Annotated in this window: 56 protein-coding genes and 1 tRNA gene (1 of these 57 running past the window's edge); 32 read left to right on the forward strand and 25 right to left on the reverse strand. The window is 64.9% G+C overall.

Features of this window, described 5'->3' with window-relative positions; all coding sequences use genetic code 11:
* Positions 1-36 precede the first annotated feature (36 nt).
* The 5 genes from BMZ43_RS00360 to BMZ43_RS00380 are packed head-to-tail and all read left to right on the forward strand — an operon-like array spanning position 37 to position 3,134.
* Positions 37-240, forward strand: a complete 204-nt coding sequence (locus tag BMZ43_RS00360; protein WP_093248943.1) for a hypothetical protein — start codon at positions 37-39, stop codon at positions 238-240.
* On the forward strand, positions 237-956 hold the full coding sequence (locus BMZ43_RS00365; RefSeq protein WP_093248945.1) for a hypothetical protein: 720 nt from the start codon (positions 237-239) through the stop codon (positions 954-956). Before BMZ43_RS00360 ends, BMZ43_RS00365 begins: the two co-directional genes overlap by 4 nt.
* A complete protein-coding gene (locus BMZ43_RS00370) occupies positions 953-1,222 on the forward strand; it encodes a hypothetical protein (RefSeq protein WP_093248948.1) in 270 nt (89 codons plus the stop codon). Before BMZ43_RS00365 ends, BMZ43_RS00370 begins: the two co-directional genes overlap by 4 nt.
* Positions 1,219-1,710: a hypothetical protein gene (locus tag BMZ43_RS00375; RefSeq protein ID WP_093248951.1), complete on the forward strand. Its 492-nt coding sequence runs from the start codon at positions 1,219-1,221 to the stop codon at positions 1,708-1,710. The genes BMZ43_RS00370 and BMZ43_RS00375 overlap by 4 nt, the downstream gene beginning before the upstream one ends.
* Before the next feature lie 11 nt (positions 1,711-1,721).
* On the forward strand, positions 1,722-3,134 hold the full coding sequence (locus BMZ43_RS00380; protein ID WP_093248956.1) for a DNA cytosine methyltransferase: 1,413 nt from the start codon (positions 1,722-1,724) through the stop codon (positions 3,132-3,134).
* Positions 3,135-3,302: 168 nt separating this feature from the next.
* On the opposite strand, the gene BMZ43_RS00385 is transcribed toward BMZ43_RS00380, so the two are convergent.
* Complete coding sequence (locus BMZ43_RS00385) at positions 3,303-4,331, reverse strand: RelA/SpoT domain-containing protein (RefSeq protein WP_093248959.1); 1,029 nt, start codon at positions 4,329-4,331, stop codon at positions 3,303-3,305.
* Between the two features lie 192 nt (positions 4,332-4,523).
* Here BMZ43_RS00385 and BMZ43_RS00390 point away from each other — a divergent pair, with 192 nt between their 5' ends.
* Together BMZ43_RS00390 and BMZ43_RS00395 are read left to right on the forward strand one after the other, a co-directional pair.
* Positions 4,524-4,766 carry a DUF4224 domain-containing protein gene (locus BMZ43_RS00390; RefSeq protein WP_093248962.1) on the forward strand — a complete coding sequence of 81 codons (243 nt, stop codon included), beginning with the start codon at positions 4,524-4,526 and terminating at the stop codon, positions 4,764-4,766.
* A gap of 1 nt (position 4,767) precedes the next feature.
* The gene (locus BMZ43_RS00395; RefSeq protein WP_093248965.1) at positions 4,768-5,817 is read left to right on the forward strand and encodes a tyrosine-type recombinase/integrase; all 1,050 of its coding nucleotides are present in this window, start codon (positions 4,768-4,770) and stop codon (positions 5,815-5,817) included.
* Between the two features lie 120 nt (positions 5,818-5,937).
* On the opposite strand, the gene BMZ43_RS00400 is transcribed toward BMZ43_RS00395, so the two are convergent.
* Positions 5,938-6,025 (reverse strand) — tRNA-Ser (locus BMZ43_RS00400).
* A gap of 127 nt (positions 6,026-6,152) precedes the next feature.
* Between BMZ43_RS00400 and BMZ43_RS00405 the strand changes: the two genes are divergently transcribed.
* The 7 genes from BMZ43_RS00405 (at position 6,153) to BMZ43_RS00435 (ending at position 10,284) form a co-directional block, all read left to right on the forward strand.
* Positions 6,153-6,821 carry a Bax inhibitor-1/YccA family protein gene (locus BMZ43_RS00405; RefSeq protein WP_017641775.1) on the forward strand — a complete coding sequence of 223 codons (669 nt, stop codon included), beginning with the start codon at positions 6,153-6,155 and terminating at the stop codon, positions 6,819-6,821.
* Between the two features lie 49 nt (positions 6,822-6,870).
* Entirely contained in the window at positions 6,871-7,266 is a 396-nt protein-coding gene (tusD, locus tag BMZ43_RS00410) for a sulfurtransferase complex subunit TusD (RefSeq protein WP_093248969.1), read from the forward strand.
* A 1-nt stretch (position 7,267) separates the two neighbouring features.
* Positions 7,268-7,624, forward strand: a complete 357-nt coding sequence (gene tusC, locus BMZ43_RS00415; protein WP_017641773.1) for a sulfurtransferase complex subunit TusC — start codon at positions 7,268-7,270, stop codon at positions 7,622-7,624.
* Positions 7,621-7,920 (forward strand): sulfurtransferase complex subunit TusB, encoded by a 300-nt coding sequence (gene tusB, locus BMZ43_RS00420; protein WP_017641772.1) that lies wholly within the window; start codon positions 7,621-7,623, stop codon positions 7,918-7,920. The genes tusC and tusB overlap by 4 nt, the downstream gene beginning before the upstream one ends.
* A 2-nt stretch (positions 7,921-7,922) precedes the next feature.
* On the forward strand, positions 7,923-8,237 hold the full coding sequence (locus tag BMZ43_RS00425; RefSeq protein ID WP_037064277.1) for a TusE/DsrC/DsvC family sulfur relay protein: 315 nt from the start codon (positions 7,923-7,925) through the stop codon (positions 8,235-8,237).
* Entirely contained in the window at positions 8,234-9,217 is a 984-nt protein-coding gene (locus BMZ43_RS00430) for a glycosyl transferase family protein (RefSeq protein ID WP_017641770.1), read from the forward strand. Before BMZ43_RS00425 ends, BMZ43_RS00430 begins: the two co-directional genes overlap by 4 nt.
* Positions 9,218-9,282: 65 nt before the next feature.
* A complete protein-coding gene (locus BMZ43_RS00435) occupies positions 9,283-10,284 on the forward strand; it encodes a glutathione S-transferase family protein (protein WP_093248975.1) in 1,002 nt (333 codons plus the stop codon).
* Between the two features lie 3 nt (positions 10,285-10,287).
* Here the strand turns inward: BMZ43_RS00435 and cysG are convergent, their stop codons facing one another.
* Genes cysG through BMZ43_RS00460 form a run of 5 tightly spaced genes read right to left on the reverse strand, consistent with a single transcriptional unit; the run spans position 10,288 to position 17,478 of the window.
* Positions 10,288-11,682 (reverse strand): siroheme synthase CysG, encoded by a 1,395-nt coding sequence (cysG, locus tag BMZ43_RS00440; protein WP_064308041.1) that lies wholly within the window; start codon positions 11,680-11,682, stop codon positions 10,288-10,290.
* The gene (serS, locus tag BMZ43_RS00445; RefSeq protein WP_093248977.1) at positions 11,682-12,959 is read right to left on the reverse strand and encodes a serine--tRNA ligase; all 1,278 of its coding nucleotides are present in this window, start codon (positions 12,957-12,959) and stop codon (positions 11,682-11,684) included. Before serS ends, cysG begins: the two co-directional genes overlap by 1 nt.
* A 47-nt stretch (positions 12,960-13,006) precedes the next feature.
* Positions 13,007-14,335, reverse strand: a complete 1,329-nt coding sequence (locus BMZ43_RS00450) for a replication-associated recombination protein A (RefSeq protein ID WP_017641766.1) — start codon at positions 14,333-14,335, stop codon at positions 13,007-13,009.
* A gap of 9 nt (positions 14,336-14,344) precedes the next feature.
* Entirely contained in the window at positions 14,345-14,968 is a 624-nt protein-coding gene (gene lolA / locus BMZ43_RS00455; RefSeq protein WP_371913849.1) for an outer membrane lipoprotein periplasmic chaperone LolA, read from the reverse strand.
* Between the two features lie 26 nt (positions 14,969-14,994).
* Positions 14,995-17,478, reverse strand: coding sequence for a DNA translocase FtsK (locus BMZ43_RS00460; protein ID WP_093248992.1), 2,484 nt, complete (start codon positions 17,476-17,478; stop codon positions 14,995-14,997).
* A 255-nt stretch (positions 17,479-17,733) separates the two neighbouring features.
* On the opposite strand from BMZ43_RS00460, the gene aat reads away from it, so the two are divergent.
* From aat to infA, 3 genes are all read left to right on the forward strand, one after another.
* Positions 17,734-18,423: a leucyl/phenylalanyl-tRNA--protein transferase gene (gene aat / locus BMZ43_RS00465; protein WP_017641764.1), complete on the forward strand. Its 690-nt coding sequence runs from the start codon at positions 17,734-17,736 to the stop codon at positions 18,421-18,423.
* 35 nt (positions 18,424-18,458) lie between these two features.
* Complete coding sequence (locus tag BMZ43_RS00470; RefSeq protein ID WP_017641763.1) at positions 18,459-19,166, forward strand: arginyltransferase; 708 nt, start codon at positions 18,459-18,461, stop codon at positions 19,164-19,166.
* 94 nt (positions 19,167-19,260) lie between these two features.
* The gene (gene infA / locus BMZ43_RS00475) at positions 19,261-19,479 is read left to right on the forward strand and encodes a translation initiation factor IF-1 (RefSeq protein ID WP_002553999.1); all 219 of its coding nucleotides are present in this window, start codon (positions 19,261-19,263) and stop codon (positions 19,477-19,479) included.
* A gap of 71 nt (positions 19,480-19,550) precedes the next feature.
* On the opposite strand, the gene clpA is transcribed toward infA, so the two are convergent.
* Positions 19,551-21,821 (reverse strand): ATP-dependent Clp protease ATP-binding subunit ClpA, encoded by a 2,271-nt coding sequence (clpA, locus tag BMZ43_RS00480; RefSeq protein ID WP_093248996.1) that lies wholly within the window; start codon positions 21,819-21,821, stop codon positions 19,551-19,553.
* A 48-nt stretch (positions 21,822-21,869) separates the two neighbouring features.
* On the reverse strand, positions 21,870-22,226 hold the full coding sequence (clpS, locus tag BMZ43_RS00485) for an ATP-dependent Clp protease adapter ClpS (protein ID WP_017641761.1): 357 nt from the start codon (positions 22,224-22,226) through the stop codon (positions 21,870-21,872).
* A 221-nt stretch (positions 22,227-22,447) separates the two neighbouring features.
* Here clpS and cspD point away from each other — a divergent pair, with 221 nt between their 5' ends.
* Positions 22,448-22,723, forward strand: coding sequence for a cold shock domain-containing protein CspD (gene cspD / locus BMZ43_RS00490; RefSeq protein WP_093248999.1), 276 nt, complete (start codon positions 22,448-22,450; stop codon positions 22,721-22,723).
* A gap of 2 nt (positions 22,724-22,725) precedes the next feature.
* Here cspD and BMZ43_RS00495 read toward each other — a convergent pair whose 3' ends face one another.
* A complete protein-coding gene (locus tag BMZ43_RS00495) occupies positions 22,726-23,046 on the reverse strand; it encodes an Rdx family protein (protein WP_017641759.1) in 321 nt (106 codons plus the stop codon).
* Between the two features lie 71 nt (positions 23,047-23,117).
* Between BMZ43_RS00495 and BMZ43_RS00500 the strand changes: the two genes are divergently transcribed.
* Positions 23,118-25,316 carry a patatin-like phospholipase family protein gene (locus BMZ43_RS00500; RefSeq protein ID WP_093249001.1) on the forward strand — a complete coding sequence of 733 codons (2,199 nt, stop codon included), beginning with the start codon at positions 23,118-23,120 and terminating at the stop codon, positions 25,314-25,316.
* On the opposite strand, the gene BMZ43_RS00505 is transcribed toward BMZ43_RS00500, so the two are convergent.
* From BMZ43_RS00505 to recQ, 3 genes are all read right to left on the reverse strand, one after another.
* Positions 25,317-27,524 carry a FimV/HubP family polar landmark protein gene (locus BMZ43_RS00505; protein ID WP_093249004.1) on the reverse strand — a complete coding sequence of 736 codons (2,208 nt, stop codon included), beginning with the start codon at positions 27,522-27,524 and terminating at the stop codon, positions 25,317-25,319.
* Between the two features lie 240 nt (positions 27,525-27,764).
* On the reverse strand, positions 27,765-28,199 hold the full coding sequence (locus tag BMZ43_RS00510) for a MarR family transcriptional regulator (protein ID WP_017641756.1): 435 nt from the start codon (positions 28,197-28,199) through the stop codon (positions 27,765-27,767).
* Positions 28,200-28,272: 73 nt separating this feature from the next.
* On the reverse strand, positions 28,273-30,411 hold the full coding sequence (gene recQ / locus BMZ43_RS00515) for a DNA helicase RecQ (protein WP_064308046.1): 2,139 nt from the start codon (positions 30,409-30,411) through the stop codon (positions 28,273-28,275).
* Between the two features lie 162 nt (positions 30,412-30,573).
* Here recQ and BMZ43_RS00520 point away from each other — a divergent pair, with 162 nt between their 5' ends.
* Both BMZ43_RS00520 and BMZ43_RS00525 read left to right on the forward strand, forming a co-directional pair.
* Positions 30,574-31,158, forward strand: coding sequence for a UPF0149 family protein (locus BMZ43_RS00520; protein WP_007162291.1), 585 nt, complete (start codon positions 30,574-30,576; stop codon positions 31,156-31,158).
* Positions 31,159-31,161: 3 nt separating this feature from the next.
* On the forward strand, positions 31,162-31,560 hold the full coding sequence (locus tag BMZ43_RS00525; protein WP_007162290.1) for a YbaN family protein: 399 nt from the start codon (positions 31,162-31,164) through the stop codon (positions 31,558-31,560).
* Between the two features lie 69 nt (positions 31,561-31,629).
* On the opposite strand, the gene BMZ43_RS26400 is transcribed toward BMZ43_RS00525, so the two are convergent.
* From BMZ43_RS26400 to BMZ43_RS00540, 4 genes are all read right to left on the reverse strand, one after another.
* A complete protein-coding gene (locus BMZ43_RS26400; protein WP_007162289.1) occupies positions 31,630-31,797 on the reverse strand; it encodes a hypothetical protein in 168 nt (55 codons plus the stop codon).
* 59 nt (positions 31,798-31,856) lie between these two features.
* On the reverse strand, positions 31,857-32,468 hold the full coding sequence (locus BMZ43_RS00530; protein ID WP_064308047.1) for a tRNA-uridine aminocarboxypropyltransferase: 612 nt from the start codon (positions 32,466-32,468) through the stop codon (positions 31,857-31,859).
* Between the two features lie 61 nt (positions 32,469-32,529).
* Positions 32,530-34,095: a methyl-accepting chemotaxis protein gene (locus tag BMZ43_RS00535; RefSeq protein ID WP_064308048.1), complete on the reverse strand. Its 1,566-nt coding sequence runs from the start codon at positions 34,093-34,095 to the stop codon at positions 32,530-32,532.
* A gap of 107 nt (positions 34,096-34,202) precedes the next feature.
* Positions 34,203-35,102: a LysR family transcriptional regulator gene (locus BMZ43_RS00540; RefSeq protein WP_064308049.1), complete on the reverse strand. Its 900-nt coding sequence runs from the start codon at positions 35,100-35,102 to the stop codon at positions 34,203-34,205.
* Positions 35,103-35,237: 135 nt separating this feature from the next.
* Here BMZ43_RS00540 and speB point away from each other — a divergent pair, with 135 nt between their 5' ends.
* The 3 genes from speB (at position 35,238) to BMZ43_RS00555 (ending at position 39,274) form a co-directional block, all read left to right on the forward strand.
* Positions 35,238-36,188, forward strand: a complete 951-nt coding sequence (gene speB, locus BMZ43_RS00545; protein WP_044342328.1) for an agmatinase — start codon at positions 35,238-35,240, stop codon at positions 36,186-36,188.
* A 137-nt stretch (positions 36,189-36,325) separates the two neighbouring features.
* Positions 36,326-37,831, forward strand: a complete 1,506-nt coding sequence (locus BMZ43_RS00550; protein ID WP_064308050.1) for a purine-cytosine permease family protein — start codon at positions 36,326-36,328, stop codon at positions 37,829-37,831.
* A 63-nt stretch (positions 37,832-37,894) separates the two neighbouring features.
* Positions 37,895-39,274, forward strand: coding sequence for a sodium:solute symporter family protein (locus BMZ43_RS00555; protein WP_064308051.1), 1,380 nt, complete (start codon positions 37,895-37,897; stop codon positions 39,272-39,274).
* Between the two features lie 56 nt (positions 39,275-39,330).
* Here BMZ43_RS00555 and BMZ43_RS00560 read toward each other — a convergent pair whose 3' ends face one another.
* Positions 39,331-40,593, reverse strand: a complete 1,263-nt coding sequence (locus tag BMZ43_RS00560) for a cytochrome P450 (RefSeq protein WP_064308052.1) — start codon at positions 40,591-40,593, stop codon at positions 39,331-39,333.
* A 199-nt stretch (positions 40,594-40,792) separates the two neighbouring features.
* Here BMZ43_RS00560 and BMZ43_RS00565 point away from each other — a divergent pair, with 199 nt between their 5' ends.
* The gene (locus BMZ43_RS00565) at positions 40,793-41,446 is read left to right on the forward strand and encodes a DUF2238 domain-containing protein (RefSeq protein ID WP_064308053.1); all 654 of its coding nucleotides are present in this window, start codon (positions 40,793-40,795) and stop codon (positions 41,444-41,446) included.
* Here the strand turns inward: BMZ43_RS00565 and BMZ43_RS00570 are convergent.
* Positions 41,443-43,140 carry a dihydroxyacetone kinase family protein gene (locus BMZ43_RS00570; RefSeq protein ID WP_093249007.1) on the reverse strand — a complete coding sequence of 566 codons (1,698 nt, stop codon included), beginning with the start codon at positions 43,138-43,140 and terminating at the stop codon, positions 41,443-41,445. The two genes, BMZ43_RS00565 and BMZ43_RS00570, sit on opposite strands and share 4 nt — an antisense overlap.
* 211 nt (positions 43,141-43,351) lie before the next feature.
* On the opposite strand from BMZ43_RS00570, the gene msrP reads away from it, so the two are divergent.
* Positions 43,352-44,362 carry a protein-methionine-sulfoxide reductase catalytic subunit MsrP gene (gene msrP / locus BMZ43_RS00575; RefSeq protein WP_093249009.1) on the forward strand — a complete coding sequence of 337 codons (1,011 nt, stop codon included), beginning with the start codon at positions 43,352-43,354 and terminating at the stop codon, positions 44,360-44,362.
* Positions 44,362-44,970: a protein-methionine-sulfoxide reductase heme-binding subunit MsrQ gene (gene msrQ / locus BMZ43_RS00580; RefSeq protein WP_093249011.1), complete on the forward strand. Its 609-nt coding sequence runs from the start codon at positions 44,362-44,364 to the stop codon at positions 44,968-44,970. The genes msrP and msrQ overlap by 1 nt, the downstream gene beginning before the upstream one ends.
* Positions 44,971-45,076: 106 nt before the next feature.
* Here msrQ and BMZ43_RS00585 read toward each other — a convergent pair whose 3' ends face one another.
* Both BMZ43_RS00585 and BMZ43_RS00590 read right to left on the reverse strand, forming a co-directional pair.
* The gene (locus BMZ43_RS00585) at positions 45,077-45,676 is read right to left on the reverse strand and encodes an START domain-containing protein (RefSeq protein ID WP_064308057.1); all 600 of its coding nucleotides are present in this window, start codon (positions 45,674-45,676) and stop codon (positions 45,077-45,079) included.
* Between the two features lie 50 nt (positions 45,677-45,726).
* Entirely contained in the window at positions 45,727-45,981 is a 255-nt protein-coding gene (locus tag BMZ43_RS00590; RefSeq protein WP_027597778.1) for a YkgJ family cysteine cluster protein, read from the reverse strand.
* Positions 45,982-46,166: 185 nt separating this feature from the next.
* Here BMZ43_RS00590 and BMZ43_RS00595 point away from each other — a divergent pair, with 185 nt between their 5' ends.
* Entirely contained in the window at positions 46,167-46,718 is a 552-nt protein-coding gene (locus tag BMZ43_RS00595) for a 3'-5' exonuclease (protein WP_017641738.1), read from the forward strand.
* Between the two features lie 83 nt (positions 46,719-46,801).
* On the forward strand, positions 46,802-47,083 hold the full coding sequence (locus BMZ43_RS00600; protein ID WP_017641737.1) for a pyrimidine/purine nucleoside phosphorylase: 282 nt from the start codon (positions 46,802-46,804) through the stop codon (positions 47,081-47,083).
* Positions 47,084-47,167: 84 nt separating this feature from the next.
* Here BMZ43_RS00600 and pdxB read toward each other — a convergent pair whose 3' ends face one another.
* Entirely contained in the window at positions 47,168-48,331 is a 1,164-nt protein-coding gene (gene pdxB, locus BMZ43_RS00605; RefSeq protein WP_064308058.1) for a 4-phosphoerythronate dehydrogenase PdxB, read from the reverse strand.
* A gap of 130 nt (positions 48,332-48,461) precedes the next feature.
* Here pdxB and BMZ43_RS00610 point away from each other — a divergent pair, with 130 nt between their 5' ends.
* From BMZ43_RS00610 to BMZ43_RS00620, 3 genes are all read left to right on the forward strand, one after another.
* Positions 48,462-49,823, forward strand: coding sequence for an MATE family efflux transporter (locus tag BMZ43_RS00610; protein WP_017639686.1), 1,362 nt, complete (start codon positions 48,462-48,464; stop codon positions 49,821-49,823).
* 93 nt (positions 49,824-49,916) lie between these two features.
* The gene (locus tag BMZ43_RS00615) at positions 49,917-52,070 is read left to right on the forward strand and encodes a mechanosensitive ion channel family protein (protein ID WP_064308059.1); all 2,154 of its coding nucleotides are present in this window, start codon (positions 49,917-49,919) and stop codon (positions 52,068-52,070) included.
* Between the two features lie 84 nt (positions 52,071-52,154).
* On the forward strand, positions 52,155-52,805 hold the full coding sequence (locus BMZ43_RS00620; protein ID WP_082900421.1) for an SGNH/GDSL hydrolase family protein: 651 nt from the start codon (positions 52,155-52,157) through the stop codon (positions 52,803-52,805).
* Positions 52,806-53,036: 231 nt separating this feature from the next.
* On the opposite strand, the gene BMZ43_RS00625 is transcribed toward BMZ43_RS00620, so the two are convergent.
* From BMZ43_RS00625 to rlmM, 3 genes are all read right to left on the reverse strand, one after another.
* Positions 53,037-53,618 (reverse strand): Sbal_3080 family lipoprotein, encoded by a 582-nt coding sequence (locus BMZ43_RS00625; protein WP_064308060.1) that lies wholly within the window; start codon positions 53,616-53,618, stop codon positions 53,037-53,039.
* 75 nt (positions 53,619-53,693) lie between these two features.
* The gene (tusA, locus tag BMZ43_RS00630) at positions 53,694-53,933 is read right to left on the reverse strand and encodes a sulfurtransferase TusA (protein WP_064308061.1); all 240 of its coding nucleotides are present in this window, start codon (positions 53,931-53,933) and stop codon (positions 53,694-53,696) included.
* A 56-nt stretch (positions 53,934-53,989) separates the two neighbouring features.
* Positions 53,990-54,618, reverse strand: the 3' portion of a protein-coding gene (gene rlmM, locus BMZ43_RS00635; protein WP_064308062.1) for a 23S rRNA (cytidine(2498)-2'-O)-methyltransferase RlmM. The gene runs 433 nt beyond the window's last position; the window shows 629 of its 1,062 coding nt (coding positions 434-1,062); its start codon lies off the right edge, out of view; the stop codon is at positions 53,990-53,992.

Raw genomic sequence — 54,618 nt, forward strand, 5'->3', positions numbered from 1 at the left:
CCCCGCGCCGCTCGGCGCCATCCCGAGACCATCATCATGATCACCCTACCTATCATCGGGCGTAACCCGGCGGCAGTGATTTCGCGTGCCCGCATGCTGGGCTTCGAGTGCTGGCCCTATCGCGCCGAGCGCCGCGCCAACGGCACCTGGGTCCACTACTACCGCAAGGCTGACCAGAAGGTGGCGCCGCGCCGCACTGCTGACAACCTGCTGCGTACTGAAGAGGAGTTGTTCGCATGAGCTATCACATCGAGCAGCGCAAGAAGCGGCGCGCCGAGTTCGAGCAGGACGCCGCTAATAACCTGGCTCAGCACGTCTACACGCCGCTGGCTGTAAACAAGGACTGCCAGGTCTGGCGCTGCGCGCGTCCCGGATCCAGCGTCTATGCCTTTGACATCATGATGACCCGCTACGGCATCTCGGTCGTGGGCGACATCGACGGGCTCACCTTCGGCGTGGGTATTGGCTACGGCGTGGCCTTCCTGGCTGGTGACGATGTCGATTACTACATCCATTCGAAGCTGGAACGGCACTGCCAGGAGCGCGAGCTGGATGAAGACCGCCTCCGGGAGCATGTCCTCTGCGGGCTCGCCGAGAAAATCTGCGATCACGTGAGCGATGAAGAGTGGGAAATGCTACCGGACTGGCTCAAGGAAGACAGCCAGCGAACTGCTGACAAGTGGGACAGCCTGGAAGCCTTCCTGGATGAGAAGACGGACCTCACTGCCCCGGACGATGAGTGGGATGAATGGGCATACCTCGTAGCAGAGGTCGCCGCTCTTGATCATCTGGATGAGGCGCAGCGATACGTCGCGGACTACAACGAGCAGTTGGGCCTGGGTGATGACTGGTGGGAGCTGAGCATTGATCGGCCCGCGCACAGCCTGATGTCTCGGCTCTACATGGTCCGCCATGCAGCCAGGCAGATCCTCCAGCAGCAGGAGGAAGCAGCATGATTCCCGACTTCGTGCACGACATCCGGGCGCGGGAGCCGCAGCGCGCCATCCTGGGCCAGGCCGTCGAGCGGTACCTGGCCGCCGGCGGCAGCATCGCCACCCTGCCCTATCTGGTACCGCGGGAGCTGACCCGGGCGGCCGAGTTCAACAGCAGCGCGCCCCGGGTTCGCGGTATCGCTGCTGGGTCCCGATCCAAGAAGCGGGCAGCCAACCAGCACGCTTCTACCTTCGCCGTCCTGCTGAAAACGCTAGAGGCTCCCCAATGAGCAAGCGCAAGCCGAACAACCCGCAAGCCCGCCTGGCCCGCAACTGCCGCGCCCTGTTGGCGAACAGCCAGGTGGCGGTGATGAACATCGACCGCCCCGCCCATCCTGATCTGGTGGATCAGCGCCTCATCAGCCTGCGCGATGGCAAGCCCATAGCCCTGAGCCAGGTGCGCCTGGTGGCCAATGCCTTCTGCGACTTCGCCCACTCCTGGACGGTTTACTTCGCGGTCATGTGCCGCGACCAGCAGGGCGACCAGTACATCAAGGCCGAAGAGATCGCACTGAGCGGCATCTACCGCGCCGGGCAGCTGACCGATGTGCTTGAGCACTTCTGCCGCGAGCTACGTGACGGCTGCAACGCCCGGCACCTGATCAGCAGCGGATGGATTGCCAACACCAGCGGCATAGCCCTCGACGAAGCCCGGGCCTACGAGCTGTTCGAGAAGTTCGGTGGCTGGGCGCACGTTGAGCGCACGCAAGCGGCGTAAGGAAACCTACCATGACCGTCACCTACGGATCGGTCTGTAGCGGCATTGAGGCTGCTACGGTCGCCTGGCACCCGCTGGGCATGCGTGCCACCTGGTACGCCGAGATCGAAGCCTTTCCCAGCGCCGTCTTGGCGCACCGGTATCCGGAGACTGCCAACCTGGGCGACATGACTCGCCTCGCCGCCCAGGTGCTGGCCGGAAAGATCGAGGCGCCAGACGTCTTGGTCGGCGGAACGCCCTGCCAAGCCTTCAGCGTGGCCGGCATGCGCGAAGGCCTGGCCGATCCGCGCGGCGCCCTCACCATCAAATACGTGGAGCTCGCAGATGCAATTGACCATGTTCGAGTCCAGCGCGGACAGCCAGAGAGCGTCGTCGTCTGGGAGAACGTCCCAGGAGTGCTCAGCGACAAGGGCAACGCGTTCGGCTGTTTCCTCGGCGCCCTGGTGGGCGAATCCGAAGAACTCCAGCCGCCAGGGAAAAGGTGGGCAGACGCTGGTTGTGTGTATGGACCCCGGCGAGCAGTCGCGTGGCGGATTCTGGATGCCCAATATTTCGGCCTGGCCCAACGACGCCGCCGTGTGTTCGTTGTGGCGAGTGCTCGAGGTGACTTCGATCCCGCATCGGTACTTTTTGAGCGCGAAGGCCTGCGCCGGGATCATCCGCCGCGCCGAGGCGAGACGCCGGACGTTGCCGGCACCCTTACTTCGAGCCTTGGCAGGCGTAGCGGGCAGCCAGATTGCGGAAGCACACCAGGCCAGTTGATCGCCGGCACGCTGCAGGCGGGCGGCAAAACTGCCGGCTCCGCCACTCTCCAGGACGCTGAGTCCGGCCTGCTGCTGGCCTTTGGCGGCGGCGCCAACTGCCAAGCCACGAACGTGAGCACGGCACTCAGCGCTCACCCGGGCGGCACCCTCATGGATGCCGAGACCGAGACGTTCGTGGTGCACGGCACCCAGGATCCCGACGTCAGCCAGGGCCTGGCCCATGCGCTTGGCCGGAATCAGGGACAGGAGAACGCAGTGCTGGCGTTCAGCTGCAAGGATCACGGCGCTGACGCCGGCGACATCTCCCCCACGCTGCGCGCCATGGGTCACGGCGAAAGCCACGCCAACGCCGGTGGCCAGGTGGCGGTCTGCGTGACAGGCGATATTGCCCACACTCTAAAGGCCGAAGGGTTCGATGCGAGCGAAGACGGTACCGGCCGGGGCCAGCCAATGGTGCCGGGCGAAAGGGGCGTCCGCCGTCTCACGCCGCGCGAGTGCGAGCGTCTGCAGGGTTTCCCTGATGACCACACGCTGATCCCCTGGCGCGGGCGCCCGACTGCTGAATGTCCTGACGGCCCCCGCTACAAGGCGATCGGCAACAGCAAGGCCGTGCCGGTCGTGCGCTGGATCGGCCGCCGGCTTCTCGCCGCACTCCCATAACCCTATACACGGCATACGTGTTTGACGCGCATGCCGGAAATCCTGTCCTAGAAGGGCAGTAATATCAACCCTATGCAAAATATTAACTCGGCTGGCTATGACTTTAGACAAGAAGATCCCGGCCTCTGTCATCAAGTGAACTATTACCTACCGATTACGATAGATCGCCTAATCTTTCTCGCTCTTAAACCCTTTCGCATGCTTCTGCAAATATGCCTCCCGAAGCAATTTTCTCATTTCGTGGCCGAAGGAATTGTCACCAATTATGCTGCGATCCGTGGCATGCGTCTTAAGAAGCACATCACCTTGACGATTAGCATCCTTGAGCTTTTTCATCTCCTTTTGGAGGAGCTCGACCTTAGATGACATCTCTTGGTTCACTTCCTTCTCCGCAGATAGCTGGTCCAGCAACTTCGACATCTCTTCTATCGCAGAATTTTTTTCTTGATTTGCCGTATCAATAAAATCATCTAACTGCGATAGCTCCGCGCTGAGACTCCTAATGAACCCACCTAATTCATCAGCGCTACCTGCGAGCCTATTGAATATCTTCAATACGCTTTCTATTTGACTATTTTTAGAAAAATTTGGATACCTAACATTATGATCGATCTCCGCCCAAGCTTCTTCGAAGACGGTTCTAACCTGCACCTCGACCAATATTTCGCGAAGTCCCGGCTGGCTTTTTAGCACATAATGGATAGATCTATAGCCGGCTGGATGGACCTTCGAGTCTATTTGCTTAGCGCCGAGCTGTTCCGTCAATTCATTCAGATCGCCCTCTCTGATGTAAGAGATCGGATCCTCATGAAAAATCCACCTATTTATAATTTGATCATGAATATGCAAACAGTCCTGCTTGAATAAGTGAAGAGCTCTGACACCAACCAAGTCAGTTATTAACTTATAATAATTATATTCATCTAATTCAGCGTACCTCGCGGCCGACTCAGGGTCAGCCTTCTTACGAATTATCTTTTCCAGAAGGTGCTCCGGATCCTTGACGCGCCACCTTACCGAATGGACACCATCAAAGGCCTGCATACTTCTAACAAAGTATCCCGCTGTATCCTCAAGATTCTTGGACGCGACTATATGATCTTCACGAATAGCCAATAGCATTTCCCAACTAACACCCGCAGCCTCCCAAACATTCTTCTCAATACGATTTCTAACCAAAAACTCATCTAGACTCATCGCAACATCCCTATCAGTCAAATCACAACACAGAAATTTAGAAAATCAAAATTTACAAGCTAACTGCCACCAATCTTTGCACCGCGGATCAACTCCAAAACTCGTAACTCTTCGACTTCTAAAAGCCTTCAACCTCAAGATATCAGATAAGCAACATTACCCGCTAACAGACAAATTAAAGAGGCCTTCACAATGGAAAGCGAAATTCTTTCCGACGAAGAGCTGGCGGAGATCACTGGCTACAAGGCCAGAGGTTGGCAACGCCGCTGGCTCGATGATCACCGCTGGCACTACGTCGAGAGCCGCGGCAAGCGGCCACTGGTGGGCCGACTGTATGCCCGGCAGAAGCTTGGCATCCTTCAGGTACCTGAAGCCTACCAGCCTCCTCCACTGCCGGCCCAGGCCTGGACCCCGGATCTATCTCGAGTGAAATGAGATGCGCCCTAGAAGCAAGGAGAATCGCGACCTGCCGCCGGGCGTGTACCGGCGAAAGCGGGCCAGGAAGAACGGAAAGGTCTGGGTGGCCTACTACTATCGCGATGCTGCAGGGAAGGAGATCCCGCTGGGAGGCGACTTGGACGTCGCCAGGATGCGTTGGGCGGAGCTAGAGGCGAAGGAGAAACCGCAGGACCTGAGGGTGATGCGATCCATCTTCGATCGGTATGTCCGGGACGTCATTCCCAAGAAGGCGCCTCGCACCCAGCGGGACAACCTCGCCGAACTGCGGCAGCTGCGGCCAGTCTTCGATGAAGCACCTATCGACTCCATCACCCCGGCAACCATCGCCCAGTATCGAGACGCCCGAACGGCGAAGGTGCGAGCCAATCGCGAGATTGCCACGCTATCACACGTCTTCAACATGGCGCGGGAATGGGGGCTGACGATCCGGGAGAATCCATGCCAAGGCGTCAGGAAGAACCGGGAGGCTCCCAGGGACTACTATGCCAATGACGCGGTATGGGCCGCCGTCTATCAGAAGGCCACGCCGGAGCTGAAGGACGCCATGGATTTGGCCTACCTCACCGGCCAGCGCCCGGCCGATGTGCTGTCCATGCGCTGGGATGATGTCGAAGGTGAGTTCCTGACCGTGCAGCAGGGCAAGACCAGCAAGCGGTTGCGCATCCTGCTGCAGGCCAATGGAGCGGACAACAGCCTGGGCGCACTGCTGCGAATGTTCGATGCCCGCTACCCTGTCCGGGTCAGCCCGTTCCTGATTGTCACCGGCCGAGGGCGGCGGCTCACGACATCCATGCTACGGCTCCGCTGGGATGCGGCTAGGGACTTGGCGAAGATCGCTGCGATGGAAGCTGGCGATGCGCAACTGGCGCTCCGGATCGGCCAATTCCAGTTCCGTGACATCCGGCCGAAAGCGGCCTCAGAAATCCTCGACCCGAAGGAAGCGAGCAAGCTTCTAGGCCATACCGAAGAGGACATCACCGAGCGGGTCTATCGCCGCCTGGGCGCGATCGCCAGCCCCACAAAATAGGCTGAGTTTCGGAACTGTTCCGAAATAGTTTCGGAACTCCTCCTTTTTTGCCGGCCCAACGGCCCTTGAAACCCGGCCCCTCAGACAGCAAAAAGCCCCGTAATAACGGGGCTTCGAAGGTGGCGGAAGCGCAGAGATTCGAACTCTGGGACCCTTGCGAGTCGGCGGTTTTCAAGACCGCTGCCTTAAACCACTCGGCCACACTTCCGTAAGAGGGGCGCATAGTACCTGATGGCAACACACTGTCAAACACTCGCAAGCGATCCTTAAGCAACATTTGCTATCTTCGGGGTCGTACGGTACATCACACCGTTAAATTAGCTTTGGAGTACACCATGAACGAGCGTCAATACGCCTACAACCCTGCCATCGCGCAACCGCGGGACGTCAGCCGTGTATTGCGCAACACCTACGCCCTGCTGGCCATGACCCTGGCATTCAGTGGCCTGGTTGCCTTCGTCTCGCAGCAGATGCGGCTACCCTACCCCAACATCTTCGTGGTACTGATCGGCTTCTACGGCCTGTTCTTCCTGACCATGAAGACCCGTAACAGCGGCTGGGGGCTGGTCAGCACCTTCGCCTTGACTGGCTTCATGGGCTACACCCTGGGCCCGATCCTGAACATGTACCTGGGTCTGCCCAACGGCGGCAGCGTGATCGCTTCGGCTGCCGGCATGACCGCCCTGGCCTTCTTCGGTCTGTCGGCCTACGCGCTGATCAGTCGCAAGGACATGAGCTTTCTCGGTGGCTTCCTGATGGCGGGCTTCTGGATCCTGCTGGGCGCCGTGGTGCTGTCCTTCTTCGTCCAGATCAGTGGTCTGCAACTGGCCATCAGCGCGGGCTTCGTGCTGTTCGCCGCCGCGGCCATCCTGTTCCAGACCAGCGCCATCGTGCACGGTGGTGAAGACAACTACATCATGGCTACCATCACCCTGTACGTCTCGATCTACAATATGTTCATCAGCTTGCTGCAGATCTTTGGATTCGCAAGCAATAACGATTGATCATCGGCGGTAGCCCAAGAGGCCCGCTTCGGCGGGCCTTTTTACATCCATGAAATTTGCCATCGTTATCCTTTCCCCACCCCAGGCGCCTTCGGCCCGTCGGGCCCTGCGCTTCTGTGAGGCACTGCTGGCCGGGGGTCATGAGCTGTCGCGACTTTTTCTCTATCGCGATGGCGTTCATAACGCCTCCCACGCCACCGTCAGTTGCCAGGACGAGTCGGATCTACCCGCTCGCTGGCGTGAGCTGATCGAACGTCACCAGATCGACGCCGTGGTCTGTATCGCCGCCGCCCTCAAACGTGGGCTGCTGGATGAAAACGAGGCACGGCGCTATGAACGTGAGGGCGCGGTGAACGTGCGGGCGCCCTGGCAGCTGTCCGGTCTGGGCCAACTGCATGAGGCGGTGCAGGACGCCGATCGCCTGCTCTGCTTTGGAGGCGACTAGCATGGCCAAGAGCACCCTCGTCATCTCCCGCCAGTCGGCACTGAGCGGCCCCGGTCCGCGCGAGGCCCTGGATATCGTGCTGGCCGGCGGTGCCTTCGAACTGCCCCTGGCGCTGCTGTTCGCCGGTCCTGGCGTGACCCAGTTGCTGGCAGCCGACAGCGCTGCCTTGGAGCAGAAGGATCTGAGTGCCAATCTCTCCGCGCTGCCGCTGTTCGGTGTCGAGGCCATCTACGCCGAAGCCACCGCCCTGCAACGTCTGGGCATCACGCCCGAGCAGTTGCCCGCCTGGGTGACGCTACTGCAGCCCGAAGCCCTGGCGGCGCTGATCCATGACCATGATCAGGTGATCTCCATTTGACTACTCTGCACCTGTTTTCCCGTTCGCCGCTGCTAGATGCCGACGCGCTAGATGGGCTCACCTGGGTGCGCGACGAGGACGCCGTCCTGCTGACGGGAGGCGCCGTCGAAGCGTTGCGCCCAGGCAGCGTCGCGGCAGCGCTGTTGATACAGCTTCCCGCCAAGACGACCCTCTATGCCCTGGCGGAGGATGTCCAGGCCCGTCGCTTACACCCCGAACGAGCCGTGACCCTGATCGACTATCCCACTTTCGTCGACCTTAGCGTGAGCTGCGCCAAGGTCATCAGTTGGACCTGAGCATGGCCCCTCTCGACCTCGACGCCGAAGGCTACCTGCGCGATCTCTCCCAGTGGAGTCCCGAGGTGGCCCAGCACCTGGCACTCAAGGAGGGCATCGAGCTGACCGATCGCCACTGGCAGGTGCTGCAGGCGCTACGCGACTTCTACGCCCAATTCCAGCTTTCGCCGGCCAACCGGCCGCTGATCAAGTACATTGCCCAGACACTGGGCCCGGAACTGGGTACCAGCCTCCAGCTCAACCTGCTGTTCAAGGGCGCGCCAGCCAAGCTCGGCGCCAAACTGGCCGGCTTGCCGAAACCGGATAATTGCCTATGACCTTCACCACGCCCGAAGAGCATCCCTTCGCCGTCTATGTCCGAGCCCTGGGCAAGGGCAAGCGCGGCGCCCGCAGCCTGACCGAGGCCGAGGCGGAAACGGCCATGGGCCTGATTCTCGACGGTCGGGTCACCGATGCCCAGCTCGGTGCCTTTCTCATGCTGCTGAGGCACAAGGAAGAAAGCGCCGAAGAGCTGGCCGGCTTCACCCGTGCCGTCAGGGCGCGGCTGCAGCCGCCAGGTTTCGCCGTCGACCTCGACTGGCCCTCCTACGCCGGCAAGAAGCGTCACCTGCCTTGGTACCTGCTGGCGGTGAAGTGCCTGGCCGGCAGTGGCGTGCGGGTGGTCATGCATGGCGGCGGCACCCATACCGCGGGCCGTCTCTATACCGAGCAATGCCTGCCCGACCTGGGCATGCAGAGGGTCGCTAGCTGGCAGGACGCCGGCACCCTGCTCGACCGGGGCCAGCCGGCCTTCCTACCCCTGGCGGCCTGGATGCCCGAACTGCAGCGGATGATCGATCTCAAGGCCGAGCTCGGCCTGCGCTCGCCGATCCACTCCCTGGTCCGGCTGCTCAATCCCAGCCAGGCGCGTTGCATCCTGCAGAGCATCTTCCATCCGGGTTACCAGGAGGTCCATCGCGAGGCCAGTCGCCTGCTGGGTGACGACAGCATCGTCATCAAGGGCGAAGGCGGCGAAGTCGAGCGCAATCCCGATGTCATCGCCCATCTCTATGGCACTCGTGGCGGTGAAGCCTGGGACGAAAGCTGGCCGGCGCTGACCGAGCGCCGCCAGGTCAAGCCGGAGCGCCTCGACCCGGCGTTGCTGGCCACCACTTGGCGCGGCGAGGCAGAAGACCCCTATGGCCGTCTGGCGGTCATCGCCACCCTGGCCGTGGCCCTCCGCGCCCTGGGTCAGGATCAAGTCAGCGCCCAAAGCGAAGCCGAACGCCGCTGGGAAGCGCGCGACCGCTCGCTCTGACGTCGCCTCAGGAACCCGGAGCGGCTCCCCGGGTTCCTAACCGCAACGCAGCGGAGGATGACGATATGGGCTTGTTGGTCGATGGACAGTGGCAGGACCGTTGGTACGACAATGGCAAGGATGGCCATTTCAAGCGAGAAGAGGCCCAGCGTCGTGACTGGATCGCTCGCATCGAGCAGGCCATTCCCGAAGGGGTCTCGCGCTACGCACCGGAGGCCGGTCGCTACCACCTCTATGTGTCCCTGGCCTGCCCCTGGGCTCACCGCACCCTGATCTACCGCAAGCTCAAGGGCCTCGAAGAGCTGATCGGCGTTTCAGCGGTCAGCTGGTTGATGCGCGAGGAAGGCTGGACCTTCGATACAGCCAAGGGCTCCAGTGGCGACGAGCTCTATCACCTCGACCGCCTCTACCAGCTCTATCAACGCGACCAGGTCGATTACACCGGCCGGGTCACCGTACCGGTGCTCTGGGACCGCCAGGAAGAACGCATCGTCAGCAACGAATCCGCCGAGATCATCCGCATGTTCAATGGCGCCTTCGACGAGCTGACCGGCAATCGCCTGGATCTCTACCCAGAGGCCTTGCGCAGTCGCATCGACGCCCTCAACGACCGCATCTATCCAACGGTCAACAACGGCGTCTACCGAGCTGGCTTCGCCACCACCCAGGAGGCCTATGAAGAGGCCTTCGACGAGGTCTTCGCCACCCTGGACGACCTGGAAAAGCTGCTGCAGACCCAGCGCTATCTGACCGGCGAATGGCTGACCGAAGCCGATTGGCGCCTGTTCACCACCCTGATTCGCTTCGATGCCGTCTACCACGGTCACTTCAAGTGCAACCTGCGGCGCATTCGGGATTATCCGGCGCTACAGGGTTGGCTGCGCGAACTGTATCAGTGGCCGGGGATCGCCGAGACCGTCGACCTCCAGCACATCAAGCATCACTACTACGGCAGCCATGCCCAGATCAATCCGACCGGCATCGTGCCCAAGGGACCGGCCCTGGAGCTGGATCTGCCCCATGGCCGCGAGGCCCTGAGCAGTGCCGGCATCCAGGGTGCGGCCTGAGGATCACACCGCCGTCTGAGCACCTTCGAACCAGGCCAGCTTCTCGCGCAGCGCCACGACCTCGCCGACGATCACCAGGGTCGGCGCATGCACCTCATGCTCGGCGACCAGCTGCGGCAGATCCTGCAAGGTACCGGTGAACACCCGCTGATTGAGCGTGGTGCCCTGCTGCACCAGCGCAGCAGGCGTGGCCGGGTCCTTGCCGTGGGCGATGAGTTGCTCGCAGATGGTCGGCAGCCCCACCAGTCCCATGTAGAACACCAGGGTCTGCCCCGGTGCCACCAGATCGGTCCAGGGCAGATCGGCCGAGCCGTCCTTGAGATGACCGGTGACGAAGCGTACCGACTGGGCATGGTCGCGGTGCGTCAGGGGAATGCCGGCATAGGCCGCACAGCCACTGGCCGCGGTGATGCCCGGCACCACTTGGAAAGGAATGCCTTCGGCCGCCAGCTCTTCGATCTCTTCGCCGCCACGGCCGAAGATGAAGGGATCGCCGCCCTTGAGCCGCAGGACCCGCTTGCCTTCCTGGGCCAGCTTGACCAGCAGGCGATTGAGATCGTCCTGGGGTACCGCATGCTCGGCGCGGCGCTTGCCGACATAGATGCGATCGGCATCGCGCCGGCACATGTCGAGGATGGTCGGCGCTACCAGGCGGTCGTAGAGCACCACGTCGGCCTGCTGCATCAGCCGCAGGGCGCGGAAGGTCAGTAGATCCGGATCGCCGGGACCGGCGCCGACCAGATAGACCTCGCCGCGAAAGGTGGCCGTCTCGCTGGTCAGCTTGGCTTCCAGCAGTTGTTCGGCGGCCTGGGGCTGGCCGGAAAAGACCTTTTCCGCAACCTCGCCCTGGAACACCTCTTCCCAGAAGATGCGTCGCGCCTGCAGATCGGCGAAACGCGTCTTGACCCGGGCGCGGAAGCGCTGCGCCAGTTGCGCCAGCTGACCGTAGGTAGCGGGGATCCAGCTCTCCAGCTTGGCCCGTACCAGGCGGGCCAGCACCGGAGCATCTCCGCCACTGGAAATGGCGATCACCAGCGGCGAACGATCGACGATGGCCGGGAAGATCACGGTGCACAGCTTGGGCGCATCCACCACGTTGACCGGCAGGCCCAGGGCCTGGGCATCGTGGGACACCGCCTCGTTGACCGCGTCGTCATCGGTGGCTGCGATCACCAGGCAATGCCCGGCGAGCTGGTCCGCCGCATAGCGCTCGACCCGGCAACTACCGCCCCGCGCCTCGACAAAGGCACGTACCTCCGGCTCGATCTCCGGCGCCACCAGGGTGATGCGGGCACCGGCTTCGGCCAGCAGCACGCTCTTGCGCAGGGCGATGTCGCCCCCGCCGACCACCAGCACCGGACGGCCATCGAGCTTGTGGAAGAGCGGCAGGTAATCCATCAGCCGATGACCTCGAGGCCACCCATGCAGGGCTTGAGTACCTCGGGGACGCGGATGCTGCCGTCAGCCTGCTGATAGTTCTCCAGCACGGCGACCAACGTACGACCCACGGCCAGGCCGGAGCCGTTGAGGGTGTGCACCAGCTCGGGCTTGCCCTCGGCGTTGCGGTAGCGGGCCTGCATGCGGCGCGCCTGGAAGTCACCGCAGTTGGAGCAGGACGAGATCTCGCGATACTTGCCCTGGCTCGGCACCCAGACTTCCAGGTCGTAGGTCTTGGTGGCGCCGAAACCCATGTCGCCGGTGCACAGCGAAAGCACCCGGTAGGGCAGTTCCAGCCGTTGCAGCACGGTCTCGGCGTGGCCGGTCAGCTCCTCCAGGGCCTGGAAGGAGGTGCTCGGCTCGACGATATGGACCATCTCCACCTTGTCGAACTGGTGCTGACGGATCATGCCGCGGGTGTCGCGACCCGAGGCCCCGGCTTCGCTGCGGAAGCAGGGGGTATGGGCGGTGAACTTCAGCGGCAGGCGCTTGGCGTCGAGGATCTGGCCAGCGACCAGGTTGGTCAGAGTGACCTCGGCGGTGGGGATCAGGTAGAGATCGCTCTCGCCTTCCCGGCCGATCTTGAACAGGTCTTCCTCGAACTTGGGCAGCTGACCGGTGCCCTGCAGGGTCTCGGCCTGCACCAGGTAGGGGGTATAGGTCTCTTCGTAGCCGTGCTCACCGGTGTGCAGGTTGAGCATGAATTGCGCCAGGGCACGGTGCAGACGGGCGATGGGACCGCGCATGACGGCGAAGCGAGCGCCGGAGAAGCGTGCGGCGGTCTCGAAGTCCAGCCAGCCGTGGGTCTCGCCCAGGGCGACGTGGTCCTTGATCTCGAAGTCGAAGTCGCGCGGGGTGCCCCAGCGCCGGACTTCGACGTTGTCGTCTTCATCCTTGCCGACCGGCACCGAGGCGTCGGGCAGGTTGGGCAGGCCCAACAGCAGGGCATCCAGCTCGCCCTGGACCAGATCCAGCTCACGCTTGGCTTCTTCCAGCTCACTGCCCATGCGATCGACTTCGGCCAGCAGCGGCGCGATGTCTTCACCGCGCGCCTTGGCCTGGCCGATGCCCTTGGAGCGGGCGTTGCGCTCGGCCTGCAGGGTCTCGGTGCGGGTCTGCACGGCCTTGCGACGAGCTTCCAACGACTCCACCAGGCTGACGTCGAGGACGTAGCCACGGGTCGCCAGGCGTGCGGCCACCTCCTCGGTTTGGGTGCGAACCAGTTTCGAATCAAGCATGTCCGTGTCTCTTGCTTAGGAATGGGGGCAGCCGCGCCGGCCAGGCGTCAGGAACGCGGCCGGCGCTGGCGCGGGCTGGACCGGTCGAGGTCCGCCAGGTGCTGCAGTTTATCGCGGATCTTCAGCTCCAGCCCACGGGGAACCGGCTCATAGTAACGGCGCGGCTCCAGCTCTTCGGGAAAGTAGTCCTCGCCCGCGGCATAGGCTTCCGGTTCATCGTGGGCATAGCGGTATTCGTCGCCGTAGCCGAGGTTCTTCATCAGCTTGGTCGGCGCATTGCGCAGGTGCAACGGCACCTCGCGCGAGCCGTTCTGGCGCACATCGGCCAAGGCGGCCTTGTAGCCCATATAGACGGCATTGCTCTTGGGCGCGCAGGCCAGATAGACGATCGCCTGGGCGATGGCAAGCTCGCCTTCCGGACTGCCCAGGCGCTCCTGGACATCCCAGGCGTCCAGGCAGAGGCTCAGGGCGCGGGGATCGGCATTGCCGATGTCTTCGCTGGCCATGCGCACCACCCGCCGGGCGATGTACAGCGCATCGCAGCCACCGTCGATCATCCGAGCGAACCAATAGAGAGCGCCATCAGGATTCGAGCCCCGCACCGACTTGTGCAGCGCGGATATCTGGTCATAGAAGGCCTCGCCGCCCTTGTCGAAACGCCGGCGCTGATCGCCGAGCAGACTCTGGAACAGCTCGGCATCCAGGACGCCACCGTCCTCGGCCAGGTCCGCGGCGTTCTCCAGCAGATTGAGCAGCCGCCGGCCATCGCCGTCGGCGACCGCCAGCAGCAGCGCCAGGGCATCGTCGGGCAGGCTCAGGCGCCGATCGCCCAGGCCCTTGGCGCTGGTGAGGGCGCGCTGCGCAAGGCCGCCGAGCGCCTCGTCGTCCAGACTCTTGAGCACATAGACCCTGGCCCGCGACAGCAGCGCGTTGTTGAGCTCGAAGGAGGGATTCTCGGTGGTCGCCCCGATAAAGATCAGGGTGCCGTCTTCGACATAGGGCAGGAAGGCATCCTGCTGCGACTTGTTGAAGCGATGCACTTCGTCGACGAAGAGGATGGTGCGCCGGCGATACTGGGCAGCCTGCTGCTTGGCCACCTCCACCGCATGGCGGATCTCCTTAACCCCGGAAAGCACCGCCGAGAGCGTTTCGAAGTGGGCATCGGAAACCTGGGCCAGCAGCCGCGCCAGGGTGGTCTTGCCCACCCCGGGCGGCCCCCAGAAGATCATCGAATGCAGCGCACCCTGTTCCAGCGCCTCGCGCAGGGGCTTGCCCCGCGCCAGCAGGTGTTGCTGACCCGCGTATTCATCGAGGGTCTCGGGACGCATGCGGGCAGCCAAGGGCTGCCCGACGGGTGCGGTGCTGAAGAGATCCATGAGGTGCGATCACTCCTGGATGACGTCGGCTCCCTTGGGCACCTGGAAGGTGAACTGGGACGCGGCCACCGGCTCGTTGAGCTTGACGTTGAAGAAGAGGATGTTGGTTCTCTGACCGGCACCGTCGATCAACTGCATGTCGTTGATCACGCCATTGCGGAAGGACAGCCGCAGGCTGTCGAACAGGGTGTCCTTGGTCTTGGGCTTGAGCACGAAGTCGACGACGTTGCCGGCGTCCTTGCTGGTGACGTCGAAGCTGCTTTCGATCTTGGAGATGTCACCCGACAGCAGCAGCGCCGGCGTCTGGGTCAGGCGCAGGTCCAGCTTGCGGATGGTGACCTGCTCCAGGTCCGGGTCGTACAGCCAGACCTGCTTGCCGTCGGACACCAGCAGTTGCTCCTGGGGCGCATCGGAATGCCAGCGGAACAGCCCGGGACGCTTGAGGCTCATGTTGCCGGCGGTTTCCTGCAGCCGGGTACCCGAACCATCCAGGGTCAGCTGGGAAAAACGCGCGGTCAGGGTCTGGGCCTTGTCCAGCAGTTGCGACAGGCGACCCACCGACGCCTGGTCGGCATGGGCGGAAAAGCTTACAGCGGCCAAGGCGGCCAAGGCGGCCAAGGCGAAGCAACGCAGCTTGTGCATCGAAGTCCTCATGGATGTCAGTCTCTCACCGGAGCAGGCGCTGTGACCTCGCGCGAACCGTTGGTGTTCATGGGCGATACGACACCGGCCATTTCCATGGTTTCGATCATCCGTGCCGCCCGGTTGTAACCGATCTTGAGCTTGCGCTGAACCGCGGAGATGGACGCCCGCCGGCTCTCGGTGACGAAACGCACCGCTTCGTCATAGAGCGGATCGTCCTCGTCGCTCTCCCCGCCTTCGCCGCCACCACCGTCGAAGCCCGCACCACCGCCCTCGTCCGGGCCGCTGAGGATGTCTTCGATGTAGTCGGGTGCGCCCCGCTCCTTCCAGGCCTCGACCACGCGATGGACCTCGTCGTCGGACACGAAGGCGCCATGGACCCGGATCGGCAGACCGGTACCCGGCGGCAGATAGAGCATGTCGCCGTGACCGAGCAGCTGTTCGGCGCCGCCCTGGTCGAGAATGGTCCGGGAGTCGATCTTGCTCGACACCTGGAAGGCCATCCGCGTGGGGATGTTGGCCTTGATCAGACCGGTGATGACGTCCACCGAGGGGCGCTGGGTGGCCAGGATCAAGTGGATACCGGCCGCTCGCGCCTTCTGCGCGATCCGCGCGATCAGCTCTTCGACCTTCTTGCCGACGATCATCATCATGTCGGCGAATTCGTCCACCACCACGACGATGGTCGGCAGTGTCTTCAGCAGCGGCGCCTCGTCGTCCATGCTCTCGCGACGATAGAGCGGATCGATCAGCGGCGTACCCGCTTCCTCGGCGTCTTTCACCTTACGGTTGAAGCCGGCCAGGTTACGCACGCCCATGGCCGCCATCAGCTTGTAGCGCCGCTCCATCTCCGCCACGCTCCAGCGCAGGGCGTTGGCGGCTTCCTTCATGTCGGTCACGACCGGGCAGAGCAGGTGTGGAATGCCCTCGTAGATCGAGAGTTCCAGCATCTTGGGGTCGATCATGATCAGGCGCGCGTCTTCCGGACTCGACTTGAACAGGATCGACAGCAGCATGGCGTTCACGCCCACCGACTTACCGGAGCCGGTGGTACCGGCCACCAGCAGGTGTGGCATCTTGGCCAGGTCGGTGATGACCGGCTTGCCACCGATGTCATGACCCAGGGCCAGGGTGACGGGCGACTTGGCCGCCGCGTACTCGGGCGACTCGAGCACTTCGGAGAAACGCACCATCTGGCGATCTTCGTTGGGAATCTCGATACCCACGGTGGTCTTGCCGGGAATGACCTCCACCACCCGCACACTGAACACGGCCAGCGAACGCGCCAGGTCCTTGGCCAGGTTGGAAATACGACTGACCTTGACGCCGGCCGCCGGCTGAATCTCGAAGCGGGTGATCACCGGACCGGGATGGACGCTCTCCACGATCACCTCGACGCCGAACTCCTTGAGCTTGACCTCGAGCAGGCGCGACATGTTCTCGAGGAATTCCGGCGAATAGCTCTGCTGTTTCTTCTCGGCGCGATCCAGGATCGACAGCGGCGGCAGCGTACCTTCCAGATCCGCGTCGACCCGGACCACGGCAGCCGCCGGCGAATAGGGCGCGGGGGCCGGTGCTGGCACCGTCTTGCGTGGCGGCGGCGTGGGCGCGGCGACATTGGCAGGCGCTGGGACAGGCGCGGCAGCCACAGGCGCGGACTCGGGTGCTTCGGCGACAAAGCGACTGGCCGCGGGCATCTCGATGCGCGGCGCGGCGCGCTCCACCCGTGGGGGCGGTGCGATGTCGAGCAGGTCATCCAGGTCTTCGTCGGCGACCGGAACCGGCACTTCGCGGGCCTTGCTCTTGCGCGCAACCGGCGGCGACACCGGCTCGTCGAAGGTGTCCAGCTCCGGGGCCTGACGGCGACCGCCGGCCAGGCGGCTGAAGCCACCCTGCACCAGATCCAAGAGATCCAGCACCACCTTGCCGGTGAAATCCATCACCTTGAACCAGGACAGATCGGTAAAGACCGTCAGTCCCAGCAGGAAGAGCGCGAGGAACAGCAGCGTACTGCCCTGGACATTCAGGGCGGCGACCGACAGCTGCCCGAGGCTCTCGCCCAGGGCACCGCCCGCCGATGCCGGCAGGGCGGACACGGCATGGAAATGAATGTAAGCGAGCACCGAACCCGAGATCACCAGCAGCACCAGGCCGGTCAGGCGCCAGGAAAATAGCCAGCCGCTCCACTCCCAGGGCAGATGCCGCTTACGGAAGATCTGCCAGGTCTTGACGGCGAGCAGGACGGGAAACACGAAGGCGAAATAGCCGAGTGCCATGAACAGCACATCGGCCAGCCAGGCGCCGGCGCGGCCAGCGGTGTTATGGACCTGGTCGATGCGACTGGTGTGGGTCCAGCCCGGATCGGAAGGGTCGTAGCTCAGCAGAGCCATGAGTAGATACAGGCACAAGGCGGCCAGTGCGATGAGCACCACCTCCTTGAGACGATAATGCAGATGCTCACGCCATTGGTTGACGTGGCTGACAGAACTGGATTGCTTCAAGCGCGCTTTTCCCGCACACGGAACGTGTGACCGTGAATCAAAAACAGTGCGCCATTCTAGATCGTCCGGGCCCTGGTTCTACAGTCCCGCAACGAAACATGGCACGATAGCGGACGGTCGTACCGGAACCGCCTTCAGGCACAACATTGGAGCATTCTTTCGTTGTCCTGACAAAGAGTTATGACGATTTCTTGAGCTTGTTACGCACAAGCTCATACCCTCAGCTTCCTGTATCAGAAGGCGCCCTCCCCTACCATGGTGAAATGGCTGACCCGCGAAAGCCCTGACTTCCCGCCCCTGCAGCAGGCGTTGCGCGAACCCAACGGCCTGCTGGCGATCGGCGGCGACCTGAGCGCGGCGCGTCTGGTCAATGCCTATCGTCACGGCTGCTTTCCCTGGTATCAAGCTGGCCAACCCTTACTCTGGTGGTCGCCGGATCCCCGTACGGTGCTCTTCCCGCCGGACCTGCATGTCTCCCGCAGTCTGGCGAAGACCCTGCGCAAGACCCCACTACGCGTCACCTACGACCAGGCCTTCGCTCAGGTGATCCTGGCCTGCGCCGGTCCGCGACGCGATGCCGACGGCACCTGGATCACCGCGGAAATGCGCCAGGCCTACCAGGAATTGCATGCCCAAGGCTGGGCCCATTCCGTGGAGGTTTGGGACGGCGATCAGCTCGTCGGCGGGCTCTATGGCATCGCCATGGGCAAGCTATTCTTTGGCGAGTCCATGTTCAGCCATGTCGACAACGCCTCCAAGATCGGCTTCGTGACCCTGGTACGGGATCTGGCGGCCTGGGGCTTCGTGATGATCGACTGCCAGATGCAAACCGCACATTTGCAGAGCCTGGGCGCGAGCAGCCTGTCACGGGAACGCTTTGCCGATTACCTGGCCAAATACCTGGATCAGGCCAGCATGGCCGCCTGGCCTACCTCCTGCGGGTGACTTACACTCAGGCCAGGCTTATGTAGAGATTCGACATGACCGAGCTGGCGAGACTCAAGTTTTACGCAACCCAGCCTCACGCTTGCAGTTACCTGCCCAACGAGCAGGCGACCACGCTGTTTCTCGACCCCTCGCAGCCCATGAACGGTCAGATCTACGCCGAGCTGTCCGAGCTGGGCTTTCGCCGCAGCGGCGATCATCTCTACCGCCCCCACTGCCAGCTCTGCAAAGCCTGCGTTCCCGCGCGCATTCCCGTCGCTCGTTTCCGCCCTAGCCGGAAGCAGAGTCGAGTGCTCAAGCGCAACCTCGACATCAAGGTCACCCGCTGCGACCCGGGCTTTACCGAGGAGCGTTACCAGCTGTACGCCCGCTACATCAGCGAACGCCACGCCGACGGTGACATGTTCCCGCCGAGTCGAGGCCAGTTCTCCACCTTCCTGGTCAGCCATCTGCCCTACGCCTTCTTCTACGAGATGCGCGTCGAGGACCGCCTGATCGGTCTTGCCGTCACCGACGTGCTGCCCAATGGCATGTCGGCGGTCTATACCTTCTACGACCCCAGCGAAGAAAAGCGCAGCCTGGGCGTGTTCGGCATCCTCTGGCAGATCGCCGAAACCCGCCGCCTGGGGCTGAATGCGGTTTATCTCGGCTATTGGATCAAAGGGTGTCGCAAGATGTCCTATAAGACCGAGTATCGCCCCATAGAGCTCTTCGTCAACCAACGCTGGGTCGCCCTGGCCTGATGAAATAGCGCTTTTTCTGAATTTCTGTCAGAATATGGGCCTTTTTCGCCCGGACTGCTCTGGGCCTATCTTGTCACCGAGGGCTTTTCTATATATGTCGAAAGAAGACAGCTTCGAAATGGAAGGTACTGTCGTCGACACCCTTCCCAACACCATGTTTCGCGTGGAGTTGGAAAATGGGCACGTCGTCACCGCGCACATCTCCGGAAAGATGCGTAAGAACTACATCCGCATCCTGACGGGCGACAAGGTTCGCGTGGAACTGACGCCTTACGATCTGAGCAAGGGCCGGATCACCTACCGCGCGCGCTAAGCGGATCCTTTCATGAAAAAGCCCGGCTATGCCGGGCTTTTTCATGAGCGATTGTAAATCGCGACCTGCCCTCAGGCAGGTTCGGCCGTGGTCTCGAACTCGAATTCCAGCTCGTCGTCCACCGCATCGATATGAACGATGCCGCCATGGTCAGCCAGTTCCCCGAACAGGATCTGCTCGGCCAGCGGCCGCTTGATCTTGTCCTGGATGAGCCGCGCCATGGGACGAGCGCCCATCTGCACGTCATAACCCCGTTCCGCCAGCCAGCCACGGGCAGCATCGCTGACTTCGAGCTGTACACGCTTGTCTTCGAGTTGCGCCTGGAGTTCGGTGAGGAACTTGTCGACGATGCTCTTGATGACCTCGGTGCTCAGGCGGCCGAACTGGATGATGGTATCCAGACGGTTGCGGAACTCCGGCGTGAAGCTCTTCTTGATGACTTCCATGGCATCGGTGGTGTGATCCTGCAGCGTGAAGCCAATGGACGCGCGTGAAGCGGTTTCGGCGCCAGCGTTGGTGGTCAGGATCAGGATCACATTGCGGAAGTCGGCTTTACGGCCATTGTTGTCCGTAAGGGTGCCATGATCCATGACCTGCAGCAGCAGGTTGAACACTTCCGGGTGAGCCTTCTCGATCTCGTCGAGCAGGAGCACGCAGTGGGGGGTCTTGGTGATGGCCTCGGTCAGCAGACCGCCCTGATCGAAACCGACATAACCGGGAGGCGCGCCGATGAGACGGGACACGGTGTGCCGCTCCATATACTCGGACATGTCGAAGCGTACCAGCTCCACACCCATGGCCTTGGCCAGCTGTCGCGCCACCTCGGTCTTGCCGACACCCGTAGGCCCGGCGAACAGGAAGGAGCCGACTGGCTTGTCCGGCGATTTCAGACCGGCTCGGGACAGCTTGATGGCGGTGGACAGGGATTCGATGGCCAGATCCTGACCGAAGACGGTCAGCTTGAGATCGCGCTCCAGGTTGCGCAGCAGTTCCTTGTCGGAGCTGTTGACGGTCTTGGGGGGAATCCGTGCGATCTTGGCGACGATGTCCTCGACCTGCTGGACATCGATGCGCTCGGCACGCCGGTCTTCGGGCTGCAGGCGCTGGTAAGCACCGGCTTCGTCGATGACGTCGATGGCCTTGTCGGGCATGTGCCTGTCGTTGATGTAGCGCGCGGCCAACTCGGCTGCTGCGCGCAGCGCCTCGTCGGTGTACTCGATGTGGTGGTGCTGTTCGAAGCGCCCCTTGAGGCCACGGAGGATGCCGTAGGTGTCATCCACCGACGGCTCGACGACATCGACCTTCTGGAAGCGCCGCGCCAGTGCCCGGTCCTTCTCGAAGATGCCGCGGAATTCCTGGAAGGTGGTCGAGCCGATGCAGCGGATCTCACCGGAGGACAGCAGCGGCTTGAGCAGGTTGGAGGCGTCCATCACCCCACCCGAGGCAGCCCCGGCACCGATGATGGTGTGGATCTCGTCGATGAAGAGCACCGCATGGGGGCGCTTCTTCAGTTCCGCCAGCAATGCCTTGAATCTCTTTTCGAAATCGCCGCGGTACTTGGTACCCGCCAGCAGGGCGCCAAGATCCAGGGAATAGACCACGCTGTCGGCCAGCAGGTCAGGCACCTGGCCATCGACGATGCGCTTGGCCAGGCCTTCGGCGATGGCGGTCTTGCCGACGCCTGCCTCACCCACCAGCAAGGGATTGTTCTTGCGGCGACGGGCCAGGATCTGGGCGACGCGCTCGACTTCCTGCTCGCGACCGACCAGCGGATCGATACGACCCTGACGGGCCTGCTCGTTGAGATTGCTGGCATAGGCTTCGAGCGGATTGTTGGAGGAGCTGGGCTCGGCACCCTCCTCCTCGCCCGCATCCTGGTCCTGCTCGGCTTCGGGTGCAGCGCCGGGGACCTTGGAAATACCGTGGGCGATGAAGTTGACGACGTCGATCCGGGCCACGCTTTGCTGCTTGAGCAGAAACACCGCCTGGCTTTCCTGCTCACTGAAGATCGCCACCAGCACATTGGCGCCGGTCACTTCGCGCTTGCCCGAACTCTGCACATGGAAAACTGCGCGTTGCAGAACGCGTTGGAAGCCCAGCGTCGGCTGGGTCTCGCGCTCGTCATCCTGCTGTGGGATCAGGGGCGTGGTGGAATCTATGAATTCCAACAGATCGCGGCGCAGGCGATCGATGTTGGCGCCGCAGGCTCTCAACACGGTGGCGGCCGCTTCGTTATCCAACAGCGCCAGCAGGAGGTGCTCAACGGTCATGAATTCATGACGCTTCGTCCTCGCCTCCTTGAAGGCGAGATTCAGGGTGACTTCGAGCTCACGATTCAACATAGCTTCACCTCATAGCCCAAGCAGCACAGTAGCCCAAGCAGCACAGATCTAACTTTCGATTTCGATTTCACACAACAGCGGGTGGTTGCACTCCCTCGCATATTGATTGACTTGCATGGCCTTGGTTTCAGCGACATCGCGAGTAAATGTTCCGCAGACCGCCTTTCCCTGGGTATGCACGGTAAGCATCACTTGGGTAGCGGCCTCGCGGTTCATGCTGAAATAGCTCTCCAGCACCTCTACGACGAACTCCATGGGGGTGTAGTCATCGTTATACATCAGAACGCGATATCTGGCTGGCCGTTTTAGCGCAGGTTTTGCCTCCTGCACCGCCAGGCCACCGTTGTCGCCGTCCTGATGTTGGTTGTCGTCCGCCGCCAGTCGGATGGGGTCGATTACACGCATTCTGATCGATTCCGAATTACGGGATGAATAGCAGGAAAAAAAGAGCTTGATCCACGTCTCAGCCGCCTAGTGCCTCGCCTTGACTAAGGCTGAAAGGGTGTTACAAACATCCTGTACCGACGAGGTACCAAGGGTTCCGTTGTAGTGGCGTCTGTGTGGATTCACTGGAACTGTAGTCGAATGATACTCCAGGCTTGGAGTCCTTTGCAGAGGGAGCCGGTATGCTCAGTGGCAAGGTCAAATGGTTCAACAACGCCAAAGGATATGGCTTCATCGTTGCAGATAACAGTGATGAAGACCTATTCGCTCATTACTCGGCCATTCAGATGGACGGTTACCGCACACTGAAGGCGGGCCAGGCGGTCAACTTCAATATCGTTCAGGGCCCCAAGGGCCTGCACGCCGTCGAGATACGCGCGGCCGAAGTGAGCGCACCTGCCGCTGCGCCGGCCACCAACGCTCTCGATGTACGGGACACGGTCAGTACGGAAGCCTGATCTCACGCCCCTTCGGGGGCGCCATCTCCCCCGTCGCGCCGCTGTCCTTCGCCGTGACCCAGATCGCGTTCCGGAAACATCAGGTCCCTGACCCGGTTCTTCAGCGTTCTGGCGTCGGGAAAGCCGCCGTCTCTCTTGCGCTCCCAGAGCACCTCCCCGCCACAGGCGATCTCAAAGACGCCACCGGTTCCCGGTAGCAGCGTCACCCCACCCAGATCGGTACCGAAGGTGCTGAGCAGTTCCTGAGCCAGCCAGCCCGAGCGCAACAACCATTGGCACTGGGTACAGTAGTGGATGGTGATGAAGGGTTTGGCGTCCGCCACGATACACCTCGCAAGGCCTGGGCTCCCTATAATACGCAGCCCCCGATCCTGTCCGCCATGTGGTCCATCCTATGCGCCCGTTGCTGCTGGTTGCCTGCCTTCTGCTGTCCACTCTGGCCTGGAGCGCGCCGCCGACCAAGGTCGGACTGGTGCTATCCGGCGGTGCCGCGCGGGGACTGGCGCATATCGGCGTGCTCAAAGCCCTGGAAGAACAGGGCATTCAGGTGGATGCCATCGCTGGCACCAGCATGGGTGCGGTGATCGGCGGACTCTATGCCGCCGGCTACAGCGCCGAGGAGCTGGAACGCATCGCCCTGGAAATGGACTGGGGCCAGGTGCTCTCCGACCAGCCACCGCGCAAGGACGTGCCCTTTCGCCGCAAGCAGGACGACCGGGATTTCCTGATCAAGCAGAAGCTCAGCTTTCGTGACGACGGCACCCTGGGCCTGCCCATCGGCGTGATCCAGGGGCAGAACCTGGGGATGATGCTGGAAAAGCTGTTCGTGCATACCAGTGACACCCGGGATTTCAATCAGCTGGCCATCCCCTTTCGCGCCGTGGCCACGGATATCACCAGCGGCGAGAAGGTGGTCTTCGACCATGGCCGCCTGCCCCGGGCCATTCGCGCCAGCATGTCGATTCCGGCGGTATTCGCTCCGGTGGAGATCGACGGCCGCCTGCTGGTGGATGGCGGCATGGTCGACAACATTCCCATCGATGTCGCCCGTGACATGGGTGCGCAACGAGTGGTCGTCGTGGACATCGGCACTCCCCTGCTCAAGCGCAAGGACCTGACCACGGTACTCGACGTGCTCAATCAATCCACCACCCTGATGACCCGCAACAATTCCCAGGCGCAGCTGGCGACGCTGGGCAAGCAGGACCTGCTGATCCAGCCGCCGCTGGCCAGCTATACCAGCGCCGACTTCAGCGAGGTCGAGGCACTGATCGATGCAGGCTATCGGGCGACCATGGCCATGGCGGGCGAACTGGCGGTGCTGCGCAAGGACGCGCACGGCGAACGCTCCACGGCGGTCGCGGCCGCGCGCACACCCAGCAGCCGCACCCCGGTCATCGACGCGATCCGCATCGAGAACGACTCCAAGGTCGAGGACGAGGTCATCCGGCACTATATCCGTCAGCGACTGGGCGAGCCGCTTAATGTCGAGCGCCTGCAGGACGACATGAGCACCCTCTACGGCCTGGACTATTTCGACCAGGTGGAATACCGCATCCGCCGAGACGGCCCCGGCGACAACGTGCTGGTGATCTATGCCCGCGGCAAGCGCAGCGGCACCGACTTCCTGCGACTGGGCCTGAATCTGTCGGACGACCTGCGGGGTGACAGCACCTTCAACTTCGGTGCCAGCTATCGCGTCAACGGCCTCAATCGCCTGGGCGGCGAATGGCTGACGCGGGTGCAGATCGGCGATCATCAGGAGCTCTACAGCGAGTTCTACCAGCCGCTGGACGTCGGTTCCCGCTACTTCATCGCGCCCTACGTCGGCGGCGAGGCCCGCAACATCGAACAGCTGGAACGCAACGACCCCGTCGCCGAATATCGGCGCGAACGCTATGGCTTCGGTCTGAACCTGGGTCGGCAGATCGGCAACAAGGCCGAGGTACGGCTGGGTATCGGCCACGACTGGGGCAGTACCAAGGTGCATGTCGGACCGCGCGATACGCCGGAGGAATCCTTCACCGAAAGCTTCTACGAATTGCGCTATTCCCTGGACGATCTGGACGACGTGAACTTCCCGCGTGAGGGCCAGGACCTGGCACTGACACTCAAGCAATTCGATCCAAGCCTGGGCTCCGACTCCCGCTACCGCCAACTGGATCTGCATCTGAACAAGGCGCTCAGCTACGGCTACAACACCTTCGTGCTGGGTGGCGGTCTAGGGCGGACGCTGTCGACCGACAGCGACACCAATGTGGTGACCAGCAGCTTCCTGCTGGGTGGCGCCTGGCAACTTTCCGGCTATCGGCAGGACGCCCTGTCCGGCCAGAATTACGGTCTGGCGCGGCTGATCTACTACCACCAGCTCACCCAGAGATCGCTGTTTCCGCTGGACACCCCGGTCTATCTGGGCGGCAGCCTGGAAAAGGGACGGATCTGGAATCGGGATGACGACTACGACAGCGGCAACATCAGCGCGGCCAGCCTGTTCCTCGGACTGGACACGCCCCTGGGACCGCTCAAGTTCACCTATGGTCTGAGCGACCAGGGCCAGCACGCCTTCTACATCAACCTGGGCAACAGCTTCTGATCAGGCGATCCGGGAGAGCAGGATCTCGGCCCGTTCGCGCTGGCTGTCACTGCCTTCGCTGACGATTTCCTGCAACAGCGAGGTGGCGTGCTGGACGTCACCCTGGTCGAGACAGGCCTCGGCCTCGGCAAACCGCCGGGCGATGGTATCGGCCATGAAGTGCTCATCGAGACTCAGGTCCAGTTCCATGACCGCAGGCAGCTCACCGAGTCCCTCGGGCAAATCGTCCTCCAGGGTGACTTCCAGGGCGTCGGCCTGCTTCCAGCCAGAATCGGCGTCCAGCTCCTCGGTTAGGGCGATGGCTTCGTCGAGGCTCAGGTCGGCCAGATCCAGATCGTAGTGCTCCTCGGTCACCGGCGCGGGTACCGCCGGCTCGGCGAACTGCAATTCCGCCGACCATTCGCTGGCCGGCGCATCGAAGGCTGGCAGGTCGAGGTCCAGATCGTCCTCTAGCAGGGACTCCACCGGATCGGCGGACATCCCGGGAAACTGGGCATGCAGGACCGCCAGACTCGCCGCCACGCCTCCCAGCGCCAGAAAACGCTGTTCGTGCTCCCTGAATGCCGGAGCCTCGCCCAGGGTGGCCAGCACCCGGAGCAGCAGCAGCCGCAGATCCTGGCGACGATCGTCTTCGACGAGGCCGCTTTCCAGCACTTCCCGCGCCTGGCCGTAGCGGCCATAGGCGATGTAGATCTCCGCACGACCGGCATGATCGTCGACCGGCGCCGGGCTGGCGGCGACGGCTGTGGGCTTGGCCTTCGACTTGGCGATCACCGGCTGAGTAGCGGCCAGCACAGGCTCAGGCAAGGGCTCGACCATTTCGACACTTTCGACGTCACCCGCGTCGTCGAAGACGACGTCTTCCGTCTGCCGCCGGCGCCACCAGAGCACACCGGCCAGGGCCAGCAGGGCCGCGCCACCCGCTAACAACAGCGAGCGCAGTGACAACAGACCTTCGTCGGTGCTGCCCGCGGTAGGACTGGAGGCGACGGGCGCCGCCTGAGCGGCAGGGCTTTCCGGTGCCGGCGTCGCGGGTACGGGCGTCGGCGTGGCCAGGGCCACCGAACGCGCCTGCTTCAATTGCTGCTGCAGACCTTCACGGTCCTGCTGGAGCTGCTCGATCATCACCTCTTTCTGTGCCAGCAATGCGTCGTAACGCTCCTGCAGCTGGGTCAGCTGACCTTCCAGGTCGCCAACCTGACGCCCGAGGTCCTGCGTCACCAGCAGGGGCTTGGTGTCTTCGGCAGAGCTTCCGGCCGGCTGCGGCGCCGCTACTGGAGGCGCCACTGATTCCGGTGCCGGTGCCGGCGCAGCGACGGGTGCTGCGGCCGGTGCTGGCGCAGCAGGTGCAGGTCCCGGTGCCAGGGCGGGCGCCGTGGCGACTGGTGCGGCGGGTACCGGGCTGGGTGCGGGCGGCGTGGTCCTGGCGACTACCGGCTGCCGCGGCGCAGGTTCGCTGACACCCACGGGCAGGCGCAGGCGCTGACCGGCCTTGAGTCGTCCGGGATCATTGTTGGCGAAGGACGCCGGATTGAGGGCGAACAGATCGGCCATGAGCTGCTCGACCGATCGATTGGCCATTGGCCCCAGGCGCTTGGCGATGCTCCAGAGGGTATCCCTGGGACGCGTCTGGTAAACGCCCTCCCCAGCGGATAGGTCTGGCGAGGGCGCCAGCCCCTGGCGCGGTGCAGATACGGTTTGGCGGACCACCGGATCGGCGGCCGGGGCAGCGGCGCGAGCGGACGCCGCCTGGACGCGCGCCGGGGCGGTACTGGCGACGCTGGTGGGCGTGCCACCACTGCGCGGTGGATCCACCAGCAGGGTGAATTCGCGCAGCTGCTTGCCACCCGGCTGCTCGAGCTGAACGATGAAGCCCAGATAGGGCTCGACCAGTGAGCGGCGGGAGGTCACTTCGACATAGCTGCCCGCCGCCGTGCGCAGGTGCGGAGTGAACTTCAGATCGTCGAGGAACTGGGTACGATCCACACCGGCTTGTGCGAACGCCTCGTTCGCCGCAAGGTGGATGCGGAAGTCCCCGGCATCGGCATCGCCGAGGTTGACCAGCTCGATCCGTGCACGCAGGGGTTCGTTGAGAGCTGACTGCAGGGTGATGCCCCCCAGGCCGAGCGCGAGCGCCGCTTGAGGAAGAGTGGTCAGCGCAGCGGCCGACAGGATGACAAAGGCAAGGGGACGGCGTTTCGCGACCATGGATACCGCTGCGTCAGGTATTCGAAGAAACCGGTGTTTTAGCGCGGTGGCTCACAAAAATCGCCTCCGCCACGCTGGAACGTAGCATCGATACCGACAGACGGCAAACCGATGACCAGCAGCGCGAAAAGGACGGCTGCGGATGGGATGGAGCGCTAGCGGCGATGCCAGACGCTCCGGCCAGATCCAGTACCTGTGCTGGGTGAAGGTACCGGGACGGAGCGAGCCGCCAGACGGCGGTCAGCCGCGCTCGAGATTGGCGAGGACGCGCTGGTGCACCTGCTGGCAGATGGCGATCTCTTCATCGTCGAGACCACTGAGCAGCTCCTTGCGCAGGGCCTCGGCGATGGTCTCGATCTTCTCAATCAGCGGACCGGCTTCCTGGGTCAGCATGATGCGCTTGGCACGACGGTCCTCGGTGACCGCCAGGCGCTTGACCAGCCCCTGCTTTTCCAGGCCGTCCAGCAAGCGGGCCAGGGTCGGCCCCTCGATGCTGATGCTTTGGGCCAGTTCACGCTGGGTGGGCTGGACCCCCTTCATCCGCGCCAGGTTCAGCAACACCTGCCAGCGCGCCTGAGACAACCCCAGGTGACTCAGGCGACGGTCGAGCTCGGCGCGCCAGGCACGGGAGACATGAAAGATCTGGCGGCCGAACAGGTGTGGATCGGTAGTCATTCAGGCTAAACCTTGTACTTGGATTTTCTCATTATTCTGGGTGTAGGCCCTGCGGAGCAACCGCCGTCCTCAGCTAGTCGGCCAACTCGGCCTGCAGGGCAGCCCGCACACAGTACAGCGCGCCACTGGCCACCCGCCCTTCGAAACGCGGGGCGATCTGGGCTACCGGCGGCAATTCGCCTTCGTCTTCGAGGAAGGCATCCTGGATTTCCGCCAGCAGCTCCTCCGGCAGGTCCAGGGCCTGCTCCAGAGCGATCTGCTGTTGGGCAATGGCTTCGGCCAATAGTGCATAGACATTCTTTTCAGAGCAATTCAGTTGGCGCGCGGCCTGCTCCGGGGTCATGCCGGCGCGTACCAGGGTCAGCACCTCGTGACGCACGTCGGCGACCGGAGTCGGCGCCGCACCACCGTCATTAAGGGCGTCGAGAAAGGCCTGGCCATAGCGCTCCAGCTTGCGGGCACCCACACCGCTGACGCGACTCATCTCGTCCAGCGAGCGCGGCTGGCTGCGCAGCATCTCCAGCAGGGTGGCGTCGGGAAAGATCACATAGGGCGGTACCGAGTGCTCTTCGGCCAGCTTGCGTCTCAGGGTGCGCAACACTTCCCACTGCTCGCGTTCGTCGGCACGTACCAGCTGGCTGGCGGCGCTGGCCGAGGAGCCGCTACTCGCGCCACGCCCGCGCTGAGGCTTGGGATCACGACGCAATTCGATGCGGACTTCGCCTCGCAGCAGGGGGCGGCAGCTTTCGGTCAGGCGCAGGCCGCCATAGCCGTCGACGTCCACCTCGGCCAGGCCACGGGCGACCAACTGGCGGAACAGGGTGCGCCACTCGTCTTCGCCGCGCGCCTTGCCCAGGCCGAACACCGCCAGGCGTTGATGGCCGAGACTGACGATCTTTTCGGTCTCGCGACCGAGCAGGATGTCGACCAGGTGCCCTACCCCGTAGCGCTGACCGCTGCGGTAGATGGCCGATAGCGCCTGGCGCGCCGGCTCGGTGGCATCCCAGGTCTCGACGGTGTCGATGCAGTTGTCGCAATGGCCACAGGGCTGCGGCAGGTGCTCGTCGAAATAGGCCAGCAACACCTGGCGCCGGCAGCGGGTTTCTTCGCACAGGGCCAGCATGGCTTCGAGCTTATGCCGCTCGATGCGCTTGTGGCGCTCGTCGCCTTCGGAGTTCTGCATCATCTGCCGCAACAGCAGTACGTCCTGCAGGCCGTAGGCCATCCAGGCGTCGGCGGGCAGGCCATCCCGCCCGGCGCGACCGGTTTCCTGGTAGTACGCCTCCAGGCTCTTGGGCAGGTCGAGGTGGGCGACGAAGCGCACGTTGGGCTTGTCGATGCCCATGCCGAAAGCGATGGTGGCCACCATGATCAACCCTTCCTCGTTGAGGAAACGCTTCTGGTTGGCGGCGCGGACGTCGTTGGGCAGGCCAGCGTGATAGGGCAAGGCGGGGAAGCCCTGATTGCTGAGCTGCTCTGCCACCTCCTCCACCTTCTTGCGCGACATGCAGTAGACGATGCCAGCATCGCCGCGACGCTCGGCGAGAAAGGCCAGCAATTGCTTGCGCGGCGCTTCCTTGGGCACGATGCGGTAGAAGATGTTGGGACGATCGAAGCTGGAGAGAAAGCGCTCGGCCTCTTCCAGGTGCAGACGGCTGGCCATCTCCTCGCGGGTGCGAGAATCCGCGGTGGCAGTGAGCGCCAGGCGCGGCACGCCGGGAAAATGTTCGGCCAATTGCCCGAGCTGCATGTATTCCGGGCGGAAGTCATGGCCCCATTGGGATACGCAGTGGGCTTCGTCGATGGCGAACAAGGCGATGGGCAGGCGCTTGAGGAAATCCAGCATGCGCGGCTGCACGAGGCGCTCGGGCGCCAGATAGAGCAGCTTGATCTCACCGCGCTCCAGCTGCGCGGCGACGGATCTCTGCTGTTCGCCGGTCATGGTGGAGTTGAGCGCGGTCGCTGACACGCCCAGTTCCAGCAGGGTGGCGACCTGGTCGTCCATCAGCGCGATCAGCGGCGAGACCACCACAGCCACGCCGGGCCGCAGGAGGGCCGGCACCTGGTAGCACAGGGACTTGCCGCCGCCCGTGGGCATCAGTACCAGCGCATCGCCACCGCTGGCCACACGCTCGATGATCCGGGCCTGGTTGCCACGGAACGCGTCGTAGCCAAAGACGTCTTTAAGGATGCGCAGCGCAGGTTCTGACATGAAGCCTCCTCGAATGGAACGGCCATTATACGGATGCCGAGGTCGCTGCGGCGGTGCTTTTCCGTCGGCCGGCGCCGGGCCGTCAGGTTCGACGTGACCGGGGCGCTCGTCTACAATTCCGGCCGTTCTGCCCTTTCGAATCCTTTCCGAGGTAAGTAGCCGATGTCCTTCGCCGAACAATTGACCCGTCTGCGCGATTTTCTCGATGCAGACGATCTGCACGAAGAAGCGCTCGACTACGTAGCCGCCCATGGCTACCTGACCGCCCTGTCCATCTGCCCGGAAGAGGTTCCCGAACGCGAGTGGATCGACGCCCTCTTCGCCGAGCCGCCGCAGTATCGCGACGCCGCCCAGCAGGAGGAGATCGAGCGCTCCCTGGTGCAGCTCAAGGCGCATATCCTGCGCGTGCTGGGCAGTGACGAAGAGCTGGACCTGCCCTGTGACCTGGATCTCGGCCCCGAGCCGGACGACTCCGAACTGCGCGGCTGGTGCATCGGCTTCATGGAAGGCGTGTTCCTGCGCGAAGCCGTATGGTTCGAAGACGCCGAAGACGAGGTCAGCGAGCTGCTGCTGCCGATCATGGTAGGTTCGGGTCTGTTCGACGAACAGCCGGAGTTCTCCGAGATCGCCCAGGACCGTCGCCTGGTCGCCGACATGATGGTGCAGATCCCGGAATTGCTGACCCAGCTGTTCCTGCTGTGCCATTCCCCCGAAGAAAAGCCGGCGCTGCTCAAGCCGCGTCACTGAGCGATGGACGAGGCCACCCCCAGACCCCGCCAGCGCAAGGGCTGGGTCCGCTACCTGCTGCTGGGCCTCGGCTGGCTCAGCGTGGCCCTGGGCATCATCGGCGCCTTTCTGCCCTTGCTGCCCACCACGCCCTTCCTGCTCCTGGCCGCGGCCTGCTTCATGCGCAGCTCGGAGCGCTTCTATCTGTGGCTGATCAACCACAAATGGTTGGGGCCATGGGTCAAGCCCTATCTGGAAGGCGAAGGCATCCCGCTCAAGGGCAAGGTCTACGCCATCGTCGCCATGTGGATCAGCGTGGGGTTTTCCTGCTGGCTGGTGCCCTACGTCTGGGCACGGGTAGCGGCCTTCACCAGCTGCGCGGCGGTGACAGTCTACCTGCTCCGGCAGAAGACCCGGCGCTAGCCGCGCGACCGGCGTGAAAAAAGGGCGATCAGTGATGATCGCCCTTTTTTCATGGGAAACGCAGCGCGCTCAGGCGGCCCTGGCCATGGGGGTCGGCGGTGCCTGATCGGGGACGGTGGGCTCGCCCGGCTCGCTGGGCTGGATGGGCGCCGGATCGGGCTGATCGGGTTCACCGCCAGCACGGGGCATGGCAAGGCTGGCGAATTCGTCGTGCTGGCGGATCGGGAAGCGGGACATGGGGTGACTCCTCTGCTGACTCTCTCTAGGTAGAGTGGTCCGGCACCCGGGTAATTCCCTCAGTCGCGCGGCTCTGCGCCGCCATGATTGCGTGCAAAGGTTTCCGGCCCCATGGCGGCGATCTGGCCGTCGATCAGCGCCTCGAAAGGCGCCAGCAGGGCATCGAAGCGGCGCGGCGCTTCCAGCGCATTCAACGCCGCGACCACGGCCTCCACGGTCGACAGCGCATCCGGCGCCGGGGCCTTGCGCACCCGGTAGCGCGAGGGTGCGCCAGGCGGCAGGGTGAGCCTGGGCAGGGCCGCCAGCAGCGGATTGGCGTGCAGCAGCAAGCGCGCCTTGCGCCAGGTGCCGTCGGGAATCACCAGCAGCCGTGGTACTTCGGTCACGGCAGCGGGCGGCAGCAGGTCCACCGTGACCGCCTCGGGTCCGGGAAACAGCAACCAGGCGTCATGATCGGCGAGCCAGAGCGGCAGGTCGGCAAAGGTCTCGCCAATCTCCAGCTGCGCATTGCCGAGCCCCAGGGCGGCCAGGCGCGCCGTATTGAGCGGATGGCGCCGCTCGCTGGGATGCTGCAGCAGCAGCACCCGGGTGCGATTGGCCAGGGCAGGAATCAGCGCGCACAGGCAGAGCGACAGGGGACGCTGGCAGCGGGCGCAGGCGGGACGGGACATCAGGCCTTCCGGAGCGAATCGGGGCGGCGATCATACCGGATCGCCGCCGCCCTGCTCCGCTCTAGCGATTGAAGCGCGCGGTGAGATCGTGCAGGTAGTCGGCCATGCCTTCCAGTTCGCGACTCAGTTCCGAGCCGCGACGGGCCTGGGCCGAGCTGTGATCGGAGAGTTCGGCGATGCGGCTGATCTGGCGATTGATATCCTCCGACACGTGACTCTGCTCTTCTACCGCGGTGGCCATCTGCTGGCTCATGGCGGTGATGAGGCTGACCGAGGCACTGATGCCTTCCAGGGATTCGCGCACCGCCGCCGAGTGACGTTCGCTCTGGCGCGAGGTCTCTTCGCCACGACTGGCGGTGGCCACGGCGCGGTCGGCGTTGGCCTGCAGGTTGGCGATGATCTGGTGGATCTGTTCGGTGGATTCCCGGGTACGCGAGGCCAGCGAGCGGACCTCGTCGGCCACCACGGCGAAACCGCGACCGGCTTCGCCGGCCCGGGCAGCCTCGATGGCGGCGTTGAGCGCCAGCAGGTTGGTCTGTTCGGCGATGGCGGTGATGACGTCGGCGACACTGCCGATGCTCTGGGTCGAGTTGGCCAGCTCGCCCACCGCCTGACCGATGTCGCTGACCGCCGCGCCGAGTTCGCGCATGGAGGTCAGGCTTTCTTCGGCCTTGTCACGCCCGGAGTGCACCAGGCTCTCGGCATTGGCGGCGGCCTGGGCGGTCTCCTGGACGTTCTGCGAGACCTCGTGGATGGTGGAGGTCATCTGAGTGATGGCGGCGGCGGACTGGTCGGTCTCGTGGCGCTGTTGTTCCAGCAGCTCGGCCTCGGACTGGGCCAGCTGGGAGGATTCGCGGGCCTTCAGGCGCACGCTGTCGCCAACGTCGGCCAGGCGGGTCAGGGCCGTCTGCAGCCGCGCAGCCTCGCTGTGCAGCGCCAGATCCAGGCGCGCTGGGGCGCCGACCTGATCACTGTAGGTCGGGGCGACCACGGCACTGGAAAACATCTTTGGATGATCGGCGAGGATGCGTTCGATGCTGGCGCGCTGGCGATACAGCTGGTGCGCGCTGATGCCCAGCAGGGCAGCGACAATGAGCACCGTTTGCGCGGGGTCATTCAGCACGAAGTGGCCGCCGAGGATGACGCCAATGGCTGCCACCGTCGACCAGCAGGCGGCGATGGCGCTGCCCAGGCGGCGAGTCATGGGCACGGGCGCCTTGCCGGCATTGATGCGGGCATAGAGTTCGCCGGCGCGACGGACTTCGCTGGCGCTGGGCAGCGAACGCACGGACTCGTAACCGATCACCCGGCCCTGCTCGAGGATCGGGGTGACATAGGCGCTCACCCAGTAGAAATCACCGTTCTTGCAGCGATTCTTGACGATGCCCATCCACGGCTTGCCCTCCTTGAGGGTCGCCCACATGTGGCCGAACACCGGCGGCGGCATGTCGGGATGACGCACCAGATTGTGCGGACTGCCGATCAGCTCCTCCCGGGTATAGCCACTGATGGCGATGAAGGCCTCGTTGCAGTAGGTGATGTTCCCCTGCAGGTCAGTGGTGGAGATGAGTCGTTCTTCTTCCTTGAAGGTACGGCCTTGCTGGGTGACCGGCAAATTCGTGCGCATGCGGGTGCCTTATCTAGCGGGTTATCTACTCCGTGCGACATCAACCAATTCAATGGTGGCCAACTGCCGTCACAGGCGCCGACGGTAACCATTTGGTTATCGTCATACTAGGTATCGGCATGTTGCATCTGGGCTTTAAGGATGCGCTGAAAACTCTGGATAAGCGGCTCCTTTCCGCGCCCTCGACGGCTGATGAGGGAGAACGGCGCCTGATAGCCAAAGGTGGCCGGTTGCAGGGCCTTGAGCCGCCCCTGGTCGACCCAGGCGTGGACATAGTGCTCCGGGAGATAGCCGATATAGGCACCCGAGAGGATGAGGATCAACTGCGCTTCCATGCTTTCCACGGTGGCGGCGCTTTCCTTGAAGCCATGGCGAGCCAGCTCGGCCTGACTCCAGTAGCCGCGTCGCACCATCCGCTGGCGGGTGATCATCTCGGCCGGGATGCGCCGCTCCTGGAACAGTGGATGCCGATCACTGCAATACAGCCAGTGCTGCTCGCGATACAGCGGCTGGTAGACCACCCCGTTCATCCGCGCGGAAAAGGCACCCACGGCGAGATCCAGCCGTCCCTCCAAGACGCCGAGCTGCAATTCATAGGGGCTGGTCACGGCCAGGTGCAGATGCACGCCGGGATAGTCATGGGTGTAGCGGCCAATCACCTGTGCCAGCGGCAGCGCCGGTTCGCTGGACAGCGAATCCAGCACGCCGAGGTTGAGGGTGCCGCTCAGTTCGCCCCTGAGGGTGGTGGCATAGCGTTCGAAGCTCTCGATCTCGCCCAGGATGCGCAGGGTTTCCTGATGGAAGAGTTCACCCTTGCTGGTCAGGGCGAAACCGCCCCGGCCGCGATGACAGAGGGTGACGCCGAGCTGACCCTCCAGCTGGCTCATGTAGGTGCTGATGGCCGAGGTGGACAGGTTCAATTCCTGCTGCGCCGCGGCGAATCCCTGGTGGCGAACCACGCAGGCGAACAGCTTGAGCAGGCGGATGTCGTGGAGGGCATTGGCCATGGCGGACTCCGGTGGACGCAGCCCGGCAGTCTAGCCATTAGTTCAGAAATCTCTGAAGTGATTTTTTGTCCGGGCCGATTCTTCAGCCGCCATCGGCTTTGCACAATCGGGACATCACTACGACGAGGATGACCCGTGGAAAAGATCCTGCACCAGCCGCTGGGCGGCAACGAGATGCCCCGTTTCGGCGGCATCGCCAGCATGCTGCGACTGCCCCACCTCGCCTCCCCTCAAGGCCTCGATGCCGCCTTCATCGGCATCCCGCTGGACATCGGCACCTCGCTGCGCTCCGGCACCCGCTTCGGTCCGCGCCAGCTGCGCAGCGAATCGGTGATGATCCGGCCCTACAACATGGCCACCGGCGCGGCGCCCTTCGATTCCCTGAGTGTCGCCGACCTGGGCGATGTGGCCATCAATACCTTCAACCTGCTGGACACGGTGCGCCTGATCGAAGCGCATTACGACCGGGTGCTGGAGCACGGCGTCATCCCCCTAACCCTGGGCGGCGATCACACCCTGACCCTGCCGATCCTGCGCGCCATGAAGAAGAAGTACGGCAAGATCGGCCTGGTGCACGTGGATGCCCACGCCGACGTCAACGAGCACATGTTCGGCGAGAAGATCGCCCATGGCACCACCTTCCGCCGCGCGGTGGAGGAAGGCCTGCTCGACTGCGACCGGGTGGTGCAGATCGGCCTGCGCGCCCAGGGCTATGCCGCCGACGATTTCGACTGGTGCCGCGAGCAGGGCTTTCGGGTGGTGCAGGCCGAGGAGTGCTGGCACAGATCGCTGACGCCGCTGATGGCCGAGGTGCGCGAGCGGGTCGGGGGCGGCCCGGTGTATCTGTCCTATGACATCGACAGCATCGACCCGGCCTGGGCGCCGGGGACCGGCACGCCGGAGATCGGCGGCCTGACCACCATCCAGGCACTGGAGATCATCCGCGGCTGCCGAGGACTCGAGCTGGTGGGCTGCGACCTGGTCGAGGTCTCGCCGCCCTATGACACCACCGGCAATACCGCGCTGCTCGGCGCCAACCTGCTCTACGAGATGCTCTGCGTGCTGCCGGGGGTCGCCTACCGCTGACGCTCCAAGGTGCGGCGACCCGCCATGACGGTCGCCCACCCGCTGTCTTTTCGCTGCCGAACACCGGCGGACCGCCTGGTCCGCCGACAACAAGAACGCGGGTCCGGCCTGCGTATAACCGTGTCGAGGCGTCATCCATGGACCATCATGACGGCATCACCCGTATCGAAACCTTTGGCGTCGAGCAGATTCCCGACCACGAACGCCATGCCACACCCTTCGACCTGTTCCGCCTGATCTTTGGCGGGGCCAACACCTTCGCCACCGCCGTGCTCGGCAGCTTTCCGATCCTGTTCGGCCTGTCCTTCCAGGCCGGGGTGCTGGCCATTGCGAGCGGGGTCCTGTGTGGCGCGCTGATCCTCGCGCCCATGGGGCTGTTCGGCGCGCTCAACGGCACCAACAACGCCGTCTCCTCCGGCGCCCATTTCGGCGTCCACGGCCGTATCGTCGGCTCCTTTCTCTCGCTGCTGACCGCCATCGCCTTCTTTTCGCTGTCGGTCTGGAGTTCCGGCGATGCCCTGGTGGGCGGTGCCCAGCGCCTGGTCGGACTGCCGGAGAACGCGCTCAGCCTGGGGCTGGCCTATGGGCTGTTTGCCGTGCTGGTGCTGACGGTGTGCCTCTATGGCTTTCGCTTCATGCTGTGGGTCAACAAGATCGCCGTGGTCAGTGCCAGCCTGCTGTTCCTGCTCGGCATCCCGGCCTTCGCCGGCAGCTTCGACGCCGGTTACGCCGGCACCCTGCAAGCGGGTCAGCCGGGCTTCTGGGCAGCCTTTGTCGGCGCGGCCCTGGTGGCCATGAGCAATCCGGTGTCCTTTGGCGCCTTTCTCGGCGACTGGTCGCGCTACATTCCGCGGCAGACGCCCCGCCTGCGCATCCTGCTGGCGGTGATCGCGGCCCAGGCCGCCACCCTGATCCCCTTCCTGTTCGGCCTGGCCACCGCCTCGCTGGTGGCGACCAGGGCACCCGACTACATCGCGCAAAACAACTATGTGGGCGGCCTGCTGGCCATCGCGCCTACTTGGTACTTCCTGCCGGTATGCCTGCTGGCGATCATCGGTGGCCTGTCCACCGGCACCACCGCGCTCTATGGCACCGGCCTGGATCTCTCCAGCGTGCTACCCCGGCTGCTGACCCGGGTTCGGGCGACCCTGCTGATCGGGCTGGCGGCCATCGCCTTCATCTTCATCGGGCGCTTCAGCTTCAACCTGGTGCAGAGCGTCTCCACCTTTGCCGTGCTGATCGTGACCTGCACCAGCCCCTGGATGGTGATCATGATCCTCGGGCTGGTGGTCCGCCGCGGCTTCTATTGCCCGGACGATCTGCAGGTGTTCACCCGGGGCGAGCAGGGTGGCCGCTACTGGTTCCACCATGGCTGGAACTGGCGCGGCATGGGCGCCTGGATTCCCAGCGCCCTGCTCGGGCTGGCCTTCGTCAACCTGCCCGGCCAGTTCGTGGGCCCCCTGGGCGCGCTGGCCGGCGGCATCGACCTGAGCCTGCCCCTGGCCCTGGGCAGCGCCGCCCTGCTCTACCTGATTTTGCTCCTGCTGTTCCCGGAACCGGTTGCCGTCTATGGCCCGGCCGGTGCACGGCGCCCCAGACGCCGACGTGCCCGCGCAACACCTCCAGGCATCCGCGCCGCCTGATCCCGAACCCTGTCATGGGGCCGGCGCGCCCGGCCTTGCTCAGCCCTACAAGAGATCCCGTCAATGATCCTGGATATTTCCGTCGTCCTGGCCTATGCCCTGGCCATGTTGTTGCTCGGCTGGTACGGCATGCGCCGTGCCCGCAATCAGGAGGAATTCCTCGTCGCCGGCCGCAACCTCGGTCCGGCCTGCTACCTGGGCACCATGGCCGCCACGGTGCTGGGTGGCGCCGCCACCGTGGGCACGGTGCGCCTGGGCTACGTCCACGGGCTGTCCGGCTTCTGGCTGTGCGCCATGCTGGGTGGTGGCATCCTGGTGCTCAATCTGTTTCTCGCCAAACCCCTGCTGAAGTTGCGTATCTACACCGTGACCCAGGTGCTGGAACGGCGCTATACGCCCCTGGCCCGGCAGGCCAGCGCCGCCATCATGTTCGTCTATGCGCTGATGCTGAGCGTGGTCTCGGTGCTGGCCATGGGCACGGTGATCCAGGTGCTGTTCGAGCTGCCCTTCTGGAGCGCCATCCTGCTCGGTGGCAGCGTGGTGGTGATCTATTCCAGCATCGGCGGCATGTGGTCCCTGACGCTGACCGACATCGTCCAGTTCGTCATCAAGACCGCAGGCCTGATGTTCGTGCTGCTGCCGATCTGCCTGACCCGGGTCGGTGGCTGGGATGCCCTGGTGGCCAAACTGCCGGCCAGCGCCTTCGCCCTGACCACCCTTGGCTACGACACCATCTTCACCTACTTCCTGATCTATTTCTTCGGCATCCTCATCGGCCAGGACATCTGGCAGCGGGTCTTCACCGCGCGCAGCGAGGGTGTAGCGCGCGTGGCGGGCAGCCTGGCCGGCGTCTATTGCGTGATCTACGGCCTGGTGGGCGCACTGATCGGCATGTGCGCCCGGGTGCTGCTGCCGGATCTCGCCGACGCCAACAACGCCTTCGCCGCCATCGTCCGCAGCGCCCTGCCGGACGGCATCCGCGGCCTGGTGATCGCCGCTGCCCTGGCCGCCATGATGTCCACCGCCAGTGCCGGCCTGCTGGCGGCCTCCACCACCCTGACCGAGGACCTCCTGCCGCGACTGCGCGGCGGCCGGGCCTCGACCCTGGGCATGGCCCGGTTGTTCACCCTGCTCACCGGTCTCGCCGTGCTCGCCATCGCGCTGCTGGTCAATGACGTCATCGGCGCCCTGACCTTGGCCTACAACCTGCTGGTAGGTGGCATCCTGGTGCCGCTGCTGGGGGCCATCCTCTGGCCGCGCGCCACCACAGCAGGTGCCCTGGCCAGCATGCTGCTGGGTTCCGGCGCGGACATCGTCTTCATGCTCAAGGACGGCCTGGAGGCCAATACGCCGATCTATTTCAGCCTCGGCCTGAGTCTGGTCAGCTTCGTGCTGGTGAGTCTGCTCACGGCACGTACCCAGGTGGCGCCGCGGCCTGCCTGACCGGCCGCTGCTGCTGCGCGAGCGCCATGACGAGGCGCTCCGACCCCCGGAGCAAGCTAGGCCACCGAACTGCGGGTGCGCTGCACCGCCTGGACCTCGCTCAGGATCAGGCCGCTGGCGGGGCGCATCGGCATCCGCGCCAGATCGATGCGCAGATCCTGGGTTGGCACCTGGTAGGTCATGTCCTGCAGCAGCAGGCGCAGGGCGGAGGTCATGAGCGCCAGGGCGATGCCTTCGCCCGGACAGCGGTGCTGATGGGCCACATCGCCGCCGCCCTGGGGTACGAAGGCGGCACCTGGGATCGCCTCGGCGACAAAGCGCGTGGGCTCGAACACCTCGGGACGCTCCCAGCTGCGCGGATCGCGATTGGTGCCATAGAGATCCAGCAGGACGCAGGTGCCGCGGCGGAAGGCGACGCCGTGCCATTCGAAGGTTTCCCGTACTCGCGCCACGGTGAAGGGAAAGAAGGCGTAGAAGCGTCGCACCTCCTGGGCGAAAGGCAACCGGGCGGCGGGATCGGCCCGCAACCGTTCGCGCCAGGCCGGTTGCTTGTAAAGCGCCAGGGCGGCAAAGGTGGAAAAGCGTGCTACGGCCACCGTTGGCCGCAGCACATTGAGCAGCTCCACCGCGGCCACCCGTGGCGACAACGGCTGACCATCCGGCTCCCGGTGCTGCGCGATCAGCGCCAGGGCGCTGCCAGTCGGTGCCGGCTGCTTGCGGGCCTGCTCGACCTGCCCGCCAAGCCAGCGCTCCAGCCGCCGACGTGCCCGGCGAGCGCCCAGGTTGGCCAGGCCTGGGCTGCCGGCGCCTTCGAGCAGCGCGACCAGGTCGGCACAGCGCTGCCCCTCCTCTTCCGGGGCCAGGGTGACGCCCGCCCAGTCGCAGACCGCGCGGGTATAGAGGCGATGCAATTCGTCCAGCAGGATAATCTCGCCGCGGCTCTGCCAGCTGGGCAGCCTGGCGCGCCACTCCCGTTCCACCCGGGTGATCAAGGCCTCCACCCGCGCCGGCCGGGTAATCTCAAGGAAGAGCGCCTTGCGCTGGCGGTGAGCCGCACCATCCAGGCCCTGGACGCCGCCTTCGCCGAACAGTGTCTGGCGCAGTGACCGGGGCGCGGCATCCACTCGGGTGAAACGTTCCTCACGATAGAAGAGCTCCACCGCCGCCTGGCCACGCAGACAGAGGATGGGCTGCAGGAACAGCCGGGTGGCGAAGACATCGCTATCCAGGCGATCGCAGCGATTGCTGATGAAGGCATAGCCTTCGCGCAACAGTGCCAGGCTCGAATCGAAAGCCGAGAGCGGTGGCAGGATGGACATCGAGAGCTCCAGGGGAGGGAAAGGTCCTGCCCGTGGGACCGCGGGCAAGCGGCGCCGGTGCCTCCGCTGCGCTTGCTGTTTTTGCAGCGACGCCGCGACGATATCGGGTCGCCGCATTCGAACGCTGGCGGTCGAGCGGAGGTCCACGCAGCAGGGGCCGTCGTCGCGACGCTCCGCATTCCGGACAAGGCTCTCGCGTTTGAACCCCACCCGTCGTTCCCGTCTGCAACTCCTTCTTCTGCTGACCCTGGCCGTCCTTACCCTGGCGCTCGGCTGGTCCCCCTTGGACCGTTTCACCTGGACGATCGAGCAGCTACTGGTGATCATCGCCGTGCTGGGCGTGGCCCTGGTCCAGCGACGGCTTCGGCTGTCGGCCAGCGCCAGCCTGCAACTCTTCGGCTTTCTGGTGCTGCACCAGATCGGCGCCCACTACACCTATTCCCGGGTGCCCTACGACGACGCCTGGCAGGCCCTGACCGGTTACCGGCTGACCGAGGTCCTGGATCTGCAGCGCAACCACTACGACCGGCTGGTCCACCTCGCCTATGGCCTGCTGTTGGCCCGGCCAACTCGGGAAGTGGTCCAGGGCCTGACCGGGCTGCGCGGCTGGCGGAGCGCCTATGTGGCCCTGGAATTCATCCTGGCCTCCTCAGCCGGTTACGAATTGATGGAATGGCTGGGCGCCGATCTGCTGGCGGGCGACGCCGCGGAAGCCTTCGTCGGTGCCCAGGGCGACCCCTGGGACGCGCAAAAGGACATGGCCCTGGCCTTCGTTGGCGCCCTGCTGTCGCTGGTCTGCCGCCATGGCTGGCCCGGTCGCCGCGGGACCGGCCATGGCGCTGACTCGCCCTAGCGGGCGATCACGGGTTCCAGGGCTTCCAGCCAGCAGACCACCGCCACGGCGCCGCCATCGGGAATGCCGCGGGCCCGTTCGCCCAGGTAACTGGCGCGACCCTGGGCCGGCAGCATCTCGGCGGTAGCCGCGGCGCCCTCGCGAGCGGCAGCGAGGGCCGTGGCAAAGGCCTGCGCCGGGCTGGCACCAGCCCGGGCACCGTCCGACAGGGCATCCGCTGCCGGTCGCAAGGCATCGAGCATGGTGCGCTGGCCCGGTTGGGCGCCGCCGAGTTCGGCAAGGGCCTGGACGCCGCCATCGAGCGCTTCGGCCCATTGAGCCAGCGTGGGTCGCTCCACCCCGTCCAGCACCTGGGCGGCGCGGACCAGGGCGCAGGCGTAGAAGGGTCCGGAGCTGCCGCCGATGGCGCGGCGCAGAGCCTGCCCCATGGCTGCCAGGGCACTGGCCGGGGCGTACCAGGCGCTGGCTGGCAAGGCGCGCATCGCTTCGGCGCCACGGGCCAGGCTGGTGCCGAGATCGCCATCCCCGGCGCGGCTGTCCAGATCGGTGAGGCGAGCTTCGTTGGCCAGCAGGCTGGCGATGATCGCATCTGCCGCCTCCTGCAGACGCTCGGCCAGGGGACCAGGGGTGCGAGGGATCGTTTCGGCTGCCGCCGCGGGTGCGGGCAACAGGGTGGGCGCCGCCGGGACCCGGCCTTCACCCGGCCAGGCCCGCGCCTGGGTCGGCGCATCGAGCAGCGCCAGGCGCGCCTCATCCACCGGCAGCAGCGACAGCGAACAGCCGGGCATGTCCAGGGCGCTGAGAAAGGTACCGGTCCAGGCGCGTTCCACCACCAGACCGCGCTGGCGCAGCTGACTCACTGCCGCCCGCGCCACCAGGGCGAGTTCCAGCGGCGGCGTCGCGCCCAGGCCATTGACCAGCAGCGCCAGGCGCGTGCCCTCTGGATAGCCGCCGTCTTCAATAAGGGTATCCAGCAGCCGCGCCACGGTGGCGTCGGCGCCCAGCCGGGGGCCGCGCTCGACGCCCTGCTCGCCATGGATGCCGAGGCCCCATTCCACCTCGTCGTCCGCCAGCTGGAAACCCGGATGCCCCACCGCCGGCACCGTACAGGCGCCCAGGGCCACGCCCATGCTGCGCAACTCGGCGCTCGCGGCGCGGGCCAGGGCGGCCACCTCGGCCAGGGGACGTCCGGCGGCGGCTGCCGCGCCCGCGAGCTTGTGGATCAGCACGGTGCCCGCGATGCCCCGGCGCCTTTCCGGCGCCACCGTGTGGCGCAGGGCCGCGTCGTCCGCCACCAATACCGTCTCGACCGGAATGCCTTCGCTGCGCGCCAGTTCGGCGGCCAGGCCGAAGTTGAGACGGTCGCCGGTGTAGTTCTTGACCACCAACAGGGCGCCGGCAGGACCGGCCGCGGCCCGGATCGCGGCCAGCACGGCATCCACGCTCGGTGAGGTGAAGACGTCTCCCGCCACCGCCGCGGTCAGCATGCCCTCGCCGACATAGCCGGCATGGGCCGGTTCGTGGCCGCTGCCGCCGCCGGAAATCACCGCCACCGGGCGCCCGCCCGCTGCGGCTAGGGGCTGGCGCAGGATGACCTGTTCCTCGGCCAGCAGGGCCAGGCCGGGATCCAGGCTGACGAGACCTTCGAGCAGTTCGCGAACCACCGTGGTGGGGCTATTGATCAGCTTCTTCATCGGGGACTCCTGAGGGCGAGAGGTCGCCGCAGTATGGCACGGGGTCCCGCGCCTGCCTGGCAGCGACCTGAACGGCCGACTGACAGGCGCGCAACGGCCTTCCGCCGGACCGGGACGGCAGGCTATCGTTGGCCCGGGAAGCTTTTCACGACCGGGATGTCTCACGCTGTTAGCCAGCCGCGCTCCTGCGCGCTCCCCGTCGAGGTCCGTCATGCCGATCAAGATCGTTCCACGCTCTGCCTGTCGTGGGTCGGAGATCACCCCCGAAGCCGTCTACCTGTCCCGGCGCCAGCTGCTCGGTGCCAGCGGCGCCCTGCTCGCCGGCGCCGCCCTGCCCGGCTGGGCGCTGGCCGCCGCCTCCAGCTACGGCGACGTCGAAGCCGCCAAGGGTCCGGACTGGTTCGAGCGCAAGCTGCCGGATACCCGCTGGCAGGCGGCCACGGTCAAGGGCGAGGACATCACCCCCTTCAAGGACGCCACCCACTACAACAACTTCTATGAATTCGGCCCGGACAAGAGCGATCCCGCCGCGCATGCCGCGCAGTTGCCGACCCAGCCCTGGAGCGTGGTGGTCGATGGCGAGGTGGGCAAGCCCGGCAACTACGGCCTGGAAGACCTCTTCGGCCCGGACACCCTGGAAGAGCGCATCTACCGCATGAGGTGCGTCGAGGCCTGGTCCATGGTCATTCCGTGGCTGGGCTTTCCGCTGGCCAGCCTGCTCAAGCGCGTCGAGCCCACTGGCAAGGCGCGCTACGTGAGGTTCGAGACGCTCAAGGATCCGCAGCACATGCCCGGCATGAATTCCAGCTTCGCCTTGCTGGACTGGCCCTATGTGGAAGGCCTGCGCCTGGATGAGGCCATGCATCCGCTGACGCTGATGACGGTAGGCATGTACGGGCGGGTGCTGCCCAACCAGAATGGCGCGCCGCTGCGCCTGATCGTGCCCTGGAAGTATGGCTTCAAGGGCATCAAGTCCATCGTCCGCATCAGCCTGGTGGAAGAGCAGCCGCGCACCACCTGGCAGGGCATGGCGCCCAACGAGTACGGCTTCTATGCCAACGTCAATCCGGAAGTGGATCACCCGCGCTGGAGCCAGGCCCGCGAACGGCGCCTGCCCAGCGGCCTGTTCAGCCCCAACGTGCGACCGACCCTGATGTTCAACGGCTATGGCGAGGAAGTGGCTTCGCTCTACAGCGGCATGGATCTGCGGAGAAACTATTGATGGGTGTACTGCTCTGGCGGGTGGCGGTGTTCGTCGCCGCGCTCTGCCCGCCGCTGTGGTGGCTGTACCAGGCCTGGATTTTCGCCCTCGGCCCGGACCCGGGCAAGGCACTGGTGGACAAGCTGGGCACCGGCGCCCTGGTGCTGCTGTTGCTGACCCTGAGTCTGACCCCACTGTCGCGCCTCACCCGCTGGAAGCTCTGGCCGGTGATCCGCCGCCAGCTCGGGTTATGGACCTTCACCTATGCCCTGCTGCACTTCCTCGGCTACCTGGCCTTCGTGCTGGGCTTCGACCTGTCGCAGCTGGGCGTGGAATTGCAGCGCCGACCCTACATCATCGTCGGGGCCGCGGCCCTACTGATCCTGCTGGCCCTGGCCGTCACCTCCAATCGCCCGGCCATGCGCCGCCTGGGCAAGCGCTGGAAAGAGCTGCATCGGCTGGCCTACCTGGTGCTGGGCCTGGGGCTGCTGCACTACCTCTGGATCGTGCGTTCGGACCTGGAAGAGTGGGCGATCTACGCTGCCATCGGCGCCGCGCTGCTGGCCTTCCGGCTGGTGGATGGCTGGCGTCGCAAGAGACGCAGCCATCCGGCAACCCCTGTGCGTTGATTACGGCTGTCGAAGTACAGAGGGGAACCCTGTCCGCTTCGACAGACTAGGGGTGGTATTGAACAGGCCCGGCGCCGGTGGCCAGACCGTTGCCCTAGGCGGTCGATCAGCGCTGCGCGGCCTGGCGCAGGCCCTTCAGGGTGTTGAGCGGGGCATCCACCACGAAGCTGTTAGCCAGCCAGGACGGCACGCTGCCACCCGGCTCGCTCTGGGCCTCGTAGGTCACTTCCGAGCCGCCGTTCTTCGGCACCACACGCCACTGACCCTGGAAGCTGGCGACCCGCACATAGCCGTCGGCGGCAGGCCGATAGTCCGGCTGGCCTTCGAGGGTACGGGTAACGCCGCCATCGGGGGTCTTCTGCTCGGTGATGTGCAGCACCACGTCACGGGCGGTCACCGGCCAGGGCATGTCGATGCGCATATAGGTCCAGGCCTGGTTGTCCTGGCGCTTGAGCACCTGCAGCGACTGGCAGCGGAAGATCCACTTGCAGGAACCCACGGGGTCGTCCTGCAGCTTGGCGATGGTGGCCGGATCGGCCTTGATCTGGACCACGCCGCGGTAGGCCTTGTACTTGGAGCCGGCGACCGCGCGGGTGTAGACCTGGATGCCGTCTTCCTGCTTGGCGAGTTGCCAGTCCTCGGCCTGGGCCAGGCCGGTGGCTGCGAGCAGGGTCAGGGCGAGGATGGAGCGAAGCGGCTTGTGCATGGGACGTCCCTTGTTGTTGTGGTTGTCGGAGAGCGCGATTCAAAACCGGATCAGGCGGCGGTTTCACCTTCGAGGCGCAGCAGGATGGCCATGGCTTCGGCGCTGCTGGTGCCGCAGAACGCCAGCTCGGCCTGGAAGCCGCCGCACACCGCCGGGCGCAGCGGAGAGCCGAACAGATCGCAGCGATTGGTACTGTCCAGGTGGGCGCAGCGCACGCCGGAAGGCTTGCCCTGGGGCATGCGTGGCAGCGGTGAGGAGATCGACGGCGCGATGCAACAGGCGCCACAGCCCGGACGGCATTCCATGGTGAAACTCGCTGGAGAAGAGGCTTGAAGCTTAAAAGCAAGGCTGGCGCCTCACAAGCAAATCGTGACCAGATGTCGCTATCGAGTCATGAATGTAACATTCATTCGCACGATGCTACGCAACCCAGAGATTTTTCGGCCGTCATATCTGCGATGAGCGGGGCGGCTGGCCCGAGGGCGTGACGATGAAGCATTGGCTGGTGCTGGACCTGGAGGCGACCACCGACGAGGGCGGCTGGCCGCTGGAGTTGATGGAAATCATCGAGATCGGCGCGGTGATGGTGAACGCCGAGGGGCAGGAGCTGGATCGCTACCAGAGCTTCGTCCAGCCCGAGCGCCTGCCGCTGCTGACGCCCTTTTGCCGCAACCTCACCCACATCAGCCAGGCGGATGTCGATGGCGCCGAGCCGCTGGCAGGCACCTGGCTGGGCTTCGAGCGCTGGCTGGGCGCCTATGAAACCACCCTGGCCGGCTGGTGCAGCTGGGGCGATTTCGACCGCCGCCTGCTGGAGCGCGCCTGGCGCGAGCATGATCTGCACACCCATCTGGCGCGGGTACCGCACCGCAATCTCAAACAGGCCTTCGCCAAGGCCCGCGGCCTGGCGCGCCCGCTGGGTCTCACCGCCGCGTTGGAGTCGGCGGGGCTGGCCTTTACCGGCGTGTTGCACCGTGCCGAGACCGATGCGCGCAATACCGCCAAGCTGCTGCCGGCCAGCCTGCCCGCCTTCGCTCGCTAGTCGCCGTGTGGACCGGTGACAGCCGGGGACGGCCTTGGGCATACTCGCGGACGCTTCTAACCGCTCTCGCACAAGGAAATCCGATGTTCAAGGTCAACGAATACTTCGACGGCACCGTCAAATCCATCGCCTTCAGCCTCAAGTCCAAGCCGGCCACCCTCGGCGTCATGGCCCCTGGCGAATACGAATTCGGCACCAGCCAGCTGGAGATCATGCATGTGGTGGCCGGCGCCCTGACCGTCAAGCTGCCGGGCAGCGAGAGCTGGGAAACCTTCGCCGCGGGCAGCCAGTTCACCGTGCCGGCCAACGCCAAGTTCCAGCTCAAGGTCGCGGAAGACACCGCCTACCTCTGCGAATACCACTGATTTCGCGCGTCCCGTCTCTCGGCCATCCAGGCCGACTGGCGGGGGGCCGCTGTCCTGCCTGAACGCTTCCGCTCCGCCTCGGTCCTAAGCGACACCGCCGCTTTCGGAGTCGTCGCCATGTCGCCAGTCGCAGCCCAGGGCACTCGCCAGCCGAGCCACACCCGCCCCTTCGAGCAGCAGCCCCGGAATCTCCCGACGCATGGGATAGCCCTTGCGCAGGGCGTCGAACGCCTGGGCGCGCGCCAGGGCCGGCAGGCCGAGGGTCGCGCGTAGCGCCGCATCGTCGTCGCGCGGATCGTAGACCGCGCGACAGACACGCCTGAAGGCCGTCGCCTCGGGCGCATCTCCGCTGAACACCAGGCGCTTTAGCTGCTGCGGTGGCAACAGCTCGTCCAGACTCAACCGTGGCGTCTCTCCCGCCCAGGCACAGAATGCCGCATAGATCTGCGCGGTGCCGCGCCACTTGCCTTCCAGGCTGTGCCCGGCGATATGGGGCGTCACCAGCTGACAGAGACGGGCCAGTTCAGGATCGATACCTGGCTCGCCTTCCCAGACATCCAAGGCCACCTTCAGCTCGGCGCCACCGGCCAGATGCGCACGCAGCGCGGCGTTGTCGACTACCTCGCCCCGGCAGGCATTGAGCAGCCAGCTGCCCGGACGCAATCTTGCCAGGCGCGTCGCATCGAACAGATGCAGGGTGCGCTGTTCGCCATCACGGACCAGCGGGGTATGCAGACAGAGCACGTCGCAGCGCTCGATCAACTCGTCCAGGCTGTGGAAGTCGCCCGGCTCGGTCGCCTGCCGTGGCGGATCGCAGACCAGCACCGTCCAGCCCAGTCCGCGCAGCACCTCGGCCAGGCGGCCACCGACCTGCCCGGCGCCGACGATGCCATAGGTGCGCCGGGCCAGCTCGGCGCCGGCGCCATCGGCCAGTGCCAGCAGGGCGCCGAGCACCCAGTCCACCACGCCGCGGGCATTGCAGCCGGGCGCATTGCTCCAGCGGATGCCGGCCTGGTCGAGATAGCCCAGGTCCAGGTGATCGGTGCCTATGGTGCAGGTGCCGACGAAGCCGACCCTGGACCCGGCCAGCAGCGCCGCGTCGACACGGGTGATGGAACGCACCAGCAGCGCATCGGCGCGACTCACCGCGGCGCGATCGAAGGCGCGGCCGGGAAGGCGTTCGAGGGTGGCGTGGGGCCCGAAGAAGGCGTCCAGCAGCGGAATGTTTTCGTCGGCGAGAATGTGCATGCCTGGGCACTCGCAAGGGCGGGGACCGGCACTTTAGCAGGCCATCGGCGGCAGGCAACGGTCGCCGCGAGGGTTGCCACCCGGGCCATGAGGACTAGACTATCGGCCCCGAAGCTGACCGAACGATCAAGTGACCTCCTCCCTGCCCCGCATCAGACGTGAATTCGGCGCCCTGCTCTCCCTGGCCGCGCCCATCGTCATCGCCCAGCTCTCCCATTCGGCCATGGGCTTCGTCGACGCCGTCATGGCCGGCCGGGTCGGCCCGCTCGACCTCGCCGCCGTCGCCCTGGGCAACTCCGTGTGGATTCCGGTGTTTTTGCTGATGACCGGCATCCTGCTGGCGACCACGCCCAAGGTGGCCGAGCGCCACGGCGGCGGTCGCAGCCAGGAGATCGGTCCGCTGGTGCGCCAGGCGCTGTGGCTGGCCCTGGGTTGCGGCCTCATCGCCAGCCTGCTGCTGCTCAACGCCCGCCCCCTGCTGGTGGCCATGCATGTCGACGCCCAGCTGATCGGCCCGACCCTGCTCTATCTCAAGGGCATCGCCATGGGCCTGCCGGCCACCGCCTTCTACTATGTGCTGCGCTGCTTCAGCGATGGCCTCGGGCGCACCCGGCCGGCGATGCTGGTGGGCATCGCCGGTCTGGCGCTGAACGTGCCGCTGAACTGGATCTTCATCCATGGGCACCTGGGGCTGCCGGCCCTGGGCGGCGCTGGGTGCGGCTTCGCCTCGGGCACGGTGATGTGGGCGATGCTGCTGGCCATGCTGGCGATCATCCGCACCGAACGCTATCGCGCCTGCGCCCTCTTCGCCCGCTTCGAGCGGCCGCACGGCCCAACGCTGCGCGCCCTGCTGGCCATCGGCGTACCCATCGGCATCGCGGTGTTCGCCGAATCCAGTATCTTTTCCGTGGTGGCCCTGCTGATCGGCGAGCTGGGGCCGACCGTGGTCGCCGGTCACCAGGTGGCACTCAACTTCTCCGGCCTGGTATTCATGGTGCCCCTGGCGCTGGGGATGGCGGTGACCGTCCGCGTCGGCCAGGCACTGGGCCGCGGTGAGCCGCGCGAGGCCCGCTTCGCCGCCGGCGTCGGCATGGCCGCGGGGCTGCTCTGCGCCTGCGTTTCCTGCACCCTGATGCTGACCGCGCGCACCTTCATCGCCGGCCTCTACTCCCAGGACCTGGCGGTGATCCAGCTGGCGGCCTCGCTGCTGGTATTCGCCGGTATCTTCCAATTCTCCGATGCCATCCAGGTCACCGCCGCTGGCGCCCTGCGCGGCTATCAGGACACCCGGGCGACCATGGTCATCACCCTGCTGGCCTACTGGGGCGTGGGCTTGCCGGTGGGCTGGGCGCTGGGCCTGAGCGACTGGTTCGGGGCACCGCGCGGCCCAGCCGGGCTGTGGCAGGGGCTGGTGCTGGGCCTGACCTGCGCGGCCATCCTGCTGTCGGTACGCCTGGCCCGCAGCGCCCGTCGACGCATCCACAGCGCCTAGCGCGCTGCCCTTGCTACACTGGCCACCTCGTCGCGGACGGCTGCCCTGCCGACCGGGACGAGGGTTTCCCTCTTTCGTGAGCGTGCGGCTTCGATGATCTTTCGCCTGCTACAACTCCTCTGCCTCTGCTTTCTGCTCATCGGCCCGGTCCAGGCCGCCCTGCCGGGGCTGCCGGGCACCCAGAAGGACCAGGTCGATCCGCAATTCGGTCAGTCCCTGGACCAGGTCATCAAGACCCTGGAAAGCGAGCAGCAGCGCAATCGCCTGCTGGCGGATCTCAAGAAGCTGCAGGCGGCCCAGGCCAAGGCCGAACCCAGCGCCTCCCAGGGCGTGATCGGCCTGATCACCGACACCATGACGGTGGTCGAGCAACAGCTGCAGCGCGACAACCTGCGCCAACGCTGGCAGTACCAGCTGGAGCAGGCCGGTGCCGAACTGGCCGCACTGGCACCGGCGCCCGAGCAGCGCCTCAACCTGCTCTCCGGCTTCGTCATCACCCTGGCCTTCTGGGCCGGCTGCGCCCTGGGCTTGAAAAGCATCAGTCACCGCCTGCGGGTGAGATTCGGACTGGCGGAGGAGTTGCCGCTCCAGCCGCGGACCCTGGATCTGGTGCGTTTCGCCCTGCGCAAGCTGGCGCCCTGGCTGCTGGCCTTCATCCTGACCCTGGTGGTGTCCCTGTGGCTGCCGGATTCACTGGGCAAGACGGTGGCCGTCGCCCTGGCCTATGCCGCCGTCACCGGTCCGCTGTTCGCCGCCACCGTGGTGGTGATCTGCTCCCTCCCCAGCGGCGCCCATCGCAACCGCGCCCTGTTGATCCTGCGCCGACGCGCCTTCCGTCCACTGTGGATCATCGGCAGCCTGGCCGCCCTCGGCGGCGCCGCCAGCGATCCGCACCTGGCCGAGACCCTAGGGCCACACCTGGCCGCCGTCATCGCCATCGGGGCCAATATCTGCGCGGCGCTGCTCACCGCCCAGTTCGCCTTGAGATTCCGCCGCCCCATCGCCCACCTGATCCGCAACCAGCCGCTGGCCAAACGGCAGGCCCTGCGTGGCCTGCAGGGCGTGCGCCACCTGATCGCCCGGCTCTGGCACCTGCCGCTGCTGATCCTGGTGGCGGTATCGGTGGTGGCCACCTTCGTCTCCGCCGGCGACACCAGCGACGCCCTGCGTCGCGCGCTGCTGTTCGCCGTGACCATGGGCGCCGCCCTGGGCCTGAATGCGTTGGTACGGGCGCGGCTGCTGCACCGGCGCCATCACGGCCGCATCCAGGAGGCCTATGCCGAACGGCTGCGCGCCTTTTTCGTGCTGGTGCTGGGCATCGTCATCTGGCTGGTGGGGATTGAACTGGCCCTGAGGGCCTGGAATCTCTCGCTGCTGAAATTCAGCCAGGGTGACGGCCATGCGGTCGCCAGCAAATTCTTCGGCCTGGGTGGCACCCTGCTGCTGGCCTGGCTGGTGTGGATCCTGGCCGACACCGCCATCCATCGCGGCCTCAATCTGCATCGCGTCAGCCCGAACAATGCCCGCGCCCAGACCATGTTGCCGCTGATCCGCAACGTGCTGTTCCTGACCATCTTCGTCATCGCCCTGATCGTCGCCCTGGCCAACATGGGCGTGAACGTCACCCCGCTGCTGGCCGGTGCCGGCGTCATCGGCCTGGCGGTGGGCTTCGGCGCTCAAAGCCTGGTAGCCGACCTCATTACCGGGCTGTTCATCATCATCGAGGACTCCCTGGCCATCGGCGACTATGTCGACGTCGGCAACCACCTGGGCACCGTGGAGGGCCTGACCATCCGCACCGTGCGGTTGAGGGATATCGACGGCATCGTCCACACCATCCCCTTCAGCGAGATCAAGAGCATTCAGAACTACTCACGGCAGTTCGGCTACGCCATCTTCCGCCTGCCGATCCCCCAGGCACTGTCGGTGGACAAGGCCATCGAGATGGTCCAGGAAGTCGGCCGCTCGCTGCGCCAGGACCCGCTGATGGGCCGGGACATCTGGTCACCGCTGGAGCTGCAGGGGGTGGAGAGCTTCGATTCCGGCATGGCCATCCTGAGATTCCGTTTCAAGACTGCGCCGATCAAGCAGTGGGAGGTCTCGCGGGCCTTCAACCTCAAACTCAAGCGCTACCTGGACGACGCCGGCATCGAACTGGCCTCGCCACGCATGAACGTGCGCTACGAGGTAGGCAGCTCGCCACTGGACCAGGCGACGCGGGGCAGCGAAGCGCCGAGCGAAGGCTGAGGTCGCTGCCACGACCATCGGTCCTCGCGGCGCCGCGGAAAAGCCTCTAGGGTGGACGTCACTCTGTCCTGGCGAGGTCCTGACATGCCCCTGCGTACCCTGCTCTGCTATGGCGACTCCAACACCCACGGCACCCGCCCCCTGACCCAGCCCGGCGTGCTCGAACGCTTCGGCTGGGACGAACGCTGGCCCGGCGTCCTGGCCCACGGCCTGGGCAGCGACTGGCGGGTGATCGAAGAAGGCCTGCCGGCACGGACCACGGTGCATGACGATCCCATCGACGGCCACCACAAGAACGGCCTGAGCTATCTCAGGCCTTGCCTGGAAAGCCAATTGCCCGTGGATGTCCTGCTGCTGATGCTCGGCACCAACGACCTCAAGGCGCGGCTGTCGGTGACGCCCGCGGACATCGCCAGTGCCTTGCAGGTGCTGCTGGAAGAGATCAAGCGCTGCAATGCCGGCCCGGACGGCGCTACGCCCAGGCTCATCGTCATGGCCCCGGCGCCCATCGAGGAAGTGGGCTTTCTCGGCGAGATCTTCGCCGGCGGCGCGGTTAAGTCTCGCCAGTTGGCCGCGCGCTATCGCCAGGTCGCCGAAGCCCAGGGCGCGACCTTCGTCGATGCCGGGGAAATCATCCAGGTAAGCCCAGTGGACGGCGTGCATTTCGAGGCGGACCAGCATCGCCGGCTGGGGGAGCATCTGCTGGGCGTGGTCAAAGGCTTGGATGCTGCCTGAGCGTAGGCTGGACAACGGCATGCCCTTGTTCACGGGTTCGGGGCTCGACGGTGGAAAACGCTGCGCGGTTTTACACGTTACGGGGTGACGGGCATCGTCCTGTTGGGCTTCGACGATGGAGCCATCTCAACCCAACCTACGAAAGCCAACCCCGTGCGGTGGGGCCTTGGCTACGTGTCGTAGGTAGGCTGAGCGTAAGCGAAGCCCAACGTTACGGGCTCGACATTGAAGTCAGCGATCCAGACCATAGCGCTGCCGAAGCGCACGGTACTGATTGCTGTAGTCCTGATAGCTGAGGTTTTTTGCCTGAAGCGCAGCCAATTCGTCTTCAAAGGTCAGCCCGGCAGGTGCGGAGGTAGGGACAGCACTCGGGGTCGGTCTAGTGACAGGTGCGGGACGCATCTGACCCAAGAGCTCATCTACCACCGGATTGATCTTTGTTGCGGTCCCCTGCCACTTCATAAGGGAGAAACCACCCTTACCCCGCAGGTGATAGTCAGCCTGACCCACCAAGCGCCCACTGGCGTCACGCAGGGTCAGCTCGGCAGCTGATAAGTAAGGCACGCCGTCCCAGGTTTGCCGCGCGGTGTACGCAAGAATGTATGGGCACTCGCGTGGCACCTGCGTATAGCTCTCGGTAGGCACACTGTGCCGAGCAAAGCCGGCCCGGACCACGGGGAGAAAGTCCTTCACCCAAACCGCAGGATTCTCCTGGATACACACCAAATCCGGGCGTACGGCGACGGGCTGGACCTGTACCGACGTGCACCCCGCGAGAATGAGCGAGACAACACCCAGCATCCTGGCTTTCATAAAAAGGCTTCCTTGCTTGCTAGACCACTTATTGTGAGCCAATTCACAATATCAAAGCGAGCTTTCGCGCAACCCTTACTCTACCTTCTTGCGAATCCAATACAGATAACGCCCGTCCCCTTCGCTCTTTTCCACCAGTTCATGACCGAGGAAGACGCAGAACTTGGGGATGTCGCGCTGGGTGGAGGGGTCGGTGGCGATGACCTTGAGCAGGGCGCCGGGGGCGATGTCGCGCACCTTGTTGTGCAGCATCATCACCGGCTCCGGACAATTCAGCCCGCTGGCGTCGAGGGTGGCATCGGCTTCGAGGGTCATGGGGTCTCCAGGGATAAAACGGTTACAGCGATCTGCATTCAGAGCCTGATGGCGGTCTAGGGTTTCCGATCCAGCCGGCGCAGATGACAGGTCACTTCCTCGCGGTCGTGGTAGAGCTGCTTGCAGCCGATGACCACGCGCTGGCCGCGATCTTCGAAATGGTCGCGCAGGCGTTCGAGGATGCCGGCCACTTCGCGATAGCGCTGCTTCATCGGCAGCTTGAGATTGACCACCGCCTCGCGGCAATGACCTTCGCCGATCCAGCGCTCGATCAGCGCCGCGGTACGCGCGGGCTTCTCGACGATGTCGCAGACCATCCAGTCCACCGGGCGCTTGGGAACATAGGCATAGCCGTCGACCTGCAAGTGCTCCACCAGGCCGCTGTCCATCAGCGCCTCGTTCATCGGGCCATTGTCCACCGCCGTCACCAGCATCTCGCGGGCCACCAGCTGCCAGGTCCAGCCACCAGGCGCTGCGCCCAGGTCCACGGCGCGCATCTCCGGCGCCAGACGGGTCTCCCATTCGGCGCGGGGAATGAACTGGTGCCAGGCCTCTTCCAGTTTGAGCGTCGAGCGACTGGGGGCCTCGCGAGGAAACTTCAGCCGTGGGATGCCCATGGGCCAGAGCGCGGCGTTGTCCGGCTCGACCACGCCGACGAAAACCTCGCGACCACTGAGAAAGGTCA

The sequence above is a fragment of the Pseudomonas sp. Snoq117.2 genome (genome assembly GCF_900110545.1).
Classification (GTDB): Bacteria; Pseudomonadota; Gammaproteobacteria; order Pseudomonadales; family Pseudomonadaceae; genus Chryseomonas; species Chryseomonas benzopyrenica.

What these genes read in the sequence shown, in the direction of transcription:
- infA (WP_002553999.1), top strand. Translation starts at nt 19,261, where the DNA reads ATGTCGAAAGAAGACAGCTTCGAAATGGAAGGTACTGTCGTCGACACC.
- tusC (WP_017641773.1), top strand. Translation starts at nt 7,268, where the DNA reads ATGGCCAAGAGCACCCTCGTCATCTCCCGCCAGTCGGCACTGAGCGGC.
- msrQ (WP_093249011.1), top strand. Translation starts at nt 44,362, where the DNA reads ATGGGTGTACTGCTCTGGCGGGTGGCGGTGTTCGTCGCCGCGCTCTGC.
- BMZ43_RS26400 (WP_007162289.1), bottom strand. Translation starts at nt 31,797, where the DNA reads ATGTCCCGCTTCCCGATCCGCCAGCACGACGAATTCGCCAGCCTTGCC.
- cspD (WP_093248999.1), top strand. Translation starts at nt 22,448, where the DNA reads ATGCTCAGTGGCAAGGTCAAATGGTTCAACAACGCCAAAGGATATGGC.
- BMZ43_RS00425 (WP_037064277.1), top strand. Translation starts at nt 7,923, where the DNA reads ATGGCCCCTCTCGACCTCGACGCCGAAGGCTACCTGCGCGATCTCTCC.
- BMZ43_RS00395 (WP_093248965.1), top strand. Translation starts at nt 4,768, where the DNA reads ATGCGCCCTAGAAGCAAGGAGAATCGCGACCTGCCGCCGGGCGTGTAC.
- BMZ43_RS00470 (WP_017641763.1), top strand. Translation starts at nt 18,459, where the DNA reads ATGACCGAGCTGGCGAGACTCAAGTTTTACGCAACCCAGCCTCACGCT.
- msrP (WP_093249009.1), top strand. Translation starts at nt 43,352, where the DNA reads ATGCCGATCAAGATCGTTCCACGCTCTGCCTGTCGTGGGTCGGAGATC.
- BMZ43_RS00375 (WP_093248951.1), top strand. Translation starts at nt 1,219, where the DNA reads ATGAGCAAGCGCAAGCCGAACAACCCGCAAGCCCGCCTGGCCCGCAAC.
- BMZ43_RS00535 (WP_064308048.1), bottom strand. Translation starts at nt 34,095, where the DNA reads ATGCGCACGAATTTGCCGGTCACCCAGCAAGGCCGTACCTTCAAGGAA.
- BMZ43_RS00500 (WP_093249001.1), top strand. Translation starts at nt 23,118, where the DNA reads ATGCGCCCGTTGCTGCTGGTTGCCTGCCTTCTGCTGTCCACTCTGGCC.
- BMZ43_RS00585 (WP_064308057.1), bottom strand. Translation starts at nt 45,676, where the DNA reads ATGCACAAGCCGCTTCGCTCCATCCTCGCCCTGACCCTGCTCGCAGCC.
- recQ (WP_064308046.1), bottom strand. Translation starts at nt 30,411, where the DNA reads ATGTCAGAACCTGCGCTGCGCATCCTTAAAGACGTCTTTGGCTACGAC.
- cysG (WP_064308041.1), bottom strand. Translation starts at nt 11,682, where the DNA reads ATGGATTACCTGCCGCTCTTCCACAAGCTCGATGGCCGTCCGGTGCTG.
- BMZ43_RS00430 (WP_017641770.1), top strand. Translation starts at nt 8,234, where the DNA reads ATGACCTTCACCACGCCCGAAGAGCATCCCTTCGCCGTCTATGTCCGA.
- BMZ43_RS00510 (WP_017641756.1), bottom strand. Translation starts at nt 28,199, where the DNA reads ATGACTACCGATCCACACCTGTTCGGCCGCCAGATCTTTCATGTCTCC.
- BMZ43_RS00560 (WP_064308052.1), bottom strand. Translation starts at nt 40,593, where the DNA reads ATGTCCATCCTGCCACCGCTCTCGGCTTTCGATTCGAGCCTGGCACTG.
- BMZ43_RS00540 (WP_064308049.1), bottom strand. Translation starts at nt 35,102, where the DNA reads ATGGCCAATGCCCTCCACGACATCCGCCTGCTCAAGCTGTTCGCCTGC.
- BMZ43_RS00520 (WP_007162291.1), top strand. Translation starts at nt 30,574, where the DNA reads ATGTCCTTCGCCGAACAATTGACCCGTCTGCGCGATTTTCTCGATGCA.
- BMZ43_RS00570 (WP_093249007.1), bottom strand. Translation starts at nt 43,140, where the DNA reads ATGAAGAAGCTGATCAATAGCCCCACCACGGTGGTTCGCGAACTGCTC.
- BMZ43_RS00390 (WP_093248962.1), top strand. Translation starts at nt 4,524, where the DNA reads ATGGAAAGCGAAATTCTTTCCGACGAAGAGCTGGCGGAGATCACTGGC.
- BMZ43_RS00525 (WP_007162290.1), top strand. Translation starts at nt 31,162, where the DNA reads ATGGACGAGGCCACCCCCAGACCCCGCCAGCGCAAGGGCTGGGTCCGC.
- BMZ43_RS00360 (WP_093248943.1), top strand. Translation starts at nt 37, where the DNA reads ATGATCACCCTACCTATCATCGGGCGTAACCCGGCGGCAGTGATTTCG.
- BMZ43_RS00625 (WP_064308060.1), bottom strand. Translation starts at nt 53,618, where the DNA reads ATGAAAGCCAGGATGCTGGGTGTTGTCTCGCTCATTCTCGCGGGGTGC.
- BMZ43_RS00505 (WP_093249004.1), bottom strand. Translation starts at nt 27,524, where the DNA reads ATGGTCGCGAAACGCCGTCCCCTTGCCTTTGTCATCCTGTCGGCCGCT.
- BMZ43_RS00365 (WP_093248945.1), top strand. Translation starts at nt 237, where the DNA reads ATGAGCTATCACATCGAGCAGCGCAAGAAGCGGCGCGCCGAGTTCGAG.
- BMZ43_RS00550 (WP_064308050.1), top strand. Translation starts at nt 36,326, where the DNA reads ATGGACCATCATGACGGCATCACCCGTATCGAAACCTTTGGCGTCGAG.
- tusD (WP_093248969.1), top strand. Translation starts at nt 6,871, where the DNA reads ATGAAATTTGCCATCGTTATCCTTTCCCCACCCCAGGCGCCTTCGGCC.
- clpS (WP_017641761.1), bottom strand. Translation starts at nt 22,226, where the DNA reads ATGCGTGTAATCGACCCCATCCGACTGGCGGCGGACGACAACCAACAT.
- BMZ43_RS00600 (WP_017641737.1), top strand. Translation starts at nt 46,802, where the DNA reads ATGTTCAAGGTCAACGAATACTTCGACGGCACCGTCAAATCCATCGCC.
- BMZ43_RS00620 (WP_082900421.1), top strand. Translation starts at nt 52,155, where the DNA reads ATGCCCCTGCGTACCCTGCTCTGCTATGGCGACTCCAACACCCACGGC.
- BMZ43_RS00435 (WP_093248975.1), top strand. Translation starts at nt 9,283, where the DNA reads ATGGGCTTGTTGGTCGATGGACAGTGGCAGGACCGTTGGTACGACAAT.
- tusA (WP_064308061.1), bottom strand. Translation starts at nt 53,933, where the DNA reads ATGACCCTCGAAGCCGATGCCACCCTCGACGCCAGCGGGCTGAATTGT.
- BMZ43_RS00555 (WP_064308051.1), top strand. Translation starts at nt 37,895, where the DNA reads ATGATCCTGGATATTTCCGTCGTCCTGGCCTATGCCCTGGCCATGTTG.
- pdxB (WP_064308058.1), bottom strand. Translation starts at nt 48,331, where the DNA reads ATGCACATTCTCGCCGACGAAAACATTCCGCTGCTGGACGCCTTCTTC.
- BMZ43_RS00595 (WP_017641738.1), top strand. Translation starts at nt 46,167, where the DNA reads ATGAAGCATTGGCTGGTGCTGGACCTGGAGGCGACCACCGACGAGGGC.
- BMZ43_RS00385 (WP_093248959.1), bottom strand. Translation starts at nt 4,331, where the DNA reads ATGAGTCTAGATGAGTTTTTGGTTAGAAATCGTATTGAGAAGAATGTT.
- BMZ43_RS00590 (WP_027597778.1), bottom strand. Translation starts at nt 45,981, where the DNA reads ATGGAATGCCGTCCGGGCTGTGGCGCCTGTTGCATCGCGCCGTCGATC.
- BMZ43_RS00370 (WP_093248948.1), top strand. Translation starts at nt 953, where the DNA reads ATGATTCCCGACTTCGTGCACGACATCCGGGCGCGGGAGCCGCAGCGC.
- BMZ43_RS00615 (WP_064308059.1), top strand. Translation starts at nt 49,917, where the DNA reads ATGATCTTTCGCCTGCTACAACTCCTCTGCCTCTGCTTTCTGCTCATC.
- BMZ43_RS00450 (WP_017641766.1), bottom strand. Translation starts at nt 14,335, where the DNA reads ATGGATCTCTTCAGCACCGCACCCGTCGGGCAGCCCTTGGCTGCCCGC.
- BMZ43_RS00405 (WP_017641775.1), top strand. Translation starts at nt 6,153, where the DNA reads ATGAACGAGCGTCAATACGCCTACAACCCTGCCATCGCGCAACCGCGG.
- clpA (WP_093248996.1), bottom strand. Translation starts at nt 21,821, where the DNA reads ATGTTGAATCGTGAGCTCGAAGTCACCCTGAATCTCGCCTTCAAGGAG.
- BMZ43_RS00530 (WP_064308047.1), bottom strand. Translation starts at nt 32,468, where the DNA reads ATGTCCCGTCCCGCCTGCGCCCGCTGCCAGCGTCCCCTGTCGCTCTGC.
- BMZ43_RS00380 (WP_093248956.1), top strand. Translation starts at nt 1,722, where the DNA reads ATGACCGTCACCTACGGATCGGTCTGTAGCGGCATTGAGGCTGCTACG.
- serS (WP_093248977.1), bottom strand. Translation starts at nt 12,959, where the DNA reads ATGCTTGATTCGAAACTGGTTCGCACCCAAACCGAGGAGGTGGCCGCA.
- aat (WP_017641764.1), top strand. Translation starts at nt 17,734, where the DNA reads ATGGTGAAATGGCTGACCCGCGAAAGCCCTGACTTCCCGCCCCTGCAG.